General features: G+C 65.4%; 48 protein-coding genes and 1 pseudogene (2 of these 49 running past the window's edge). 13 read left to right on the top strand and 36 right to left on the bottom strand.

What is annotated here, in order from left to right; translation table 11 throughout:
* Window positions 1-1166 carry the 3' portion of an MFS transporter gene (locus MYCSM_RS04805; RefSeq protein WP_015305012.1) on the top strand. The gene continues 493 nt to the left of window position 1, outside the view, so the window shows 1166 of its 1659 coding nt (coding positions 494-1659); the start codon falls outside the window, past its left edge; it ends in the stop codon at window positions 1164-1166.
* Here MYCSM_RS04805 and mftG read toward each other — a convergent pair.
* From mftG to mftA, 7 genes are all read right to left on the bottom strand, one after another.
* Complete coding sequence (mftG, locus tag MYCSM_RS04800) at window positions 1059-2489, bottom strand: mycofactocin dehydrogenase MftG (protein ID WP_015305011.1); 1431 nt, start codon at window positions 2487-2489, stop codon at window positions 1059-1061. The two genes, MYCSM_RS04805 and mftG, sit on opposite strands and share 108 nt — an antisense overlap.
* Window positions 2490-2523: 34 nt before the next feature.
* Window positions 2524-3936 (bottom strand): mycofactocin biosynthesis glycosyltransferase MftF, encoded by a 1413-nt coding sequence (mftF, locus tag MYCSM_RS04795; RefSeq protein WP_015305010.1) that lies wholly within the window; start codon window positions 3934-3936, stop codon window positions 2524-2526.
* Window positions 3933-4676, bottom strand: a complete 744-nt coding sequence (gene mftE / locus MYCSM_RS04790) for a mycofactocin biosynthesis peptidyl-dipeptidase MftE (RefSeq protein WP_015305009.1) — start codon at window positions 4674-4676, stop codon at window positions 3933-3935. Before mftE ends, mftF begins: the two co-directional genes overlap by 4 nt.
* 134 nt (window positions 4677-4810) lie before the next feature.
* Window positions 4811-6001: a pre-mycofactocin synthase MftD gene (mftD, locus tag MYCSM_RS04785; protein WP_015305008.1), complete on the bottom strand. Its 1191-nt coding sequence runs from the start codon at window positions 5999-6001 to the stop codon at window positions 4811-4813.
* A gap of 2 nt (window positions 6002-6003) precedes the next feature.
* Complete coding sequence (mftC, locus tag MYCSM_RS04780) at window positions 6004-7197, bottom strand: mycofactocin radical SAM maturase (protein WP_015305007.1); 1194 nt, start codon at window positions 7195-7197, stop codon at window positions 6004-6006.
* On the bottom strand, window positions 7184-7501 hold the full coding sequence (gene mftB / locus MYCSM_RS04775) for a mycofactocin biosynthesis chaperone MftB (RefSeq protein WP_015305006.1): 318 nt from the start codon (window positions 7499-7501) through the stop codon (window positions 7184-7186). The genes mftC and mftB overlap by 14 nt, the downstream gene beginning before the upstream one ends.
* Window positions 7486-7611: a mycofactocin precursor MftA gene (mftA, locus tag MYCSM_RS04770; RefSeq protein ID WP_015305005.1), complete on the bottom strand. Its 126-nt coding sequence runs from the start codon at window positions 7609-7611 to the stop codon at window positions 7486-7488. Before mftA ends, mftB begins: the two co-directional genes overlap by 16 nt.
* 88 nt (window positions 7612-7699) lie before the next feature.
* Here mftA and mftR point away from each other — a divergent pair, with 88 nt between their 5' ends.
* From mftR to MYCSM_RS04755, 3 genes are all read left to right on the top strand, one after another.
* On the top strand, window positions 7700-8302 hold the full coding sequence (gene mftR, locus MYCSM_RS04765) for a mycofactocin system transcriptional regulator (protein ID WP_041313241.1): 603 nt from the start codon (window positions 7700-7702) through the stop codon (window positions 8300-8302).
* A gap of 236 nt (window positions 8303-8538) precedes the next feature.
* Window positions 8539-9063 carry an RNA polymerase sigma factor gene (locus tag MYCSM_RS04760; RefSeq protein WP_015305003.1) on the top strand — a complete coding sequence of 175 codons (525 nt, stop codon included), beginning with the start codon at window positions 8539-8541 and terminating at the stop codon, window positions 9061-9063.
* Complete coding sequence (locus MYCSM_RS04755; RefSeq protein ID WP_015305002.1) at window positions 9060-10340, top strand: VOC family protein; 1281 nt, start codon at window positions 9060-9062, stop codon at window positions 10338-10340. Before MYCSM_RS04760 ends, MYCSM_RS04755 begins: the two co-directional genes overlap by 4 nt.
* Here the strand turns inward: MYCSM_RS04755 and MYCSM_RS04750 are convergent.
* Window positions 10337-11509, bottom strand: coding sequence for an NAD(P)/FAD-dependent oxidoreductase (locus MYCSM_RS04750; RefSeq protein ID WP_015305001.1), 1173 nt, complete (start codon window positions 11507-11509; stop codon window positions 10337-10339). The genes MYCSM_RS04755 and MYCSM_RS04750 overlap by 4 nt on opposite strands.
* A 57-nt stretch (window positions 11510-11566) precedes the next feature.
* Window positions 11567-12013, bottom strand: a complete 447-nt coding sequence (locus tag MYCSM_RS04745; protein ID WP_015305000.1) for an Lrp/AsnC family transcriptional regulator — start codon at window positions 12011-12013, stop codon at window positions 11567-11569.
* 113 nt (window positions 12014-12126) lie between these two features.
* Between MYCSM_RS04745 and ddaH the strand changes: the two genes are divergently transcribed.
* Genes ddaH through MYCSM_RS04725 form a run of 4 tightly spaced genes read left to right on the top strand, consistent with a single transcriptional unit; the run spans window position 12127 to window position 16620 of the window.
* Window positions 12127-12939, top strand: a complete 813-nt coding sequence (ddaH, locus tag MYCSM_RS04740) for a dimethylargininase (RefSeq protein ID WP_015304999.1) — start codon at window positions 12127-12129, stop codon at window positions 12937-12939.
* 14 nt (window positions 12940-12953) lie between these two features.
* On the top strand, window positions 12954-14186 hold the full coding sequence (gene rocD, locus MYCSM_RS04735; RefSeq protein ID WP_198344999.1) for an ornithine--oxo-acid transaminase: 1233 nt from the start codon (window positions 12954-12956) through the stop codon (window positions 14184-14186).
* 17 nt (window positions 14187-14203) lie between these two features.
* Complete coding sequence (locus MYCSM_RS04730; RefSeq protein ID WP_015304997.1) at window positions 14204-15742, top strand: amino acid permease; 1539 nt, start codon at window positions 14204-14206, stop codon at window positions 15740-15742.
* On the top strand, window positions 15739-16620 hold the full coding sequence (locus MYCSM_RS04725; RefSeq protein ID WP_015304996.1) for a universal stress protein: 882 nt from the start codon (window positions 15739-15741) through the stop codon (window positions 16618-16620). The genes MYCSM_RS04730 and MYCSM_RS04725 overlap by 4 nt, the downstream gene beginning before the upstream one ends.
* On the opposite strand, the gene MYCSM_RS04720 is transcribed toward MYCSM_RS04725, so the two are convergent.
* From MYCSM_RS04720 to MYCSM_RS04710, 3 genes are all read right to left on the bottom strand, one after another.
* Entirely contained in the window at window positions 16617-17471 is an 855-nt protein-coding gene (locus MYCSM_RS04720) for a mycofactocin-coupled SDR family oxidoreductase (protein ID WP_015304995.1), read from the bottom strand. The genes MYCSM_RS04725 and MYCSM_RS04720 overlap by 4 nt on opposite strands.
* A 67-nt stretch (window positions 17472-17538) precedes the next feature.
* Window positions 17539-18777, bottom strand: a complete 1239-nt coding sequence (locus tag MYCSM_RS04715) for an arginine deiminase (RefSeq protein WP_015304994.1) — start codon at window positions 18775-18777, stop codon at window positions 17539-17541.
* 298 nt (window positions 18778-19075) lie between these two features.
* Window positions 19076-19921, bottom strand: coding sequence for an SHOCT domain-containing protein (locus MYCSM_RS04710; RefSeq protein WP_015304993.1), 846 nt, complete (start codon window positions 19919-19921; stop codon window positions 19076-19078).
* Window positions 19922-20054: 133 nt separating this feature from the next.
* On the opposite strand from MYCSM_RS04710, the pseudogene MYCSM_RS04705 reads away from it, so the two are divergent.
* Window positions 20055-21185 (top strand): annotated as a pseudogene (locus MYCSM_RS04705) (MFS transporter); the annotation flags it as partial.
* A 65-nt stretch (window positions 21186-21250) separates the two neighbouring features.
* Here the strand turns inward: MYCSM_RS04705 and MYCSM_RS38045 are convergent.
* The 8 genes from MYCSM_RS38045 to MYCSM_RS04670 form a co-directional block, all read right to left on the bottom strand.
* Window positions 21251-22192, bottom strand: coding sequence for a cutinase family protein (locus MYCSM_RS38045; RefSeq protein WP_157681449.1), 942 nt, complete (start codon window positions 22190-22192; stop codon window positions 21251-21253).
* Between the two features lie 212 nt (window positions 22193-22404).
* On the bottom strand, window positions 22405-23595 hold the full coding sequence (gene tuf, locus MYCSM_RS04700; protein ID WP_015304990.1) for an elongation factor Tu: 1191 nt from the start codon (window positions 23593-23595) through the stop codon (window positions 22405-22407).
* Window positions 23596-23846: 251 nt separating this feature from the next.
* A complete protein-coding gene (gene fusA / locus MYCSM_RS04695; protein WP_085976597.1) occupies window positions 23847-25952 on the bottom strand; it encodes an elongation factor G in 2106 nt (701 codons plus the stop codon).
* 84 nt (window positions 25953-26036) lie between these two features.
* Entirely contained in the window at window positions 26037-26507 is a 471-nt protein-coding gene (rpsG, locus tag MYCSM_RS04690; protein ID WP_015304988.1) for a 30S ribosomal protein S7, read from the bottom strand.
* Window positions 26507-26881 carry a 30S ribosomal protein S12 gene (rpsL, locus tag MYCSM_RS04685; protein WP_007167812.1) on the bottom strand — a complete coding sequence of 125 codons (375 nt, stop codon included), beginning with the start codon at window positions 26879-26881 and terminating at the stop codon, window positions 26507-26509. Before rpsL ends, rpsG begins: the two co-directional genes overlap by 1 nt.
* Window positions 26882-27246: 365 nt before the next feature.
* Complete coding sequence (locus MYCSM_RS04680) at window positions 27247-27831, bottom strand: TetR/AcrR family transcriptional regulator (RefSeq protein ID WP_015304987.1); 585 nt, start codon at window positions 27829-27831, stop codon at window positions 27247-27249.
* Window positions 27832-27896: 65 nt separating this feature from the next.
* Entirely contained in the window at window positions 27897-28439 is a 543-nt protein-coding gene (locus MYCSM_RS04675; RefSeq protein ID WP_015304986.1) for a DUF3558 domain-containing protein, read from the bottom strand.
* Window positions 28440-28441: 2 nt separating this feature from the next.
* The gene (locus tag MYCSM_RS04670) at window positions 28442-28975 is read right to left on the bottom strand and encodes a DUF3558 domain-containing protein (protein ID WP_015304985.1); all 534 of its coding nucleotides are present in this window, start codon (window positions 28973-28975) and stop codon (window positions 28442-28444) included.
* 88 nt (window positions 28976-29063) lie between these two features.
* Between MYCSM_RS04670 and MYCSM_RS04665 the strand changes: the two genes are divergently transcribed.
* Together MYCSM_RS04665 and MYCSM_RS04660 are read left to right on the top strand one after the other, a co-directional pair.
* Window positions 29064-29507, top strand: a complete 444-nt coding sequence (locus tag MYCSM_RS04665) for a DUF3060 domain-containing protein (RefSeq protein ID WP_041313233.1) — start codon at window positions 29064-29066, stop codon at window positions 29505-29507.
* Window position 29508: 1 nt separating this feature from the next.
* The gene (locus MYCSM_RS04660) at window positions 29509-29913 is read left to right on the top strand and encodes a DUF3060 domain-containing protein (protein ID WP_015304983.1); all 405 of its coding nucleotides are present in this window, start codon (window positions 29509-29511) and stop codon (window positions 29911-29913) included.
* A 2-nt stretch (window positions 29914-29915) separates the two neighbouring features.
* Here MYCSM_RS04660 and MYCSM_RS04655 read toward each other — a convergent pair whose 3' ends face one another.
* From MYCSM_RS04655 to rpoB, 8 genes are all read right to left on the bottom strand, one after another.
* Complete coding sequence (locus MYCSM_RS04655) at window positions 29916-30707, bottom strand: crotonase/enoyl-CoA hydratase family protein (RefSeq protein WP_015304982.1); 792 nt, start codon at window positions 30705-30707, stop codon at window positions 29916-29918.
* A gap of 10 nt (window positions 30708-30717) precedes the next feature.
* Entirely contained in the window at window positions 30718-31443 is a 726-nt protein-coding gene (locus tag MYCSM_RS04650; protein WP_157681277.1) for a PaaX family transcriptional regulator C-terminal domain-containing protein, read from the bottom strand.
* A 21-nt stretch (window positions 31444-31464) separates the two neighbouring features.
* Window positions 31465-32403 (bottom strand): crotonase/enoyl-CoA hydratase family protein, encoded by a 939-nt coding sequence (locus tag MYCSM_RS04645; RefSeq protein WP_015304980.1) that lies wholly within the window; start codon window positions 32401-32403, stop codon window positions 31465-31467.
* Window positions 32400-34028 (bottom strand): acyl-CoA dehydrogenase family protein, encoded by a 1629-nt coding sequence (locus MYCSM_RS04640; RefSeq protein ID WP_015304979.1) that lies wholly within the window; start codon window positions 34026-34028, stop codon window positions 32400-32402. Before MYCSM_RS04640 ends, MYCSM_RS04645 begins: the two co-directional genes overlap by 4 nt.
* 17 nt (window positions 34029-34045) lie before the next feature.
* Window positions 34046-35131 (bottom strand): phosphatase PAP2 family protein, encoded by a 1086-nt coding sequence (locus tag MYCSM_RS04635; RefSeq protein WP_015304978.1) that lies wholly within the window; start codon window positions 35129-35131, stop codon window positions 34046-34048.
* Between the two features lie 76 nt (window positions 35132-35207).
* The gene (locus MYCSM_RS04630; protein WP_041313224.1) at window positions 35208-35960 is read right to left on the bottom strand and encodes a deoxyribonuclease IV; all 753 of its coding nucleotides are present in this window, start codon (window positions 35958-35960) and stop codon (window positions 35208-35210) included.
* Between the two features lie 160 nt (window positions 35961-36120).
* A complete protein-coding gene (locus tag MYCSM_RS04625; protein ID WP_015304976.1) occupies window positions 36121-40074 on the bottom strand; it encodes a DNA-directed RNA polymerase subunit beta' in 3954 nt (1317 codons plus the stop codon).
* A gap of 57 nt (window positions 40075-40131) precedes the next feature.
* Entirely contained in the window at window positions 40132-43629 is a 3498-nt protein-coding gene (gene rpoB, locus MYCSM_RS04620) for a DNA-directed RNA polymerase subunit beta (protein WP_041313221.1), read from the bottom strand.
* A gap of 598 nt (window positions 43630-44227) precedes the next feature.
* On the opposite strand from rpoB, the gene MYCSM_RS04615 reads away from it, so the two are divergent.
* Complete coding sequence (locus tag MYCSM_RS04615) at window positions 44228-47683, top strand: serine/threonine-protein kinase (RefSeq protein WP_015304974.1); 3456 nt, start codon at window positions 44228-44230, stop codon at window positions 47681-47683.
* Here the strand turns inward: MYCSM_RS04615 and MYCSM_RS04610 are convergent.
* The 5 genes from MYCSM_RS04610 to MYCSM_RS04590 all read right to left on the bottom strand — a co-directional run bounded on the left by MYCSM_RS04610 (window position 47655) and on the right by MYCSM_RS04590 (window position 52955).
* Window positions 47655-49865, bottom strand: a complete 2211-nt coding sequence (locus MYCSM_RS04610; protein WP_015304973.1) for a molybdopterin-containing oxidoreductase family protein — start codon at window positions 49863-49865, stop codon at window positions 47655-47657. The two genes, MYCSM_RS04615 and MYCSM_RS04610, sit on opposite strands and share 29 nt — an antisense overlap.
* Window positions 49866-49874: 9 nt before the next feature.
* Window positions 49875-50957 carry an ABC transporter ATP-binding protein gene (locus MYCSM_RS04605; RefSeq protein WP_041311334.1) on the bottom strand — a complete coding sequence of 361 codons (1083 nt, stop codon included), beginning with the start codon at window positions 50955-50957 and terminating at the stop codon, window positions 49875-49877.
* 214 nt (window positions 50958-51171) lie between these two features.
* Window positions 51172-51564, bottom strand: a complete 393-nt coding sequence (rplL, locus tag MYCSM_RS04600; protein ID WP_015304971.1) for a 50S ribosomal protein L7/L12 — start codon at window positions 51562-51564, stop codon at window positions 51172-51174.
* Between the two features lie 52 nt (window positions 51565-51616).
* Complete coding sequence (rplJ, locus tag MYCSM_RS04595) at window positions 51617-52189, bottom strand: 50S ribosomal protein L10 (RefSeq protein WP_015304970.1); 573 nt, start codon at window positions 52187-52189, stop codon at window positions 51617-51619.
* A gap of 325 nt (window positions 52190-52514) precedes the next feature.
* The gene (locus MYCSM_RS04590; protein ID WP_015304969.1) at window positions 52515-52955 is read right to left on the bottom strand and encodes a DUF1772 domain-containing protein; all 441 of its coding nucleotides are present in this window, start codon (window positions 52953-52955) and stop codon (window positions 52515-52517) included.
* Here MYCSM_RS04590 and MYCSM_RS35730 point away from each other — a divergent pair.
* Complete coding sequence (locus MYCSM_RS35730) at window positions 52902-53174, top strand: winged helix-turn-helix transcriptional regulator (protein ID WP_083906381.1); 273 nt, start codon at window positions 52902-52904, stop codon at window positions 53172-53174. The genes MYCSM_RS04590 and MYCSM_RS35730 overlap by 54 nt on opposite strands.
* Here the strand turns inward: MYCSM_RS35730 and MYCSM_RS04585 are convergent.
* The 3 genes in view from MYCSM_RS04585 to MYCSM_RS04575 are tightly spaced (each overlapping or abutting the next) and all read right to left on the bottom strand, a layout consistent with a single transcriptional unit that may run on beyond the window.
* Window positions 53075-53977 (bottom strand): ROK family protein, encoded by a 903-nt coding sequence (locus tag MYCSM_RS04585; RefSeq protein ID WP_015304968.1) that lies wholly within the window; start codon window positions 53975-53977, stop codon window positions 53075-53077. The genes MYCSM_RS35730 and MYCSM_RS04585 overlap by 100 nt on opposite strands.
* Window positions 53977-54531 carry a DUF7158 domain-containing protein gene (locus MYCSM_RS04580; RefSeq protein WP_015304967.1) on the bottom strand — a complete coding sequence of 185 codons (555 nt, stop codon included), beginning with the start codon at window positions 54529-54531 and terminating at the stop codon, window positions 53977-53979. Before MYCSM_RS04580 ends, MYCSM_RS04585 begins: the two co-directional genes overlap by 1 nt.
* Window positions 54528-57671, bottom strand: partial view of an NEW3 domain-containing protein gene (locus tag MYCSM_RS04575; RefSeq protein ID WP_015304966.1) — the 3' portion only. 1053 nt of this gene lie beyond the right edge of the window; the window shows 3144 of its 4197 coding nt (coding positions 1054-4197); the start codon falls outside the window, past its right edge; its stop codon occupies window positions 54528-54530. The genes MYCSM_RS04580 and MYCSM_RS04575 overlap by 4 nt, the downstream gene beginning before the upstream one ends.

The following is a 57671-nucleotide window of genomic DNA, read 5'->3' as shown; positions in this document are numbered from 1 at the left end:
TCGGCTTCATGGGCACCGGCCTTCTACTGAAGTACTTCTCGTGGCCGTCCATCTTCTACGGGTTCGCGGCCTCGGCCCTTGCCTTGTTCATTGCCACATGCACGATCTCTTCCTCGCGTGACGAAACCGCCACCCCACTGGACTGGGTCGGGGCGGTGCTGATCGGCGGCGCCGTCGCGGTATTCGTCTTCGGTGTGGTGGAGGCACCGGTGCGCGGCTGGACACATCCGATCGTTTGGGGCTGCATGTCGGCCGGCGTCGTCCTGGCCATCGTGTTCGCCTTCGTCGAACTCAAGCGTAAACATCCTTTACTGGACATCCGCTTGTTCGGTAGGCCCGACTTCGCCATCGGCGCTGTCGGCATCACCTTCCTGTTTTTCGCGAACTTCGGATTCTTTTTCGTCTCCATGCAATACATGCAGCTGATCCTCGGCTACAGCCCATTGCAGACCGCCTTCGCCCTTACCCCATTGGCGGTACCGATCATGGTTCTCGGCGCGACCTTGCATCTGTACCTACCCAAGGTCGGGCTGCGGATCGCGGTCGCGCTCGGTCTGTTTCTGATCGGCGTGGGCCTGTACTTCATGCGATTCCTCGATGCAGGGTCGGCATATATCGACTTGGTATGGCCGTTGCTGATCATCAGTGCGGGCATCGGATTATGTGTCGCACCAACGACGTCGGCGATCATGAACGCGGTTCCCGACGAGAAACAAGGCGTCGCGTCGGCGGTCAACGACACGACACGGGAGGTCGGCGCCGCGGTCGGAATCGCCGTCGCCGGATCTGTGCTCGCCGCCCAATACCACGACGTGCTTGCCCCCACGCTGGCCGGCTTCCCCGACCAAGTCCGCGAGCAGGCCCTCGATTCCCTCGCCAATGCGCTGGCCATCGCTAGCCAAATGGGCCCGCAGGGAACGAAACTCGCCGAACTCGCCGAGTCCGCGTTCGTCCATTCGATGGACTTATCCCTGCTCGTCGTTGCCGCCGCGCTCATGGTCGCGGCGGCATTCGTCGCGGTGTGGGCGCCTGGCCGTGACGGTCAGCAGTTCCGCTTTCTACGCAGGGCTGACGAACTCAGCGGCCCGGTGACCGATCATCACGATGGTGGCATGCGGTCCCCGGCTGGTGATGGCGGGAAGCACCGATCCGTCGACAACCCATAGCTTGTCGATGCCGTGTACTCGGCATTGCGGGTCGAGGACCGCGTCCGAATCGACACCCATCGGCGCGGTGCTCGCAAGATGCTGCGAGGTAGACCATGAAACTGGGCCCATTTGCGCTGTCTCGCCGACCAATTCGCGCGCCAACTCCGCACCTGCGGCTAGCTTGGCGACATCAGTAGGTGACGCGTCGTAATGATGCTCAATGATCGGGGCGACCTCCGGGTCAGCAGACGCGAGCGTCACACTGCCACGCGACTCGGGCCGCATCAGCGCGACACCGATGTGCGGATGGTCGCCCGGAGCGTCGCGTCGGCCACTGACCATCGCACCGAATCCCGCTGTGTAGGGCCTGATCTCAAGACCCTCATCGGTGGTCAGCACCGCTTCGAGCGGAGGCAGCCCGTGGGTTTCCGACCAGTTCACCGGCAGCACCCATTCCGGATGATCCACGCAGGCCAGGCCGACCGGGAGGTCAGCGATCACGGAAACGTCTGCTGCCTGCAGCGCACTCTGCGGGCCGATGCCTGACAACATTAGCAGATGAGCGGAGCCAATTGCCCCGGCGGACAAGACGATTCGATCGGCACTCAGATCTGTCACCCCGTCCGGTCCGACGCACTGAACACCGACGGCCGCATCGCCGACTATCCGCACCTGCGTGACCCTCGTGTTCGTCAGCAGCGTCAGGTTGGTCCGGTTCACTGCAGGCTTGAGGTACGCCCCGCCGGGGCCGACCCGCGTACCGCCGTTGATGTTCAGCGGGACAGCGCCGACGCCCGTCGGCAACGAGTCGTCGGATGTGGCGCCGTTGAGATCATCGATCCATCGGTAACCGGCCTCACCGGCGGAACTGACGAAAGATGCTGTGCAGCCGTCGAATTCAGAGACGCGGCGGACGAGAATCGGTCCGTCTGCGCCGTGCAGTGGGGTGTCGAAGTCGAGATCGGTTTCGATCGCGCGGAAGTGCGGCAGTACGTCGTCCCACGTCCATCCCGGCAGATCCCAGCCGTCGAAATCTGTCGGCAGCCCTCGACAGAAGTAGCCGCCGTTCACGGCGCCTGACCCGCCCACCACAGCGCCACGCATGATCTGTGCGCGCCGCTTGGGTTCGTCTGTCAAGGTCGTCGGGTAGCGGCGCACTACCGAGCTGGCCGTCCCGATCGGCAACCGCAGACCGTCGCTGATTTGCGCACGCACCCGGGGATCCGAGGGTGTCGGTCCGGCTTCTACGACCGTTACGTGGCACTGCGGATCGGCGGAAAGGCGTTCGGCCAGAACGGATCCAGCGCTGCCCGCACCGACGATCAGCACGTCGCTGCGCACCGGCGGGGCAGCAAGACCTGAGTGCAAGGCCGTGTCAGGTCCGGATCTGGGGTTTGAGCGCGCCGGCGTGCCGTTCGCGCACCACGCCGGTCCACAGGCCGACGCCGTAGGCGATGTCGTCGAGCCTCTTGAGCAGTATGTAGGTCACCAGCCCGACCCGCTTGGTGTCGTCGTCTGCGTTGCCGTTGCGGGTGATCCAGTCCACCACCCCGTCGACCACGGCTGCCACCAGCACCACCTGGCGGCAGCGGCGGGACAACAGCGCCGCGATCAGGGCGATGGGCCAATAGTGGCGACAGATCGCGGACGCCAGTTGCATGGCCGCGGACCACAGTCCGTGCGCGGCGACCACCGCGACTTCCTTGGGTTCAGTCTCGACTGTGCTCAGCGAGTTGGCGATGCGGCGACCGGTGATGGCCGCGACGATCATCGACGCGAGGTATCCGATTCCCGATCCCATGGCAAGCAGGATCCACACCACCAATGTCCATCCGGAGATCACCAGCGGCGCGGTCTTGCCGGGATGCCGAATTGACAATGGGGCGGCCGCTTCACCGTAAAAAGACTTGCGCAGGAACCAATCTCGCATTTGGGTGCGGTGATCGTGGGCGACGAGTGCAATGGGTTCGTACCGCAACCGGGCGCCCGCCTCGATGAAGCGCCAACACAGGTCGACGTCCTCGCCGGACTTGAGGGTCTCGTCGAAGCCGCCCAGATCCTTGAGAACTGAGCGGCGACAGATGATGGCTGCGCTCGGTACGTAGGACACCGTTCCGTACGGCACCACTGGCGCCTCGCGCAGACCGAGGTCAAGAGACGAACGCACCGCCTCGTAGCGCGCCACCAGGTTGTCGGCCTGGCGCAGCCCGACGATCCGGGGGGCGACAAGTGCGACGGCGGGGTCGCAGAAGTGGCCCAACAGCGCCTCGAGCCACCCGCGCCGCGGCACGACGTCGGAGTCGAGGAAGGCGACGAAGTCGGTGTTGCACGCCGACAGGCCGGTGTTGCGCGCGGCTGCAGGTCCCTTGCTGCGGGGGTGGCGCAGCACCTGAATATCGCAGTGCATGTCGGCGAAGTCGCCCTGCTGCACAGGTGTGGCCGAGCCGTCGTCGACTACCACAACGCGCATGCCGCGCAGTGTGCCCACCAAGCGAAGCAGGCCAGAGATGTTGTCGCGCACCGGAATAACGACAGTCACGTCGCGGTGCGAGGGGCCGCTGGCAGGTCGCGGATGCGCGACTGTCGCATCGAGCAAGGTGCGCGCGAGCTGTGCGCTGACCGCGTCGTGCACCTCGAGCCTGCCACCGTTGAGCATGGTCTGCGCGGCCGGCGCCAGACGCAGCAGCCGCGTCGGTGAGCCGCCGAGAAGAGCGGACCCCTCACCGAGCACCTTCACTCGGCGATCGACCTGAACGGCGAATCCGTCAGGCAGCCGCGGTCCCGTCATGTCAGCATCCCGTCGCGATTGGGCGTCCACCGGACGATACGCCGCAAACAATCGTCGACCATCGCGAGGTAGATCCGCCGACCCTCCTCGGCCGTCGCTGTCGTCGGATCCCCGAGCACGCCGAGTTCGCTGACGGCGGCCACACCGCCCTGACGCATCTGAGGAATCAGCTGCGACAGCGGCTCACGGTTGCCGGGAAGCAGTTCATCGGTCCAGACGTCCGCCGGCGAAATATGTAGCAATACAGACGTTTCGGTGTGGCCGGCATGCGCGTCGGCGTTTTCTGCGGTGCACGAAACCCAGCCCGCGTCTCGACCCTCGTACCGAAGCAAAGCCACCGCACCCGCAAGCGCCTCGACGTTTCCGCCGTGTCCGTTCACGAAGACGAGGCGCGACGCCCATCGCGATGCGGAGCGGCCGAACTCCACGAGCAACAGCCGCAGTGCTGACGTGCCGATGGAGACCGTGCCGGGAAAGCTTTCGTGCTCGCCGCTCGCGCCGTATGCAATCGCGGGAGTCAGCGCCCAGTTGGATTCATTCTGCTCGGACAGCCGATCAGCAACCGAGCGAGCGACGGCGGTGGCGATCCGGGTATCGGTGTCCAGCGGCAGATGCGGTCCGTGCTGTTCGACCGACCCTACCGGGATAATCAACGCTGGCGACGTGCTTTGAAGCTGCCTCGACGTTGAGTTAGCGAGCTCGGCGGGGGAAGCCACCCGCCGATGGTAGGCCGAATTCACCTGGCGTGCGCCAATTGTTGGTGCATGCGCAGCAATTGATTTCCGTGAATTTTTCTCGGCCGCCTCAGCGGAGCCACGTCAGCCCCCTCCGCCACGCCTGTACCAGGGGGTTCGGCCCTGGCCCGTTTTGCCGGTCAGGAATCGGCCTCTGGGGGCACTCCCAGCGCTCGGGTGAAGCCCGGCGGGACGAGGATGTCGCTGGCAACAAGATCGTGGACTGAGGCGCGACCTAGGCCCATCAACGCCGAATCGATGCCGCCCCGCAGGACGTCGAGTATGTTCTCAACCCCAGCTTGACCGTTAGCCGCCAGGCCCCAGAGGTAGGCACGACCGATCATCACCGCACGCGCACCCAGCGCCAGCGCCTTCACCACATCGCTGCCCCGCCGGATTCCACCGTCCAGCAGCACCTCGATCTCATCTCCGACGGCGTCGGCAATCGCGGGCAGCGCCCGAATTGACGCGGGTGTGCAGTCGAGGTTGTTGCCGCCGTGATTGGACACCGAGATTGCCGAAACACCGGCATCCACAGCACGTTTGGCGTCATCGACACGCATCACGCCCTTGAGCATGAACGGCCCGCCCCACAGCTCGCGCAGCCACGCGATGTCCTCCCAGGTGGGTGGAGGCGTGCCCATCCATTCGCCGTAGGCGGCGAAGAACGGCGGTCCCGCCTCGCCGCGTGCCGCCTGGTTGGGCACCCGCAGGTTGGGCGGGCGCATGGTCTTGGCCCACTGATAGAACCACCGCGGGCGCGTCAGCCCCGTCGGGAGCATGCGCACGGTGGTGCGCAGGTTCATCTCCTCGGGGATCTTCGGGCTGCCCCAGTCGCGACCGTGGGAGAAGCTCCAGTCCGTGGTGACGATCAGGCCGGCGGCACCTGCCTCACGCGCCCGCTCCACCCGTGCGGCGATCGCATCGCGGCCGCCGAGCCAGTACACCTGAAAGAACAGCTTCGGGTTGGCGGCGATCACCTCTTCGATCGGTTTACTCGCAAACGACGACAGCCCCATTGCGGTGCCGCGGGCGGCAGCGGCTCTGGCGACGGCGACCTCACCGTCGGGATGCACTGCCTGCACACCGGTGGGCGAGATCAGCACGGGCAGCGAAATATCCTGTCCCATAACCGTTGTCGAGAGATCCCGCTTCTCGAGCGCGCCGATCACGTGCGGCGCGAGGCCCAGCTCCGCGAACGCGTCGACGTTGTCGGCGACCGTCACGCCCTTCTCGCTCGCCGCCAGCAGCGCGGCGTACACCGGCTTCGGCAGGCGCTTCTTGGCGACCTGTTGGGCGAACGCGACGGTTTCGAACCAGGTGTCAGCCATGACTACACCGGACTTTCGTTACAAAGTCGGACCGGAGGCTTCGACAAAAGTTTCAACATGACGGGTTGGCTTCTGGAATGGTCGACGCTCGACTTCGGCTTGACCCGCTCTTGCGCCAGAGCCGGAGCACCGTAGCCCTCAACGCATTCGGGGTCGGGCCCATCGAGCGGCAGGCCGGTGAAGAACTTGGCGGCCATGCAGCCCCCACGGCAACTGTCGTAGTGCCCGCAGCTGCCGCATGCGCCTGCCGACTGCGGCTCACGCAGCTCGAGGAACAGCGCAGAATTCTTCCAGACGTTGTCAAAACCGCCGTCGGACAAGATGTTTCCAGCTTGGAAGCGATCGTGGATGGCGAACGGGCATGCATAGACGTCGCCAACTGGGTCGATCAGGCACACCACGCGGCCGGCGCCGCACAGGTTCAGCCCGGCCAGCGCTCCAGGCTCGCCGAGACCCGACAGGTGGAAGAAGGAGTCGCCGGTGAGCACCCGGTCGCCCTTGGCCACCAGCCAGTCGTAGAGCTGCACCTGCTGCTCGGCGGTGGGATGCAGTTCGTCCCACACGTCAGCACCGCGGCCCGACGGCCGCAGCCGGGTGATCCGTAACGTCGCGCCGTAACGCGCCGCGAGAGCAGCGAATTCATCAAGCTGGTCGACGTTGTGTCGCGTGACGACAACAGAGATCTTGGCGTCGGAGAAGCCGGCGTCGGCCAGGTTCTGCAGGGCACGGGTCGCCATCGCAAATGAACCCGCGCCGCGTACGGCGTCGTTGACCTCAGCTGTCGCACCGTCAAGTGAGATCTGCACGTCGACGTAATCGCTTGCCGCCAAACGCTTTGCGACCTCACCGGTGATGCGCACGCCGTTGGTGGAGAACTTGACGCCAACGTGATGCGCGGTCGCGTAATCGACGAGTTCCCAAAAGTCGGGCCGCACAGTGGGTTCGCCGCCGCCGATGTTCACATAGAACACCTGCATGCGCTCGAGTTCGTCGATGATGTCCTCGCACTGCTGCGTGGTCAACTCGCGCGGATCGCGCTTACCCGACGATGACAGGCAGTGCACACACGCCAGGTTGCAGGCGTAGGTGAGCTCCCACGTCAGGCAGATCGGCGCGTCGAGACCGTGCTCGAACTGCTCGACCAGCCTGGGCACGGGTTGGGCAGCCGGCGCGAGCGCCGAATCAACCGGAGTCACGGTGTCCTTCTTTCACGAGCATCTTCGACTGGGCCAGCACGCCGAGCGCGTGCAGATAAGGGGCCTGCTGCGCGTCCTCGATACCCGCGGCTCGGCACGCCGAGCGAGCGTCGGGGTGGTCGCCAATCGAGTTGACCACCGCGACGATCGTCGTGTTCTTCAGGAACGACAGCTTTCGCGTTCCGAAGTGATAGAGCAGCGCACCGAACGGCTCGGGCCGCACCGCCACCTGGTGGTGCAGCCGCCAGGGCACGTCCGGATCGAACGCCACAGCGGGCGACGACACGGTCAGTAGACCCCGCACATCCCGTCGATCGACACCTCTTCGACCAGCGTTTCGGTGACGAGTTCGGCACCCGATGGCGCCGCCGGAGCGGCTCCGGTCTCGTTTCCATCTACTTGGTTAGGCTCCATGAGCAGCACCTTTCGTCGCGTTGGGTCTCGACAATGTGATCGAGGTCGCAATAATATGGCATCGAGTGCCGAAATGGAAGGGGTGGTCATGCGGCCGGTATCCCAGCACCGGGTGGGCCGACGGCGCTCCACGACCACCGACCACATCTCCAACGTGGCCATCGACCTGTTCGCGGCCAGAGGCTTCGACGAGGTCAGCGTCGACGACGTCGCCGAGGCTGCGGGCATCGCCCGCCGCACCCTCTTTCGCTATTACCCGTCCAAAAACGCCCTACCGTGGGGCGACTTCGACGCACACCTTGACCACATGCGTGATCTGCTCCATGAGCTGCAACCCGATGTTCCCGTCGGAGAAGCGTTGCGCACTGCGCTGTTGGCGTTCAACAGCTTCGACGACAAGGAGACCGCTCGACACCGGCAACGGATGCGCGTAATCCTGGAAACCGCGGCACTGCAAGCATATTCGATGACGATGTATGCGGGCTGGCGCGCGGTCGTCGCCGCATTCGTGGCGCAACGGCTCGGCGCAAAGGTGGAAGATCTGGTGCCGCAGACGGTGGCGTGGACGATGCTCGGGGTCGCGCTGTCGGCCTACGAGAACTGGCTGGCCGACGAGTCCGTCTCACTCGCACAGGCATTGGGCGCTGCGTTCGACACCGTCAGTGCCGGACTGTCCGCGCTGGATGCGTAGCCTCTTTCGCCAATGCGAGCAGCACATCTGCGAGCTTGGCGCTGGCCGGCCCGATGTCTCGATCGCCGGCCGAGGCGAGGTAATTCGTCGGTGGTCCCGCTTATCGAGGCAGCGCCGGTATTCATGCCGGCCAATCGCACCCCCGGTAAGACGATCGTCCGTGTCGGAGAAGGCGGATAGCAAGATTTTTCGGATTGGGGCGTCGGAGTTGGGCCCCACGAGGCGACGATAAGGGTGTGAGCGCCGAACCAGATGGCAACGACGCTCCGCGGACCCTGCTGGCGCTGTACGACGATGCCCTGCCGGTTGTATACGGATACTTCGTCCGACGCTGCGGCGACCGCGGAACCGCCGAGGACCTGACCTCGGAAACCTTCCTGGCGGCAATGGATGCCGCCCGCAAGGACGCGCCTCCGCCGATGACGGTGCCGTGGTTGTTGGGCGTGGCGCGGCACAAGCTTGCCGACCACTACCGGCGCAGGCACGACCGGTTCAGCGTGCCGGTGGCCGAACTGCCAGAGGCGGCCGACCCGGCGGGTGATTGGGACGCGGCGCTGGATCGCATCGTCGCCGAGAGCGTGCTCGCCAGACTTCCCGAACAGCACCGCACGGTCCTGGCGCTGCGCTACATGGACGACTGCTCGGTGCCTGAGTGCGCCGAGTTGATCGGCCGCACCGTGCACGCGACAGAGGCGCTGCTGGTACGGGCCCGGCGCGCGTTCAGATCTCACTACCCGGCACCGGAAGGAGGGAAGCCATGAACAACAGCAGAGATCCGCTGAGCGTGCTGCATGGTGACGAGCTTCCGGTCCAACCCGATCCGGCATTCGCGGCCCGCCTCCGCGCCCGTCTGGAATCCGCTGTGTCCCTTCCCAATCGAACACAAGGAGTTGACATGAGTGGCACCGAAACTGCCATCGCCGAGCTCAACCGGCCAACCGTCGCGCAGGCTCCGCCGCGTCCTGCGGCGCTGCCGTACCTCGCCGTCGCCAACGCACGTGAGGCCATCGCCTGGTACATCGACACGTTCGGCGCCACGCTGGTCGGCGAGATGTATGAGATGGATGACGGCCGCATCGGTCATGCCGAACTTGCGATCGGCGACGGCGTGCTGTACCTGTCGGACGAGTACCCCGCCCTGGGAGTGAAAGCGCCTGCACCGCAAGCGACTTCGGTGAGCCTGATGCTGCATGTCGCCGACACCGATGCAACGCTCGAGCGTGCGCGGGAGCGCGGTGCGCGCGTGCAGCGAGAACCGTACGAGAACTACGGGGCCCGCAATGCGACGATCATCGACCCGTTCAACCACCGCTGGATGCTCAGCGGCCCGGTGACCGGTACGGCGGTTCCGATCCAGCACGGCGATGTCGGCTACGTCTCGGTGTGGACGCCCGACGCCGACCGCGCGGCGGCATTCTACGGCCACGTGCTCGGCTGGACGTATGACCCCCAGAGCCACCAGGTCACCAACACCACCCAGCGCATCGGCATCTTCAGCGTCGCCAGCAGGCAGGGCATGCTCTGCTGCTATGCGGTCGCCGATCTGCAGGGCGCACGGCAGTCCATCCTCGACGGCGGCGGCACCGTCGGCGAGGAGCAGCAGTTCGACTTCGGCACCGTGCTCGACGCCATTGACCCGCAGGGCACGGCATTCGCGGTGTTCCACCCGACGGCCGGCCAGCCGCGTCCCGCACTGAACGGCACTGGGCCGGGCGAACTTTCGTACCTCACCTACGAGGTGCCCGACTCGACGGCGTTCAAGGCGTTCTACAGCGGCGTGCTGTTCTGGACCTTCGAACCCGGCCGCATCGACGATGGGTGGGGCATTCAGCAGACCCATCCGATGGCAGGCATCGCGGGCGGCAACGCCGCAGCCGTGACCGTGCCGATGTGGACGGTCGAGGACGTCGATGCCGCGGTGGCCCGGGTGCGCGAGGCAGGCGGCACGATCATCGAGGAGCCGTCGCAGCAGGCCTACGGGAAAATGGCGCATTGCACCGACGACCAGGGCACGCGCTTCTACCTCGGCGAGTTCTAGAGCACGTCGGAAATGGGTGCACCCGAGGCGATCTTGTTGCGGGCCTTCATCACCTTGCCCGGCATGCCGCCGCCGACCACACCGGCGACCACGCCGTCGCGCTCGTAGAACGCCAGGAACTTGCGCCCGTCGTCCTCGACGATGTGCACAGTGTCGGTGGCCTCCGGCTCACCGAGGCACTGAATCTTGACGTCGTACTGATCGCTCCAGAAGTACGGGACCGTGACGGTCGCAGACGCCTCCTGGCCAAGCATCGCGGGCACCATAGCGCGGGCCTGGTCAGCGACATTGCTCCAATGTTCCACGCGCACTTGATGTCCCACGGGATGCCGCCATGACGCGACGTCCCCGATGGCCCACACGTGCGGGGTGGCGGTACGGCCGACTTCGTCGCAGACCACGCCGTTGTCCACCTCGATACCGCTACCGTCGAGCCACCCGATCGCCGGAGTCGAGCCGATCCCGACGACGACGATGTCCGCGTCGAGTTCGGTTCCATCGCTCAACTTGACCTTCTCGACCTTCTCGGTGCCCAACACCTCGGCCACACCGATACCGCACCGAACGTCGACGCCTTCGGCCTGGTGCAGCCGGGTGACCAGCGCGCCGATCTGCTCGCCGAGCACCGACGCCAGCGGAGTCGGCTGCGGTTCCACCAAGACCACGTCGACGCCCAACCTGCGCAGGCTGGCCGCCACCTCGCAGCCGATGAAGCCTGCGCCGACGACGACGGCCTTGTTGGCCGCATCGGCCTCGCTGCGCAGCTTCAGGCTTTCATCGAACGACCGCAGCACATGGATGCCCGGCAGATCGGGGAAGGACGGAATCCGCTTGGGCACCAAGCCCGTCGCGATGATCAGCTCGTCGTAGCCGATCGAGCTGCCGTCGGTCAGCACCACCGTCTTAGCATCGGTGTCCACCGAGCGCGCGCCCTTGCCGAGCAGCATGGTGATGTCGTGCTCGGAGTAGAACTCCGCGGGCTTGAGCGTGACGTCGTCGGTTTCGGCGCGCAGCACCTCCTTGGACAGCGGCGGCCGGTCGTACGGCAGATGGTCCTCGTCGCTGACGATGGTGATCGGCCCCGTGTACTCCGAACGACGCAGTTGCTCGGCTGTGCGCGCGGCCGCCAGTCCTCCCCCGACGATGATGATGCCCCCACTAGAAGTCATGCGCAGTTCTTACACGATCCCTGGATAGTTGTGACCGGCCACCCTGTGGTTGGCCTCTCAGCCCCGCATTCGGTCAATGATGTTGGTCAGCACCACGATGCTTTCGCTGCGCTCGACGTCTGCGGCCGAGCGGATCCGTTCGAGCGCCTCCTCCAAGTGCCGCATGTCGCGGGCGAGCACGTGCAGGATCGCATCCGCGGTGCCCGTCACTGTTGCGGCGCTGACGACCTCGGGAATGTCGACCCACGCCTTGCGCAGCTCATCTGGAGCGATGGTGCCGTGCCGGAACACCTGCACGTAGGCCTCGGTGTTCCAGCCAAGCGCGCTTCGGTCGACGACGGTGGTGAAACCGCGGATGACGCCGTTGTCGAGCATGCGGTCGACCCGCCGTTTCACAGCAGGCGCGGACAGGTTCACCCGCTGGCCGATCTCGGCGTAGGTAGCCCGCGCATCCTCGGCCAATTCGGCGAGAATGCGCTCGTCGGTGTCGTCCAGACGCTCCATGATCACCTCCGCGCAACGAACTGCCGTATTTTTCAGTCTGGCACAATAGATCGCTGGTCAAGACGCAACAAACGGCGATTGATTGCAAAAACGCCAGCTTATACCGTCTAATCATGACGTTTACGCGCACGGCGCGCCCTCGCCACTACGCCATGACCGCCCCGACCTTCTTCGCCGTCGAGTACGCCATCAATCCATGGATGGATACCACCACGACCGTCGACACCCACGTCGCGATGAATCAGTGGGAGACGCTGCGGCAGACATACAAGGAACTCGGCCACACTGTCGAGATGGTCGAGCCCGTCGCGGGCCTGCCTGACATGGTCTACGCGGCCAACGGTGGACTGGTGGTGAACGGCACGGCCGTCGTCGCCCGGTTCGCCTATCCGCAGCGCGCCGGCGAGTCGGCCGCATACGCCGAATGGATGACCCGCCACGGCTTTACACCCGCCGAAACCCGCCACGTCAACGAGGGCCAGGGCGATCTGCTCGTCGTCGGCTCAATCGTGTTGGCCGGCTATGGCTTCCGCACCGAGTTTGCCGCGCACAGAGAAATCGCCGCGTACGTGCGGATGCCGGTGGTGAGCCTCGAGTTGGTCGATCCGCGGTTCTACCATCTCGATACCGCGCTGGCGGTGCTCGACGACACCACGATCGCGTTTTACCCGCCTGCGTTCAGTGCCGAGGCACGCTCGGCGCTGCGTGAGCTATTTCCGGATGCGATCGAGGTCGCCGCCACTGACGCGAAAGTGCTTGGCCTCAACGTGGTTTCCGACGGCCTCAACGTCGTTATGCCCGCGGCTGCCACCGGCTTTGCCGAGCAGCTGCGCACGGCCGGGTTCCGGCCGATCGGTGTCGACCTGTCCGAACTGCTCAAGGGCGGCGGATCCGTCAAATGCTGCACGCTGGAGGTACATCCGTGACGATCCTCGAGTCCATGACCGCAACCGACAACGCGATCGCTCTCGACAACCGCTATGTCGCCCACAACTACTCGCCGCTGGCGGTCGTAGCGGCCAGCGCCGAAGGCGCCTGGATCACCGACGTCGAGGGCCGGCGCTACCTCGATTGCCTGGCGGCCTACTCGGCGGTCAACTTCGGTCACGGCAACCCGGAGATCATCGCTGCTGCGCACGCACAGCTGGACGCGGTGACGCTGGTCAGCCGCGCCTTCCACTCCGACCGCCTTGGGCCGTTCTGCGAGGCACTGGCCGAGCTCTGCGGCAAGGACATGGTGCTGCCGATGAACAGCGGCGCCGAGGCCGTCGAAAGTGGCATCAAGGTGGCCCGCAAATGGGGTCACGATGTCAAGGGCGTCCCCGCCGGCAAGAGCAATATCGTGGTGGCGCGCAACAACTTCCATGGTCGCACCACGACCATCATCAGCTTCTCCGACGACGAGACCGCACGTCGCGGGTTCGGTCCCTACACGCCCGGTTTCCGTGCCGTGCCGTTCGGTGACCCCGAGGCGATGGCCGCCGCCATCGACGCTGACACCGTCGCGGTGCTGATCGAGCCGATTCAGGGCGAGGCGGGCATCATCGTGCCGCCCGCGGACTATTTGCCGCGCGTACGCGCACTGTGCAGCGAGCGCAACGTCCTGCTGATCGCCGACGAGATCCAGTCGGGCCTCGCCCGCACCGGACGCACCTTCGCCTGCGATCACTGGGGGGTCGTGCCCGACATCTACCTCCTCGGCAAAGCCCTTGGCGGCGGTGTGGTTCCGGTATCGGCTGTGGTAGCCAACCGCGACGTGCTCGACGTACTGCACCCGGGTGAGCACGGCTCGACGTTCGGCGGCAACCCGCTGGCGGCGGCTATCGGCGAGACCGTCATCGCGATGTTGCAGCGCGGCGAATTTCAGGCTCGCTCAGCAGAATTGGGCGAGCGCCTGCACGCGCGGCTGCGCGCCCTGATCGGACAAGGCGTGATCGCGGTGCGCGGCATGGGGATGTGGGCCGGGGTTGACATCGACCCCTCGCTGGCCACCGGCAAACAGATCAGCGTGAAACTGGCCGAACGCGGTGTGCTGGTTAAGGACACGCACGGTTCGACGCTGCGGTTCGCACCGCCGCTCGTCATCACCGCCGAGGAAATCGATTGGGCGATTGATCAGTTCGCCGACGTTTTGGCCGAGTCGGGTTCACACTTGACCGGTAGTTCAATCTAGGCCCCGCAGGAGGCGCCATGACCGCTCCACCATCAAGCCTCTCCCAGCAACTGTGGCGCCGGCGGCCGGTCGCCGGTGCCCCTGTTGCCCACGGTGCCTCCGATCACCTCAAGCGAAGTATCGGCACTTTCCAGTTGACGCTCTTCGGCGTCGGCGCCACCGTCGGCACCGGGATCTTCTTCGTGCTGTCCGCGGCGGTGCCGGAAGCTGGTCCGGCAGTGCTTGTCTCGTTTGTCCTCGCTGCCATAGCGGCGGGCCTGTCCGCGATCTGCTACGCCGAGATGGCCTCGTCGGTACCGGTGTCGGGTTCGACATATTCGTACGCCTACACGACGATGGGCGAGTTCGTCGCGATGGGTGTGGCAGCCTGTCTGCTGCTTGAATATGGCGTTTCTATCTCCGCAGTCGCGGTCGGGTGGAGCGGTTACGTAAACAAGTTGTTAGAGAACCTGTTTGGTTGGCAACTTCCGCAGTCGCTGACGTCGGCCCCGTGGGACGCCACGCCAGGCATTGTCAACCTACCGGCCGTGCTGCTGATCATGATGTGCATGTTGCTGTTGATCCGCGGCGCGAGCGAATCCGCGGCAGTCAACACCATCATGGTGCTGATCAAGCTGGGCGTGCTGGGAATGTTCATCGTCATCGCACTCACCGGGTTCAATGCCGACCACTTCCATGGTTTCTGGGACAAGGGCCTAGCCGGTATCACCACGGCCGCGAGCATGATCTTTTTCTCGTTCATCGGTCTCGACGCGGTGTCGACGGCCGGTGACGAGGTCAAGGATCCGCAAAAGACCATGCCTCGCGCGATCATTGCCGCACTGGTCGTCGTGACCAGCTTCTACATCCTGGTTGCGTTCGCCGGACTCGGCACGCAGGACGCCGCCGAGTTCGGGTCGGACAAACAGGCGGAAGCCGGACTGTCGGTGATCCTGGAAAACATTCTCCATGGCGCGACGTGGGCCAGCACGCTACTGGCCGCAGGGGCGGTGATCTCGATCTTCTCGGTGACCCTGGTCGTCATGTACGGCCAGACCCGGATCCTGTTCGCGATGGGTCGCGATGGACTGCTGCCGTCGATGTTCGCAAAGGTCAACCCGCGCAGCATGACTCCGGTCGGCAACACCGTCATCGTCGCGGTCGCGACGGGCATCCTTGCCGGTTTCATTCCGCTGAACTGGCTACTGGACGCCGTGTCGATCGGCACGCTGGTCGCCTTCATCACGGTATCGATCGGCGTCATCATCCTGCGGGTTCGCGAGCCCGACCTCGAGCGTCCGTTCAAGGTCCCTGGATACCCGGTGACACCAGTTCTCTCGGTCCTCGCATGCATGGCCGTGCTGTACGGCCTGCGCTGGCAGACGTGGCTGGTCTTTGGAGGCTGCGTCGGCCTCGTGCTGCTGTTCTACTTGTTCTGGGGTCGCCGCCACAGCGCGCTCAATGCCGGTGGCGCCGACGGCTACATCCCGACTGCAGTGCCCGGTGACGACGATGTGATGTTCGTTGAGGAGCCGAAGGATCACCACTTCGTCACCAAGCACACGGACGAGCCGTGACCGTCGCTGTCGGTTACCTGGCCGGCAAGTGCGGCCAGTCTCCGCTGTATCTCGCCGTCGACGCGGCGAAGACGCTGAAGACGTCGCTGACGGTCGTCACCGTGGTGCCGCGACCGTGGATGACGCCGTCACTGGGCCGGATCGATGCCGAATATGCCCAGTACGCAGAGCAATTGGCGGCTAACTCGGCCAAGCAGGCGCAGGAGTGCATCAACAAGCTGGCCGACGGTCTTGACGTCAGGTATCACAAGGTGGCCCACCGATCGGCGTCCGGCGGGCTGTTGGAGGCGGCTTCCGAACTCGAACCAGAGGTGCTCATCCTGGGCTCCGCATCCGACGGCAGCCTCGGGCAGGTGGTGGTCGGATCGACGGCCGACCGGCTGCTGCACTCGTCGCCCGTGCCGATGGCGATCAGCCCACGTGGCTATCGTGGCTCGAAAGCCGGTGGGCTGACCCGGATTACGGCCGCGTATCCGGGCACGCCCGAGACCTTGCACGTGGTGGAGCGCGTTGCGGTACTTGGCGAGAGGCTCGGTGTGCCGATGCGGGTTGTCACGTTTGCTATTCGTGGCCGCACGATGTACCCACCAGAGGTGGGACTGAGTACCGAGGACTCGATCCTGGACCAACTGGCAGCTCATGCGCGAGAAACCCTGGCGCGGTTGAAGACCGATGGCGTGGTGGGCAACGACGTGGATTTGCAGGTCGTCATGGGCAATGGGTGGGACGAGGCGATGGATGCGGCCGACTGGCAGGACGGTGACCTGCTGGCCATCGGCACATCGCCGGTGGGCGGGCTGGCACGGGTGTTTTTGGGCTCGCGCGGCTCAAAAATCCTGCGGCACAGCCCCGTTCCGGTATTGGTGCTGCCGGGCTAGTACTTCATGGTGCCGCGGTCGACCGCGATCTGACTGCCCGAAATCGTCTTCGAACCGTCACCGGCCAGCCAGGCCACGACATCCGAAACCTCTTCGGCCGTCATGAATTCCTGAAGGCCCTTCTTGCCCTCGTGATCGACCGGGTGGTACGGCATCGGCGAAAAGCTGGGCAGGTACTGCGGATACTTGGCGAAGATGGCCATCATCGCTTCCTTCTCCACCATCGGCGTGTCGATCGAGTACGGGTGGATCGAGTTGACCCGAATCCCGAACTCCCCCACCTCGATCGCCAGCGCGTTGGTCAGCGCCACCACACCATGCTTGGACGCGGAGTAGTGCCCGTTGCCGGGCGTGGCCTTGAGACCAGCCGACGAGCTGACGACGATGATGGACCCGCCGTTGCCCGCTTCGATCATGGCGGGCACGGCGGCGCGAATGGTCCGCCATGTGCCGTTCAGGTTGACGTCGATGACGGTGTCCCACTGATCCTCGGACATCTCGAACATCCGGCCCCAACTCAGCACCCCGGCGTTGGCCACGACGATGTCCAGTCGGCCGAACTGCTCGATGCCGTCGGCTACCACCTGTTGCAGCGCGGCCAGGTCGCGGATGTCGACCTGACGGGCCAGCACCTTGCGACCGGTGGCCTCCACCGCGGCCACCGTCTCGGCCAGCTCCTCGGGGGTGGCCAGCGGATAGGTGATGGTCTCCGACACCGGGCCGCAGATGTCGATGGCGATGATGTCGGCGCCCTCATTGGCCAGCCGGATCGCGTGTGCCCGGCCCTGGCCGCGCGCGGCCCCGGTGATGAATGCCACTCGCCCTTCCAGGCTGCCGCTCGATGCCGTCACCGCTGCTCCTTTCGTGAGCTTGCGGACCAGGCTAACAGCCGAACTGGAACGTGTTCTAGGTACACCGTCAGGCGGGGTCGCGGATCAGCGGACAGGTCATGCAGTGCCCGCCACCGCGACCACGTCCGAGCTCGGCGCCGACGATGGTGATCACCTCGATGCCCGCCCGGCGCAGCAGCGTGTTCGTGTGGGTGTTGCGGTCGTAGGCGAACACCACCCCCGGTTCCACGGCGACGAGGTTGTTGCCGCTGTCCCACTGCTGGCGCTCGGAGTCGTACGCGGTTCCTCCGGTCTCGACCACCCTCAACTTGCCGAGCCCTAGCGCCGCTGCCACCACCTCGACGAACGGCTTACCCTCCTCGACCACGTCTACGCTGATGTCGTTGTCACTGGGATGCAGCGTGAAGGTCTGCAACGCGTCGACGATTTCGGGATAGATCGTCACCACGTCGCGGTCGGCGAACGTGAAGATGGTGTCCAAGTGCATGGCCGCCCGCAGCTTGGGCATGCCCGCGACGATCACCTGCGTCGCCGCGTCCTCGGAGAACAACCGTGACGCAACTTGAGTGATCGCCTGCCGAGACGTTCGCTCGCTCATCCCGATGATCACCACACCGTTGCCGGGCACCAGCACGTCGCCGCCCTCGAAAGTGGCGATACCCCAGTGCTTTTCGGGATCACCCCACCAGACCTTGGAGCCGACGAAGTCCGGATGAAACTCATAGATCGCCTTCATCAGCAGCGTTTCGTCGTGCCGCGCGGGCCAGAACAGCGGGTTGAGCGTCAACCCACCATAGATCCAGCACGTGGTGTCGCGGGTGTAGAGCGTATTCGGCAGAGGCGGCATCAAATATTCTGTGACACCGGTACTTTCGCGCGCCAATGCCCGGTAGCCCGATTGCAGTTCCTTGGGCAGGTCGCGGGTCGACATGCCGCCGATCAGTAGCTCGGCAAGCTGGCGCGGCTGCAATGAATCCAGGTAGCCGCGGGTGTCGTCGACAAGGCCGAGACCCACCTCATTCGGGACGATCTTGCGGTCCAGTAGCCAGGCCTTGCCCGCTGGGTCCTTCATCGTCTCGGTCAACACGTCGTGAAGTTCGACCACCTCGACATCGCGGTCGCGCATCTTGTCGATGAAATCGAAGTGATCGCGACGGGCGTTCTGCACCCACAGCACATCGTCGAACAACAACTCGTCGCAATTGGTCGGGGTGAGCCGCTCATGCGCCAAACCGGGCGAACACACGAGCACCTTGCGCAGCTTGCCGACCTCGGAGTGCACGCCATAGTTGGCAGACGCATTCATCACGTCTTCCCCTCTCCCGCAGCAGCGCCGCTAGATCTCGATTGCCCCAGTCGCCAAGGACACCACACCTGCGACCGCCCCAACGACGATCACGCCGAACAGCACCGCCTCGGCGGGCCTGAACACACGCAGATCAACAGAAAGACACCGGAGCCGATCATCGAGCCGACGACCATCGCGGTCAGTGTTGGGAGACTGACCTTTTCGGTTACCTTTTCAGGTTGCTCCGTCGCCGTCATGACAGTCGCAACAAGCCTATGCGACGCCGGTGAACGGTATTGCGGATTCTGCGATCCGGCTACAGATCGGACAGGATCTGCTGACGCTTTGCGTTGTACTCGTCATCGGAGACTGCTCCGGTAGCGCGCAACGTCTCCAGTTCCTGCAGTCGCTGTGCCGTGGTCGGCTCGGGCGCAGGAGCAGGCGCAGGCGGGTAGGACGCCGGGGGCGCCCCGGCAGGGGCAGGAGCGGCCGGGGCCTGCTGGGCTGCCGCGGCGCGGCGGACAACGGCCTGCACCTGTGCGCGGGCCGCAGGGTTGGAGCGCAGGTCGATCATGTTGTTCAGGCCGATGCCGTTGGCCTTGAGGATCTGCAGGATTTCCATCAACGGGCCAGCCTGTCCACTCAGGTCGTAAGTCCTGTTGTCCTCGGCGATGGTGAAGTTCGCAGGCATCACGCCGGCAACCAAAGCGCTTCGCTCCCAGTCGATTTGATACTCGTTGGTGGTGGGGTCGACGAGCGCGACCAGTTTACGGCTGGTGATCATCGGCAGCCGTGTGATCGAAGCGATGACGCGGTCCTGGGTCGCGAACGGGTTGATGCCTGGCCCCGAGATCTGCAGGTCGATCTTCACCAGCGGCTGCTCGTTGATGCGCGTACCCGTCTCATGGATGCCGACGACCTGCGCCAGCGCCAGGACGCCGCTCTGTTCCAGCGCCTGAGTCTTGGCGTCCGACTTTGCGCCGAAATTCGCCAGCGCCAACGCGATCAGCACATCCGCCGCGGTGATGAGCAGGCCGACCCAGAACATCCACTTCAAGTAGACGCTTTCACCCGTTCCGAAGTAGACGGCCAAAAAGATCGGACCGACGAGACCGCCACAGATGAGCACCATGATTTGGGACTTGATGTATCGCCCTAACATCTGCCACGCTCCTGTCGTTTGCCAGCTTCGCGTGTCAGATTAGCGCCAATCGAGCGGTTGCGAGCCGTATCGTCGGGCCGTGACCCTGACGGGCGAGCCTGTGCGTTACCGGTTGATCCTTGCGGCCGTCTCGATGGCGCTGTTCTGCGTGCAAATCGACTACTTCGCCATGAATCTCGCGCTTCCGCGGATGGCGCTCGACCTGCAAACCACCACGCCCAACCTGCAGTGGGTGATCAGCGTGTACATGCTCGCGCTAGGCGCCTTCATGGTGCCCGCGGGTCGTATCGGCGATATCTTCGGCCGCAGGCGCGCGCTGCTGGCGGGGGTCGCGTTGTTCGGGGCTGCCTCAGCACTGTGCGCGTTGGCGCCGACAGCGGGGCTCGTCATCGCCTTTCGCGCTTTGCAGGGTGTGGGCGCCGCGCTGATTTTCCCTGTATCTGTGAGCGTGTTGACGAACGCCTTTCCGGCCGCGCGCGCCAGTCATGCCATCGGGTTGGCTTACGGCATAGCGGGATTGGGCAATGCGGCGGGCCCGCTGATCGGTGGGCTGCTCACGGAAACGATCGGCTGGCGCTGGATATTCTGGCTGAACGTACCGCTCACCCTCGTCGTGCTGGTCATCGCGTGGCGGTTCATCACGGAATCGTTTGACGAGTCGGTGCCGCGTCGCATCGACGTCGCAGGGCTGGCGCTGATCACCGTCGGAATTGGCTTGTTCACGTTGACATTTGACCGAGCTCCGACGTGGGGATGGTTGTCGGCGCCGACGGTCATCGCGTTCGGGTGCTCACTCGCGGCGCTCGCTGTGTTCGTCGTCATCGAGAACCGTGTGCAGTGGCCACTGGTCGATCTGTCGCTGGCGCGCAACCCACGGTTCACGGTCTTGGTCGTCGCAGGCACCGTCGCGAACATCGCCTACGGCGTGACGATCTTCTTGTCGACGATGTATTTGCAGCAGGTGCGCGGACTCGATCCGTTGACCGCGGGCTTAGCGTTCCTCGGACCATCGGCGGGAGCGGCGTTGGGGGGCGTGCTGGCGGGTCGGCTTGCAGCCAGCCGGCCGCCGGTGCTCGTCATGGGCGTGACGACCGTCGCGGCGGCGATTTCGTTGGGCGCCCTTGCGGTATCGCGTGATTGGGTCGTCTATCTGCCTGCGTTGAGCGCGTGCGGACTAACGCTCGGCTTGGTCTACGCGTTCACGACAGTGGCGACTCAGGCAGTTGTGCGCACCGAGCGCGCCGGGGAGGCCGCCGGCGTCACGCTGACCGCGTTGGTCACGCTCGCCGGAGTTGGCGTCGCGGTATCGGGAACGGTGCTCGAGATGCTTCAGCGGGTGGGGATGTCGCCAGCCGGTGCCATCGACGCCATCGTCGTGGTGCTGGCGGCGCTGCTGCTGCCCGCCGGGGTGGTCGTGCTGTTGATCGCGAGGGCGTCCGGACCCGGCAGCTGAGATGCTGTCGGGGCCGGCGCCGGACCGAGCAGGAAGTACAGCGGCGCGGTCCAAGCCAAACCCTGCGTCTGTCCGACGCCATAGCTGGTATGGACGGCGACGCGCCGCGCGTACGCGGCTTTGGAGTCGTCAGCGTTAGCGTCGTAGTCGCACACGGCGTCGTTGAGATTGCAGACGCTGATGGTGCGGGCGCCGAGTTCTGGAGCAAGAGGTGCAGGCGCGTGCGCGAGGATCGGCCAATCCTGCGCGACACCCTTGCCATGCTGTGGGATGCCACTGGCGGTACCCAGGTTCAGGGTGGGGTCTTCTGGTCGCCGATCGCCGTCGGCGATCAGCAGCACCGCGGTCAGGTTAGGGCTTGCCGCAAGGGCAGCCAGATTCCGGTGGACGACCATCGCGCCCTGCGAGTAGCCGGCCAGCACGACTTTGGAGGTCGGGCATTGCGCAACGAAGGTGGCGTATTGCTCGCCGAGAGCCTTCGCGCCTGCGTCGACACTGCCCATGAAGCCGAGCCACGCGCCCACCCCGCCGTCGTCACCCGGCACCGGCACCGCCGGATAGTCGACGGCCTCAGCGGTCATCGTGCGACCGTCGTGCTGCAATTGCGACGACAGATCGGACATCGATTGGTTGACCACTCGGCCCATGCCGTTGTACGTGGTCAGGTCGGCGCCTGCGCGCTCGCCGGATCCTGCGGCACCGATCCAGTGCACGTCGGGGCAGCTGGGATCGGCAGAAGCGGAGGCGGCCGACAGGCCGACGACGGCAGCACTGGCGGCGGCTGCTGCGCAGGCAAGCGTAGTGACACGACGAAACATGGAACCCCAACCCTTCTCCGGCCCTACCAGGGCCTTCGGGAGGTTCATCGTCCCAATCAGCGCATCCGTTACACGTGTCACAACGGAGCGCTGGACCGCCGACGGTCGCTCGGCCGCACCCCGACAACGAGCCAAACAAAAGCGGCGCCCACCCGAAGGTGAGCGCCGCTTCGCGGTACTTCAGTGCATCTCCGGCTGCGCCGGAGGTCAGATCACTTGATGATCTTGGTGACCCGGCCGGCGCCGACGGTACGGCCGCCCTCGCGAATCGCGAAGCGCAGGCCCTCGTCCATGGCGACGGGCTGGATCAGCTTGACGGAAATGTCGGTGTTGTCACCGGGCATGACCATCTCGGTGCCCTCCGGCAGCGTCACCACGCCGGTCACGTCGGTGGTGCGGAAGTAGAACTGCGGACGGTAGTTGTTGAAGAACGGCGTGTGCCTGCCGCCCTCGTCCTTGGACAGGATGTAGACCTGGCCCTCGAACTCGGTGTGCGGTGTGGTGGTGCCGGGCTTGATCACAACCTGGCCGCGCTCGACGTCCTCACGCTTGATGCCACGCAGCAGCAGACCGACGTTGTCACCGGCCTGGCCCTGATCGAGCAGCTTGCGGAACATCTCCACACCGGTGACCGTGGTCTTGGTGGTCTCCGGACGGATGCCGACGATCTCGACTTCCTCGTTGACGTTGACCACGCCGCGCTCCACACGACCGGTGACCACGGTGCCGCGGCCGGTGATCGTGAAGACGTCCTCGACGGGCATCAGGAACGGCTTGTCGGTCTCGCGAACCGGATCCGGGATCGACTCGTCGACCGCGTCCATGAGCTCCTCGACGGACTTGACCCACTTCTCGTCACCCTCGAGCGCCTTCAGCGCCGAGACGCGGATGACCGGGGCGTCCTCGTCGAACTCCTGGGCGGCCAGCAGCTCGCGGACCTCCATCTCGACAAGCTCGATGAGCTCCTCGTCATCCACGGCGTCGGCCTTGTTCAGGGCCACGAGGATGTAGGGCACGCCGACCTGACGGGCCAGCAGCACGTGCTCGCGGGTCTGCGGCATCGGGCCGTCGGTCGCCGCGACCACCAGGATCGCGCCGTCCATCTGGGCGGCACCGGTGATCATGTTCTTGATGTAGTCGGCGTGACCGGGGGCGTCGACGTGCGCGTAGTGACGCTTCTCGGTCTGGTACTCGACGTGCGAGATGTTGATCGTGATGCCGCGCTGACGCTCCTCAGGCGCATTGTCGATCTGGTCGAATGCGCGCGACTCGTTCAACTCGGGGTACTTGTCGTGCAGCACCTTGGTGATTGCTGCGGTCAGCGTGGTCTTGCCGTGGTCAACGTGACCAATGGTCCCGATGTTGACGTGCGGCTTCGTCCGCTCGAACTTCGCCTTCGCCACTGTGTGGTCCTCCTGGACTGTGTTAGTGCTTGTTGTAAAGCAGTGTTGATCTTTGCAGTTGTTACTCGCCGCGGTGACGGCAGGGCAGATTACTGACCCGTCGCCTTAGCTTTGATCGATTGCTCGACTCCGGGTCAGCTCCGAGCCTCGGGCCTGGCGGCCCTCGATTCTCACTGACCCGTCGCCTTCGCTTTGATCGATTGCTCGACTCCGGGTCAGCTCCGAGCCTCGGGCCTGGCGGCCCTCGATTCTCACTGACCCGTCGCCTTCGCGATGATCTCCTTCGACACGTTGGCCGGAACTTCGGCATACGAGTCGAACACCATGGAGTAGTTCGCCCGGCCCTGGGTCTTCGACCGAAGGTCTCCGACGTAGCCGAACATCTCCGACAGCGGCACATGCGCCTTGACGACGCGTGCGCCCGCCCGCTCCTCCATGGCCTGGATCTGACCACGGCGGGAGTTCAGGTCGCCGATCACTTCACCCATGTAGTCCTCGGGCGTGGTGACCTCGACGGCCATGATCGGCTCCAGGATCACCGGTTGTGCTTGTCCCGCAGCCTTTTTCAGCACCTGTGAGCCGGCGACCTTGAATGCCATTTCCGAGGAGTCGACCTCGTGGTACGCGCCGTCGAGCAAGGTGACCTTGACGTTCACCAGCGGGTAGCCGGCGAGCACGCCGTACTGCATGGCGTCCTGGGCACCCGCGTCGACCGACGGGATGTACTCACGCGGGATGCGGCCACCGGTGACCTTGTTCTCGAACTCGTAGGTGGCACCGTCCTCGCCGCTGAACGGCTCGAGGTCGATGAGCACCTTCGCGAACTGGCCCGAGCCACCCGTCTGCTTCTTGTGGGTGAATTCGACCTTCTCGACCTTGCGCTTGATGGTCTCTTTGTAGGCCACCTGCGGCTTGCCGACGTTGGCCTCGACCTTGAACTCGCGCTTCATCCGGTCTACGAGGATGTCGAGGTGAAGCTCGCCCATCCCGCCGATGACGGTCTGGCCGGTCTCCTGATCCAAGTGCACCTTGAAGGTCGGATCCTCTTCGGCGAGCTTCTGAATCGCCATACCGAGCTTTTCCTGGTCGCTCTTGGTCTTGGGCTCGATGGCCACCTCGATCACTGGATCGGGGAAGGTCATCGACTCAAGCACGACCTGCTGGTTGGGATCGGACAGCGTGTCGCCGGTGGTGGTGTCTTTGAGACCGATCACCGCGTAGATGTGGCCGGCAGAGGCCCGCTCGACAGGGTTCTCCTTGTTGGAGTGCATCTGGAAGAGCTTGCCCAGACGCTCCTTCTTGCCCTTGGTCGCGTTGATGACCTGCGAACCGGACTCGACGGTGCCCGAGTACACGCGGACATAGGTCAGCTTGCCGAAGAACGGGTGCGTGGCCACCTTGAAGGCCAGCGCCGAGAACGGCTCGTCGACCGACGGCTTGCGGGTGATCTCCTCGTCCTCCTTGCCGGGTGCGTGGCCGATGGCAGGCGGCACGTCCAGCGGAGACGGCAGGTAGTCGATCACGGCGTCGAGCATCGGCTGGACGCCCTTGTTCTTGAACGCACTGCCGCACAGCACGAGGTAGGCGTCGGAGTTGATGGTGAGCTTGCGCAGCGCACCCTTGATCTCCTCGACCGACAACTCCTCGCCTCCGAAGTACTTCTCCAGCAGCGACTCGTCGGTCTCGGCGACCGCCTCGAGCAGCTTGGTGCGGTACTCATCGGCCTTGTCAGCCAGGTCGGCGGGAATGTCGATGGTCTCGTAGGTCTCACCGAGCTTGGTCTCGCCGCGCCACACCTTGGCCTTCATCTCGACCAGGTCGACGATGCCTTCGAAGTCACCCTCGGAGCCGACCGGCAGCTGGATCGGAATGACGTTGGCGCCCAGGCGATCCTCCATGGTCTTCACCGAGAAGTAGAAGTCCGCGCCGATCTTGTCCATCTTGTTGACGAAGCAGATGCGGGGCACGTCGTACTTGTCGGCCTGGCGCCAGACCTGCTCGGACTGGGGCTCGACACCTTCCTTGCCGTCGAAGACGGCAACGGCACCGTCGAGCACGCGCAGGCTGCGCTCCACCTCGACGGTGAAGTCCACGTGTCCGGGAGTGTCGATGATGTTGATCTGGTTGTCGTTCCAGAAGCATGTGGTAGCCGCGGAGGTGATGGTGATCCCCCGCTCCTGCTCCTGCTCCATCCAGTCCATCGTGGCGGCACCGTCGTGCACCTCACCGATCTTGTAGCTGATACCGGTGTAGTAGAGGATGCGCTCGGTCGTCGTCGTCTTGCCGGCGTCGATGTGCGCCATGATGCCGATATTGCGGACCTTGGTCAGGTCGGTCAGCACGTCCTTCTGTGCCACAGAAGTCATCTCTTTCGCTTGATAGTTGCTGTTGTCAGGTTTGACATCCCAGCGCCCCGGGCCACACCGCCCTAGGCGGCTGAATCACCAGCGGTAGTGCGCGAAGGCGCGGTTTGCCTCGGCCATCTTGTGGGTGTCCTCACGCCGCTTGACGGAGGCGCCCAGGCCGTTGCTGGCATCGAGGATCTCGTTCGCCAGACGCTCGACCATGGTCTTCTCCCGGCGCTGCCGCGAGAAGCTGACCAGCCAGCGCAGCGCCAGCGTGGTGGAACGGTCGGCGCGCACCTCGACGGGAACCTGGTAGGTCGCACCACCGACACGTCGGCTGCGAACCTCGAGTGCGGGCTTGACGTTGTCGAGAGCGCGCTTGAGGGTGACGACCGGATCGGTGCCGGTCTTGTCACGGGCCTGCTCGAGCGCACCATAAACAATGCGTTCGGCCAGCGATTTCTTCCCCTCCAGGAGAACTTTGTTGACCAGCTGGGTGACCAGCTGCGACCCGTAGACCGGGTCGTTGACCAACGGACGCTTGGGTGCGGGCCCCTTGCGCGGCATTAGCTCTTCTCCTTCTTCGCGCCATAGCGGCTGCGGGCTTGCTTGCGGTTCTTCACACCCTGGGTGTCAAGCGAGCCGCGGATGATCTTGTAGCGCACACCCGGCAGGTCCTTCACACGACCGCCACGCACCAGCACCATCGAGTGCTCCTGCAGGTTGTGACCCTCGCCCGGAATGTAGGCGGTGACCTCAACCTGGCTCGTCAGCTTGACGCGCGCGACCTTGCGAAGCGCCGAGTTCGGCTTCTTCGGGGTGGTGGTGTACACGCGGGTGCACACGCCGCGGCGCTGCGGGCTGCCTTTGAGGGCCGCGGTCTTCACCTTGGCGATCTTGTCGCGGCGGCCCTTGCGGACGAGCTGCTGAATGGTTGGCATCTACCGGCTTTCTGTGTTGCTTATTCGTTCTTTAAGTCTCTGTACTGCAGTTATGTCCCGTTCACGTACCCCGCGATCGGGTGTGTCGCATGCGCCCGCCGCGTAGATTTTCTCTAGGCTTCGTGGACACGCGAATTGGCCCGGCGTGCAGGCATGCTTGTGACTTTGACGTCGACAAGCGCCTTATCTGCCAGGCACGATCGTCCACGATACCAGGGCTGGCGCACCGCTCCAAACCCGTCCCGGACCGCCTATTCGCAGGTCAGCCCTAGCTCAAGCCATGAGCTCTTCGCGCAAGCGCTCATCGGAGCTTTCTGCTCTTCGCGCAAGCGCTCATCGGAGCTTTCTGCTCTTCGCGCTAGCGCTCATCGCCGCTCCATCCCGGTCGCGAGCCGCATCACCATGTCCGTGAACACGGCATCCGTGTCGATGCCGTTCATCGCCCCGGTCATCTCCAGCAGCACGAAACCGTGCATCGCCGACCAGAACTCGAGCGCTGCGTAGAACGCGGCATCGCCGTCAAGGCCGTACGAGGCAAGCACAGAAATAACAGGTGCAGCCGCCGCCCGCGTCGCGTTGGTGAACTCCGGGTCGTCGCCGCCGAGCGGCATCCGGGTGAACGCCGAATATCGACCGGGGTGATGGTGTGCGTAGCTCCGATAGGCACTGGCCATCACGGTCACCGCGTCGTCGCGGGTGCGGCCTTCTCCGACGGTGGTGAGCATCTCGATGATGTCGCCGACTACCCGCATCCGCACGGTCCGGCGCAGGTCCTCGAGGCTCTGGACGTGGTTGTACAGCGACGGTCCCTTGGTGCCCAGCTGGGTGGCCAATGCGTTGATGGTCAGCGCGTCCCAGCCCTCACGGTCGAGGAATGTCAGCGCAGCGTTGACGATGGAGTCGCGGCTGAGCTTCGTGGCGCGTCGGCCGCTCGTTGACGGAGCTGCCATGTGCCGTTTCCTTCCGTCGAACAGAACCTGATCTGGGAAAACTAACACCTCTAGTTTCCCTGTGGTCAGTTGACGCGCTCTTGACTGACCTGGGCGAGTTGCCCCGTGATCGTGCACAGGTCGGGCAGCATGGCCGGATTCATCGTCTGGATCGACCACGTGATGACGTCAGTGCCCTTGGCCACGTAGATGCTGCACGCGTTCGCGTCGTAGGCCTTGAAGCCCTTGTTGCCGTCGATCGACAATTCGGTCAAGGTACGCCCGGCCTTCTGTTCCAGCGTCCGCTCCGTGTCCATATCGCTGCCGCGATACCACCACGTCGAGATGCCCATGCCCTGACCGAAGGTGCCCAGCACGGTGTTCTCCTGCCAGAAGCACCCGGCGTCGCTGACCACCGTCTTGGTGAACATCGAGGAGCCGGCGGCCTTGGTGATGTCGGCGTCGGTGACGCCGTTGCAGTCGGCGCTGCGGAAGCCGAGGCCTGACGGCGGCGCCGGCGTGGTGGGTGCCTTTGACTGATCCGACGAGCCGCACGCGGCGAGCAGCATTGCCACGAAAGCCACGGCAAGGGCAGCCACGGACGTCGAAAGCGATCTTGGGAAAGCCATGCTCACATGTCCGACTGCAAGGTGGCGGTGAGCAGCTTCTCGGCGTCCTTGCAGGGATCGCCGTTGTGCTGGTTGCGGTACTGCACCCACCAACTGAGGACGCCGCTGCCTGCGGCGGCAGTGGCCGAGCAGGCCGCACCCGTGGTGTCGCGACGCGCAAGGTATGCCTGATGCCGTTCGACCACCTTCTCGGTGATCGTCGCGCCGCGTTCGGTGGCGAGCGCGCGTTCGCGGTCGAGGGTGCCTGTCTCGTACCAAGAGAACGTCACGTCGACAATCGCCGATCCGCGCGCCAACACGTACTGGCAGACCGCGCCGCTGTAGGGGCGCACGATGTGGTCGGCGCCGATGGCCTGCTGAATTGAACCGTCGACCAACAATCCACATCGGTCGTCGACATACCCGTAGCTGCGCGTGGGATCAGGCGCACCGGATTGCGCCCGACGCGCGGCGCCGCTGACGGTCTGAGAACACCCTGCGACCGCCACTACCGCAATGACCGCCACGACAGCAACCGGGTTAACCCGCCAACGCATCGGTCATCACGCTACCCAGCACGCTCAACGAAGGCGACTCGTGCGAACCACCGCCACGACCACCGGTGAGCGTCGTACGCTCAGCCCCATGATGTGGAGAGCCGTGGCCCGTCCGTTGGCGGCATGCCTGGTTGCGTTCCCGGTCGCACTGACGGCGACACCCGTCGCAAATGCGGAACCGGACCCGGTCGTCTGCAATCCGTATTTACGTAATTGCGCCGATAACGCTGTCGTCGGTGCGCACGTCCAAGGGGATACCCACATCACCGGTGTTGGCACCCAGCAGACGTTGGATTGCAACAACGGCACACTGCTCGTATTAGGCAGCTACAACACCGTGTACGCACTGGGCAGCTGCTGGGGGGTCACCATGCAGGGCTCGTCGAACACCGTGATTGCCGACAACGTCGTCAACGACATCACTGTGTACGGCAGCGACCAGCTGGTGTTGTACAAGAGCGGTGAGCCCATCGTATTGGACCGCGGCCGTGAGCTGGGGATGGTCAACCGGATCGATCGGGTAGCTGCCTGACATGCCGAGATATGGCTTCGCCGCCTGCCTTGCCGTCACGGCCTGTGTACTCGGGTTGGCAGGCTGCAACTCGGAAAAAAGAGACACCAACGCACCGCTTGCCACCGCGGGTACGTCGGGCGCTCAGGTCGAAGTCGGCAACACGATCAATTACGGGTCGTTCGGCACCACCGCCGAGATCGACTGCGCTGACGGGAAGTCGCTCAACGTAGGCGGTTCCAACAACTCGCTGACCGTGAAGGGCACCTGCGCGAGCGTGAACATCGGCGGCGCCGACAACAAAATCACGTTCGACAATGTCGACAAAGCGCTGTCGGTGGTCGGTCTGAACAACACTGTGACCTACAAGGCCGGTGAGCCCAAGGTCGAGGATCTCGGTTCAGGCAACAAGATTTCGAAGGGCTGAGGTTAAGAGCTCGCGCCGTGTCTGCCGGCGCCTGCGGCGAATCGTGATGCGCCCTCGAGTGATTCGGCTGCGACGCGCGAGATGCTGGCGAACTCGAAGTCCATGGCTTCGGCTTCCGATGACCCCCATTGGTTCAGCAGCGACAGCCGATCCGACCGCATGCACTGCTGCGGCAGCTTCGCGAGCTCGGCGGCAAGCTCCTCCGCACGTTGGCGCGCTTGTCCTTTGGGCACCACGCGGTTAGCGAGCCCCATCTCAAGGGCTTCTGCCGCGTCGACGCCACGGCCGGTCAGGATCATGTCCATCGCTCGGCTGTGACCGATCAGGCGCGGCAGGCGCACTGTCCCGCCGTCGATCAACGGCACGCCCCACCGTCGGCAGAACACGCCGAAGACGGCGTCCTCTTCGACGACGCGCAAGTCACACCAGATCGCAAGCTCCAGGCCACCTGCCACGGCGTAGCCGCTGACGGCGGCGATCACTGGCTTGGACAACACCATTCGGCTGGGCCCCATCGGGCCGGGGCCGCTGCGATGTACCGGATTGGCGTCCGCGGTGCCGAGCGCCTTGAGATCGGCTCCAGCACAGAACGTTCCGTTGTCGCCCCAGAGCACCGCGACGGCGGCCGAGTCATCCCTGTCGAATTCGTCGAATGCTTCGTACAGCTCCGCAGCGGCGGCACCGTTGACGGCGTTACGCGCCTGCGGCCGGTTCATGATGACGGTCGTCACCGGGCCACTGCGCTCGACCCGCACTCCACCCGATTCGCTCCTGCCCGCCGGATCGCTCGTCACGTTGCCTCCATCAGTTCGACACCGTCGCGTGAGCGACAGATTCAATACCATCGCGCCGCGCGACCAGTTCCGCGGCGAAGTTCACGTACGCCGCCCGCAAGGCCGCACCGGGCCAGTCCTCGGGCAGCAGCTCATCGGGCAGCACCGGGTCGGTGAGCAGGTGGCGCACCATGCCTGCTGCCGCCACGAATCGGCCGGGAACATCTGCGGCCGTTGCTATTTCGTTGAGCAGATCGCGGCCGGTGCGCATCCAGTCGGGCAGGTCCCACAGCCGAGCGGCGAGTCCCTCGGGGTTGTCATCGCGTGACTGAAGGACGCGGACCCGTTCCAGGACATCGGCAGGTAATTCCACTTCCAAGTTGTCGGGCCGAAGCCACACGCCCTCGCGTAGTTCGCCGAACCGCTTCTCCTGCAGTGTGTTTCGTAGAATCGCACGGCTGCGAGCGTCGGTTCCAACGCGGGTGATCACCAGCGTGGTCCATGTTCCCTGCCATTTCCGCAGCCGAGGGTTGATCGCGTCGTCCTGGCGACGCTGCCGGGCCAGCAGCCGATCGGAGAGCCGGTAGCCATCCTCGGAGCGCACCAGGTCGCCGGCGCTCACCATGCGAGTCAGCGCCACCCTCAGCGTCGGCTCTCTGATATCGAAATCGGATGTGAGCCTGATGAGTTCACTCGCGGTGGCCCAGGCGGGATGAGCGCCGAGCAGCACACTCAGCACGACCGACCGGGCCGTCATCCGCGAGAGCGTTGGCATTTCCTAGACTCCGGACGCCTTCCGGCCGTAATCACCGAACGGCTCGTCGCGCTGGCGGACCGCCTCCCGGAACCCGTGCTCGCGCGATTGCGCGACGAACGCGTGCCCCTCGGGCGTGTGCCGTGCGATGCCGTCGAACACCGTGCTGACCATTCGGCTGGTCGCGATGCCCTGCTGTAACAACGCGGTGTTCATCGCGAGCTTGACCATGATGAGCTGGTTGACCGGCACCGCCGCGATCCGTTCGACAAGGCGCTCGGTGCGCTCGTCAAGGTCCCTCGGGTCCGGCGCCTCAACCGCGAGCCCCCACTCGGCGGCCTGCGCACCGGTGATGCAATCACCGGTCAGCAGAAGACGTTTGGCGCGTTGGTCGCCGAGGCGATGCGCCCACATCCCCGCGGCCGGCACACCCCAGACTCGGGTGGGCGGGTAGCCGATCTTGGCGTCGGCCGCGGCGATCACCTGGTCGGCGTGCAGGGCGATATCCGTGCCGCCCGCAACGCAGTAGCCGTGGATCTTCACCACTGTCGGCTTGTCGGCGTGCAGCAGACTGGAGAAGCCGCGGACGAAGCGGCTCATCATCTGGTAGTCGATCATCGGATCCCACGGCTGATCCGGCAGATGGTTGATGGCCTGCGTCTTGCCGGAGAGCACGGTGTCCTTGTACGGGTTGCCACCGCCGGCGGACGACGACCCCTCGGCGTAGGCGCTGAGATCGAAACCGGCACAAAACCCTTCGCCGCGACCGGAAACCAGGATCACGTGCACGTTGGGATCGAGATCGGCGCGCTCGACGAGCGCCGACAATTCCAGCGGGGTGTCTGCGATGATCGCGTTGCCCTTTTCAGGACGGTTGAAGGTGATGCGCGCAACCCGATCGGTGACCTCATAGGTCATTGTCTTCAAGTTGTCGAAGTCCACGGGCCTGATGGCGTGCGTCATCCCTTGACCATTGCACGTTCGATGATCGGTGCGAGATCCAGCCCCGTTGGCATGGTTCCAAACGCGCCGCCCCATGCGTCGCCCATCCGGGTGGCAAGGAACGCCTCGGCGACCGCGGGATGCCCGTGGCGCACCAGCAGCGAACCCTGCAGCGCGAGGCTGATGTCCTCGGCGACCTTGCGGGCGCGATACTGAATGGTCTCGACGTCCGCCAATGCCGGCTTGAGCGCGTCGACGTGAGCGTCCAAGCGGGGATCCTGGCCCGTTGTCTTGGCCAGTTCGTCGAACAGCACGTCGACACACTCGGGACGAGTTGCCATGGCGCGCAACGTATCTAGCGCGCTGACGTTTCCGGAGCCCTCCCAGATGCCCATCAGCGGCGCCTCGCGGTACAGCCGCGGCATGCCCGACTCCTCGACGTAGCCGTTGCCGCCAAGGCATTCCATCGCTTCAGCCGCGTGCGGGGTCGCGCGCTTGCACACCCAGTACTTGCTGGCCGCCAGCCCGATGCGACGCAGCAGCGCCTCACGGTCGTCGCCGCGCACGGCGGCGTCGGTGGCACCGGCCATCCGCATCGCGACCATGGTGGCCGCCTCGGCCTCGACGGCCAGGTCCGCGAGCACATTGCGCATCAACGGCTGGTCAATCAGGTAGGCGCCGAACACCTTTCGGTGCGCAGCGTGGTGAATGGCGCGAGTGAGGCCGCTGCGCATGCTGGTGGCGCTGCCCAATGTGCAGTCGAGCCGGGTCAGGTTGACCATCTCGATGATGGTCGGCACTCCGCGACCTTCCTCGCCGACCAGCCACGCGGTGGCGCCGTCGTATTCGACCTCGCTCGACGCGTTGGCGTGATTGCCCAGCTTGTCCTTGAGCCGCTGCAGGAACATCCGGTTGCGGCTGCCGTCGGGCAGGATCCGCGGCAGGAAGAAGCAGGACACGCCGCCAGGTGCCTGCGCCAACACCAAGAAGACATCACACATCGGCGCCGACGTGAACCACTTGTGGCCGACCAGGCTGTACGTGCCGTCACCATTCGGCGTGGCTTGCGTGGTGCCTGCGCGGACGTCGGAGCCGCCCTGCTTCTCGGTCATCGACATGCCCGCGGTGATGCCGACCTTGGTGGCGGGCACCTTCAATTCGGGGTCGTACTCGCGGCTGGCGAGCAGCGGTTCGTAGACAGCGGCCAGTTCGGCGTTGTTGCGCAGCGCAGGGACGACGGCGTACGTCATCGAGATCGGGCAGACGTGGCCAGGCTCAGGCGTCCACGCCGACATCTTGGCGGCGCGCACGACGTGCGACCCGGGCCGGTCGTCGGCCCACGGCGCCGCGTGCAGACCATGGCCGATCGCCGCCTTCATCAGCTCGTGGTAGGCCGGGTCGTACTCGACCTCGTCGACCCGGTGGCCGTAGCGGTCGTGGGTGTGCAGGATCGGCTGGTTGCGGTCGGCGAGCTCGCCCCAACGGAGTGCCTGCTTGCTGCCGGAGAGCGCGCCCAGTTCGGTGACCTCGTCGAGCCCCCATTCGCCACCCTCGCGGATCAGCGCCTCGGTGAGTACCGGCGAAGTCGCGGGGTTGAAGTTCTCCAGGGTCGGGACCTGGTTGGTGACGACATGCGTGTCTGGCATTTCTCCATATTACAGTTTCACGACAGTCGCACAATAGCCGTAATATCGTTCCGCGGGCGTGAGCGCCAGGCCTCGAACCACCGCATCGCCAGCAGCACCACGGCGGCCAGTAGCCAGCCGAGAAGAATGTCGACGACGTAGTGCTCGGCCGTGTACACCAGCGTGAACGCCATCACCACAACGTAAGCCGCCAGCAGCGGCCGCCACTTCCGCGCGACCCGGGTCCACAGGAACGCCGCGACTGCGGCGGTGAGGGCGGCGTGCAGCGACGGGATGGCCGCCACCAGGTTCACACTCGCCTGGCCCTGGTCTATCAGCGCGCTGGCGGTCTGCAGGTTCAGCTTTCCCCAGCCGCGCCCGACGATCCTCTCAACCCAGCTGTTTGCGCCGTCGTGCGTCGAGTGCATGCCGCCGAGCAGCCCACCATCGGGCACGCCGCGCGCCGGGCCGAACATGCACGCCGGGCCCGACGGCCCGCTGGATACGTCGGCGGCTGTGCACCGGGCCGCCGCCCATGGCGGCGCGGCGGGCAGCAGCGTGTAGATGATCAGTGCCGCGAACGACAGCCCGACGAACAGCCGGACGAACGCCTTCCACTCCGCACGGTCACGCAGCCACAGGACCGCGGCAACGACGTAGGGAAGGATGAAGAACGACATGTAGACGGTGCTGATGACGATCTCCCACCACGGTGGGTAGGGCAGCTTCAGACGCTCCTGCAGCCACACCGTGGGGACCGTGCCCGCGAACATCCATCGATCCGCGTCCACCTGCCAGTGCCACATGGTCGGCCGTCCAACCAGGATGGCCGCTCCCCTGCTCAGGTCATAGGCGACGAGCACCAACGCGAACGGCAGCCAGTCGCGGACGACGTAGAGCATGCGACGGCCCTGACCGATGCTCGCCGCGAGCAGTCCGGTACAGATGTAGAGCAGCAACAGCTCGCGGTTGAATGCGAACCCCGTTGTGACAGTGCGGTATACGACGATTGCTGCCCACGTCGCGATCGCGATGCGGCGGGTAAATACCAGCCGCCGCTCGAGCGTGGGGGGCGCTTCCTCGAGGCGGACCAACGCAATTGGTGAGTCGTCAACTGCCGACACTCAATTCAGCGTAGTTCACTCCAGCGTTACCGCGGGTTGGATAACTGTTCGTTTATCGAAAAGTATTCAGACCGGGTTACTCCAAGTGGTCACGCAGGAACGCGATGTCGTCCTTTCGGCCCTCGTCGGCGGTTTCACAGATCACCGGCGCATCAGCGGCCTTGACGACCGCGACCAGCAATTCCGGGTCGATTTGTCCGGTGCCGAAATTCGCGTGCCGGTCCGCGCCCGACCCTGCGGCATCGCGAGAGTCGTTGCAGTGCACGAGGTCGATACGCCCCGTGATGCTCATGATCCGCTCGACGGCATCGATGAGTTTTTCACCTGCGGCCCAGGCATGGCAGGTGTCGAGGCAGAAGCCGATGCCCTTGTCGCCGATGTGATCCCACAACCGGGCGATGGTGTCGAAATGCCGTGCCATCGCATGGTCGCCGCCCGCCGTGTTCTCCAGGTACACGGCCACGTCGGTTTCGAGATACTCGAGCGCCTTGCGCCAACGCTCGAAGCCGGCCTCCCAATCGTTGTCGTCGGCGTGGCCGCCGTGCACGATCACCGCGGTCGCGTTGATCTCTGAAGCCGCGTCGCAGGTGTCCTGAAGGATCTTGCGCGACGGGATGCGCACCCTGTTGTTCGCCGAGGCCACGTTGATCAGGTACGGCGCATGCACGTACAGCGGCATGCTCGATGCCTTCAGCACCTCCGCGTCCTCGCGGGGTTTGGGCTTCTTCCAGCTCTGCGGATTGCCGAGGAAGAACTGCACCACGTCGGCGCCGTCGGCATCCGCCGCAGCCAGGGGATCGTCTTGATTGACGTGGGATCCAATAAGCACGGAGTCGAGTCTAGTGAGGCGGCCCGACACCGCCGCGTTCGCCCACATCACGTCGACTGTGGACTTGTGCCACGCATTTGGGGGCGCAGACGTGTCATAAGTCCACCCTCGGCGAAAGAAAAGAGCCCTCGCACAAGGCGAGGGCTCTCTTCTTGAGTGACTAGCGGTAGTCGCTGTAGCCGTAATCGTCCAGCGGCACTGCGGCACCGGTGGCCTGGCCGAAGTCCGGGCTGTAGTACTGATCCTCGTAGGAGGGGATCGTGTACGCCGCGGCCCGAGCCTCTTCGGTCGGCTGCACCTGGATGTTGCGGTACCGGCTGATGCCCGTACCTGCCGGGATCAGCTTGCCGATGATCACGTTCTCCTTCAGACCATTCAGCTTGTCGCTGCGGCAGTTGATCGCCGCATCGGTCAGCACGCGAGTGGTCTCCTGGAACGACGCCGCCGACAACCACGAGTCGGTGGCCAGCGACGCCTTCGTGATACCCATCAGCACCGGGCGACCCGCCGCGGGCTCGCCGCCCTCGGCAACCACCCGACGGTTCTCGGTCTCGAACTCGCCACGTTCGGTCAGCGAGCCGGGCAGGAACTCCGTCGCACCCGAATCGATGATCGTGACGCGACGCAGCATCTGCCGGACGATCACCTCGATGTGCTTGTCGTGGATCGACACACCCTGAGCGCGGTAGACCTCCTGGACCTCCTTGACGAGGTGGATCTGCACCTCGCGGGGGCCCTGGACACGCAGCACCTCGTGCGGATCGGCCGAGCCTTCCATCAGCTGCTGGCCGACCTCGACGTGGTCGCCGTCGGAAAGCAGCCGCTCGGTACCGTCCTCGTGCTTGAACACCTTCAGGCGCTGACGACGAGAGAGCTTGTCGTACACCACTTCTTCGCCACCATCGTCAGGAACGATGGTGATCTTGTAGAAGCGCTCGCCCTCCTCGAGGCGCACGCGACCGGTGACGTCGGCGATCGGCGCCTTGTCACGCGGCACACGAGCCTCGAACAGCTCTTGCACGCGAGGCAGACCACCGACGATGTCGCCACCGCCGGTGACGCCACCCTGGTGGAACGTACGCATGGTCAGCTGCGTGCCGGGCTCACCGATGGACTGCGCGGCGACGATGCCGACCGCCTCGCCGATGTCGACCAGCTTGCCCGTCGCCATCGAACGGCCGTAGCACATCGCGCAGACGCCGGTACCGGTGGTGCAGGTCAGCACGGAGCGGACCTTCACCTCGGTGATGCCGGCCGCGAGCAGTGCCTCGATCGCCGGGTCGCCAAGGTCGTGACCGCGCTCGACGACCACGTTGCCCTTCGCGTCCAGCGCGTCAGCGGCCAAAGTCCGTGCGTAGGCCGAAGTCTCGATGTGCTGATCGCGCACCAGAGACTTGTCCTGCAGCTCGGCCAGCGTGACCGTGATGCCGCGCTCGGTCTCGCAGTCGGTCTCGCGAACGATGACGTCCTGCGATACGTCCACCAGACGACGGGTCAGGTAACCCGAGTCGGCAGTACGAAGAGCGGTGTCCGCCAGACCCTTTCGGGCGCCGTGGGTGTTGATGAAGTACTCCAGCACCGTCAGGCCCTCACGGAACGAGGACTTGATCGGCCGCGGGATGAACTCACCCTTCGGGTTGGTCACCAGACCCTTCATGCCGGCCAGCGTTCGCGTCTGCGTGAAGTTACCCGTCGCGCCCGAGTCCACGATCGTGATGATCGGGTTGTCCGCCGGGTAGTGCGACCGCAGCGCCTCGCCGACCTCTTCGGTGGCCTTCTGCCAGATCTTCACGAGCTCACCGTTGCGCTCCTCATGGTTGAGAGCGCCACGCTGATACTGCTTTTCGATCCGGTCGGCTTCGGCCTCGTAGCGCTCGAGGATCTCCTGCTTCTCCGGCGGCACGATGACGTCGGCCATCGAGACCGTGACACCCGAACGCGTGGCCCAGTAGAAGCCGGCGTCCTTGAGCTTGTCGACGGTCTGCGCGACCACGATCATCGGGTAGCGCTCGGCCAGATCGTTGACGATCCGCGCCTGCACCTTCTTGTGCATCTGCTCGTTGACGAACGGATACCCAAGCGGGAGCAGCTCATTGAACAGCACCCGGCCCAGCGTGGTGTCGGCCGTCCAGGCGTCGCCCGGCTTCCAACCCTCGTCGCCGAACAGCTCGGCTTCGACCTCGGCAGGCGGACGCAGCTGCGTCAGCCGCACCCGGATCTTGGAACGCACACTCAGCGCGCCGCGGTCCATCGCCATGATGGCCTCGGCAGGCGAGCTGTACACGCCAGTCTCCGGCTGATCCTTGGCGGCGGCGGTGTATTCGCCGATGCCACCCGGAACCTCGGTGGTCAGATAGAACAGACCCGTCACCATGTCCAGACGCGGCATGGCCAGCGGGCGGCCCGACGCAGGCGACAGGATGTTGTTCGACGACAGCATCAGGATGCGAGCCTCGGCCTGTGCCTCCGCACTCAGCGGCAGGTGCACGGCCATCTGGTCACCGTCGAAGTCGGCGTTGAAGGCCTCACACACCAACGGGTGCAGCTGAATTGCCTTGCCTTCCACCAGCATCGGCTCGAAAGCCTGGATGCCGAGGCGGTGCAGCGTTGGTGCGCGGTTCAGCAGCACCGGGTGCTCGCCGATGACCTCTTCGAGAACGTCCCACACCTGCGGGCGCTGACGCTCGACCATCCGCTTGGCGCTCTTGATGTTCTGTGCGTGGTTCAGATCGACAAGACGCTTCATCACGAACGGCTTGAACAGCTCGAGTGCCATCAGCTTGGGCAGGCCGCACTGGTGCAGCTTGAGCTGCGGGCCGACCACGATGACCGAACGGCCGGAGTAGTCGACGCGCTTGCCGAGCAGGTTCTGACGGAACCGGCCCTGCTTGCCCTTCAACAGATCCGAGAGCGACTTCAGCGGACGGTTGCCCGGCCCGGTAACGGGCCGGCCGCGACGGCCGTTGTCGAACAGCGCGTCAACCGACTCCTGAAGCATGCGCTTCTCGTTGTTGACGATGATCTCGGGCGCGCCGAGGTCGATCAGCCTCTTGAGCCGGTTGTTGCGGTTGATCACGCGGCGGTACAGGTCGTTGAGGTCCGAGGTGGCGAACCGGCCACCGTCGAGCTGCACCATCGGACGCAGTTCCGGCGGGATCACCGGTACGGCGTCGAGCACCATGCCCAGGGGCGAGTTGCTGTTGGACTGGAACGCCGCGACGACCTTCAGACGCTTGAGAGCACGAAGCTTCTTCTGGCCCTTGCCGTTACGGATGGTGTCGCGCAGGCTGTCGGCCTCGGCGTCGATGTCGAAGGTCTCGATGAGCTTCTTGATCGACTCCGCGCCCATGGCGCCCTCGAAGTACTCGCCGTAGCGGTCGACGAGCTCGCGGTACAGCACCTCGTCGACGATCAGCTGCTTGGGAGCCAGCTTGGTGAAGGTGGTCCAGATCTCCTCGAGCCGGTCCAGCTCACGCTGGGCGCGGTCGCGGAGCTGACGCATCTCACGCTCGCCGCCGTCGCGAACCTTGCGCTTGACGTCGGACTTGGCGCCCTCGTCCTCGAGCTCCTTCATGTCGGCTTCGAGCTTCTGCGCCCGGGCCTCGAGATCGGCGTCGCGCTGATCCTCGACGGCCTTGCGCTCGACGGCCATCTCGGCCTCGAGAGTGGACAGCTCGTTGTGGCGCATCTCGTCGTCCACGGCGGTGATCACGTAGGCCGCGAAGTAGATGATCTTCTCGAGATCCTTGGGCGCCAGGTCCAGCAGATAGCCGAGGCGCGAGGGAACACCCTTGAAGTACCAGATGTGCGTGACGGGCGCGGCCAGCTCGATGTGGCCCATCCGCTCACGACGCACCTTGGCGCGGGTGACCTCGACGCCGCAGCGCTCGCAGATGATGCCCTTGAAGCGGACGCGCTTGTACTTGCCGCAGTAGCACTCCCAGTCGCGAGTCGGTCCGAAGATCTTCTCGCAGAACAGGCCGTCCTTCTCCGGCTTCAATGTGCGGTAGTTGATGGTTTCCGGCTTCTTGACCTCACCGAACGACCAGTTACGGATGTCGTCGGCGGTGGCAAGACCGATCCGGAGCTCATCGAAGAAGTTGACGTCTAACACGTAACTCCCTTTCCCCTTTCGGGATTAGTAACCAATAGCGCTGCGGCTCCGCCGCAATTACGCAAGATCCTCAACAGAAGCAGATTCATTGCGGGACAAGTTGATTCCCAGGTTCGCAGCAGCGCGCTCCAGGTCCTCGTCGTCGCCGTCGCGCATCTCGATCGCTGCACCGTCTGAAGACAGCACCTCGACGTTCAGGCACAGCGACTGCAACTCCTTGAGCAGCACCTTGAACGACTCCGGAATGCCCGGCTCTGGGATGTTCTCGCCCTTGACGATCGCCTCGTACACCTTGACCCGGCCGACGGTGTCGTCGGACTTGATGGTCAACAGCTCCTGCAGCGTGTACGCCGCGCCGTAGGCCTGCATGGCCCAGCACTCCATCTCACCGAACCGCTGGCCACCGAACTGCGCCTTACCGCCCAGCGGCTGCTGGGTGATCATCGAGTACGGGCCAGTGGAGCGGGCGTGGATCTTGTCGTCCACCAAGTGGTGCAGCTTGAGGATGTACATGTAGCCGACCGTCACCGGGTACGGGAACGGTTCACCACTGCGGCCGTCGAACAACTTCGCCTTGCCGTCCTCGTCGACCAACGTATCGCCGTCGCGGCTGGGCAGCGTCGAGGCCAACAGACCCTGAAGCTCGGCCTCGCGGGCACCGTCGAACACCGGCGTCGAGACGATGCTGTTCGGCTCGACGTCCAGCATCTCCTCGGGCAAGTTGGCTGCCCATGCTGGACGAGAACCGGCCTCATCCTTGATAGTCCAGCCGGCCTTAGCTGCCCACCCGAGGTGGGTCTCCAGGATCTGGCCGATGTTCATCCGACGCGGCACACCGTGGGTGTTCAGGATGATGTCCACCGGGGTGCCGTCGGGCAGGAACGGCATGTCTTCGACGGGCAGGATCTTGCCGATGACGCCCTTGTTGCCGTGGCGTCCGGCCAGCTTGTCGCCGTCGGAGATCTTGCGCTTCTGTGCGACGTAGACGCGGACCAACTCGTTGACGCCCGCGGGCAGCTCGTCGTCGTCCTCGCGGGAGAACACCCGGATGCCGATGACCTTGCCGGACTCACCGTGCGGCACCTTCAGCGACGTGTCGCGGACCTCGCGCGCCTTCTCACCGAAGATCGCGCGGAGCAGCCGCTCCTCCGGGGTCAGCTCGGTCTCACCCTTCGGGGTGACCTTGCCGACCAGGATGTCGCCGTCGCGGACCTCGGCGCCGATGCGGACGATGCCGCGCTCGTCGAGGTCGGCCAGCACCTCATCGGAGACGTTCGGGATGTCCCGGGTGATCTCCTCGGCGCCCAGCTTGGTGTCGCGGGCATCGATCTCGTGCTCCTCGATGTGAATCGAGGTGAGCACGTCCTCTTCGACCAGGCGGTTGGAGAGGATGATCGCGTCCTCGTAGTTGTGCCCTTCCCACGGCATGATCGCCACGAGCAGGTTCTTGCCGAGAGCCATCTCACCGTTCTCGGTGCAGGGGCCGTCGGCGATGACCTGACCCGCCTCGACACGCTGCCCGGCGTCCACGATGGGACGCTGGTTGGCGCAGGTGCCGTGGTTGGACCTGGCGAATTTACGCATCCGGTAGGTGTGCCGGGTGCCGTCGTCGGCCATCACGGTGATGTAGTCAGCCGAGACCTCTTCGATCACGCCCGCCTTATCGGCGACGACGACATCGCCCGCGTCGATCGCGGCGCGCAGCTCCATACCGGTACCGACCAGCGGGGCCTCGCTGCGCACCAGCGGAACCGCCTGGCGCTGCATGTTGGCACCCATCAGGGCACGGTTGGCGTCGTCGTGCTCGAGGAACGGGATCATCGCGGTCGCGACCGACACCATCTGGCGCGGCGAGACGTCCATGTAGTCGACCTCGGTCGAGGAGACGTACTCGACCTCGCCGCCCTTCCGGCGAACGAGGACGCGCTCCTCGACGAAGCGGCCCTTCTCGTCGATCGGCGAGTTGGCCTGCGCCACAACGTGGCGGTCCTCCTCGTCGGCGGTCAGGTACTCGATGTCGTCGGAGACCACACCGTCGTTGACCTTGCGGTAGGGGGTCTCGATGAAGCCGAACGGGTTCACCCGCGCGTACACCGACAGCGAGCCGATCAGGCCGATGTTCGGGCCTTCCGGCGTCTCGATCGGGCACATCCGGCCGTAGTGGCTGGAGTGCACGTCGCGGACCTCGAGGCCGGCGCGCTCACGGGACAGACCGCCCGGTCCCAGCGCCGAGAGACGGCGCTTGTGGGTTAAACCGGAAAGCGGGTTGTTCTGGTCCATGAACTGCGACAGCTGGCTGGTGCCGAAGAACTCCTTGATCGCCGCCACGACGGGACGGATGTTGATCAGGGTCTGCGGCGTGATCGCCTCGACGTCCTGGGTGGTCATCCGCTCGCGCACGACGCGCTCCATGCGGGACAGGCCGACCCGAATCTGGTTCTGGATCAGCTCGCCGACGGTACGCAGACGACGATTGCCGAAGTGGTCGATGTCGTCGGTCTCCACCGGCACCTCGACGCCGCCGGGGACCGTCATCGAGGTCTGGCCCTCGTGCAGACGCACCAGGTACTCGATGGTCGCGACGACGTCCTCTTCGGTCAGCGTCGAACTGGTGATCGGCTGCCCGGCGTTCAGGCCGAGCTTCTTGTTGACCTTGTAGCGGCCCACCCGAGCCAGGTCGTAGCGCTTCTCCTTGAAGAACAGGTTCTCCAGCAGGGTCTGCGCGGACTCCTTGGTTGGCGGTTCGCCCGGGCGCAGCTTGCGGTAGATGTCCAGCAGCGCCTCGTCGGTGCCTGCGGTGTTGTCCTTCTCCAGCGTGCCCATCATGATCTCGGAGAAGCCGAAGCGCTCCACGATCTGCTCGTTGGTCCAGCCCAGCGCCTTCAGCAGCACGGTGACCGGCTGGCGCCGCTTGCGGTCGATGCGCACACCAACGGTGTCGCGCTTGTCGACGTCGAACTCCAGCCACGCGCCGCGGCCGGGGATCACCTTGACGCTGTGCAGCGTCTTCTCGGTGGACTTGTCGATGGTCTCGTCGAAGTACACACCCGGCGAGCGGACCAGCTGGGACACCACGACACGCTCGGTGCCGTTGATGATGAAGGTGCCCTTCTCGGTCATCATCGGGAAGTCACCCATGAAGACCGTCTGGCTCTTGATCTCACCGGTGTTGTTGTTGATGAACTCCGCGGTGACGAACAGCGGAGCCGCGTAGGTCATGTCCTTGTCTTTGCACTCGTCGACCGGAGCCTTGACCTCATCGAAGCGCGGGTCGCTGAATGACAGCGACATCGAGCCGGAGAAGTCCTCGATCGGCGACAGTTCGGCGAGCACCTCTTCGAGGCCGCCCACTGGGTTGACGTCACCGCGGGCCTTGGCCTTCTCGCGCCACGAATCGGACCCGACCAGCCAGTCGAACGACTCGGTCTGAACGTCAAGTAGCCCCGGAACCTCGAGAGGCTCGCGGAGCTTGGCGAAAGAGACTCGGTTTGGTGCGCCTGGGACGGAACTATTAGTGGTATCTACTGCTGACTTGGATTGGCGGGACCCTGCCAAGATGCATCCTTCCAGCACCTCATGCGACGGTTTGGTGCCAGGCGGTGGCCTGTCCTTTAGTCGCTCTATCTGCGTCGGTTCGGCTGGCCTCTCGAGACCACAAACTTCCCGGACGCACGGCACGCGACTAGATCACTGAGCGGGGCTCAGGCTAGGACATCGGTGTCAGGTGCGGGTTTAGGTGGGCAGGATGCAGCCAGCGCAACGTCCAACAGTACCGCAGGACGGCGTATTCCTCAACCACCGCACGCAGGAGTCACCGGGCGCTGGCTGGCGTCCTTAACCCGTGCACACATGCTGCCCAACAGATTGGCCCGTCGAACCCTTTCCGTCAAGAGATAACGCCGTGTTGGCTGTGGAGTTTTGCGTTAAATCTGGGTTTGCGAGGCGACCGCACACGTCGCGGTTGCGGTGGTGGTCGCCGACGGGTCCTCCGCACAGGGCGTGGGGACAGCTTCGGCGCGGGTGTCGGCAGCACGTGGGCTTGGGCGCCGTCGGTCCCCTCCACCGCGCATCCGCAGTCGGCGTTGCCGCGATCGGTTTATGCTCAGGTCAGCAGCCATGGCGACGTCATGACGCAGCGATATCGAGACGACCGATGGCACGCAGCGACCCGATGCCGACGCAGGCGGATGCGTACGCCGGAGTACCGGCGGAGTTGGTGGCTGCCGGTTTCGAAGATCCCGAGGAGATCGGCCGCGGCGGCTTCGGCGTGGTGTATCGCTGCAGCGAGCCCGAACTCGATCGGACGGTCGCGGTGAAGGTGCTGACCGCAGATCTCGAGCCCGACAACGTCGAACGTTTCGTGCGTGAGCAACTCGCGATGGGCAAGCTGTCCGGCCACCCGCATATCGTGAGCATCTTCCAGGTGGGGACCACCGCCACCGGCCGGCCGTACATCGTGATGCAGTACCACCCGCACGGTTCGCTGGAAGCCAAGATCCACAACAACGGGCCGGTGGGGTGGGCCGACGCCGTTCATATCGGGGTGAAGGTGGCCGGCGCGTTGGAAACCGCGCACCGCCGCGGGACGGTACACCGTGACGTCAAACCGGCGAACATCCTTCTCACCGAGTACGGCGAGCCACAGCTGACAGATTTCGGAATCGCCAGGGTGATCGGCGGATTCGAGACCGCGGACGGAGCGGTGATGGGTTCACCGGCATACACCGCTCCAGAGGTGCTGCTCGGTCAAACGCCGGACGTCACGTCCGATGTCTACAGCCTGGCGTCGACATTGTTCTGCGCAGGAACAGGGCACGCGGTGTTCGAGCGTCGCCAGGGCGAGCAGATGGTCGCCCAGTTCCTTCGGATAACGAAGCAACCCATCCCGAACATGCGCGACTCCGGTCTGCCCGCCGACGTCTGCGCGGTGATCGAACAGGCGATGTCGCGCAATGTCGAAGACCGCCCTTCGACCGCGGAGGAATTCGGGGAGCAGTTGCGCGAGGTGCAGCGGATGCACGGGTTGCCGGTCGACGACATGCCCGTGCCGATACCGGCGCCCACAATCCGGTACAACCCGCCCCGCTCACCCGGCACACCGTCGGGTTCGTACCCGGCGCGGACACTGACACCGCCTGTGCCGGCCACCCGTTTCCAACTACCGGTGTCGACGAAGGCGTTGGTCGACCGCGCCCGGTTGATCGAGGTCCTACGAGCCGGGAACACCAAGAAACTCACAGTGATTCACGGCCCGACCGGATTCGGCAAAAGCACGCTGGCCGCGCAGTGGGCGAAGCTGCTGACCGCCGAGGGTGTGGCGGTGGCATGGCTGACCGTCGACCACGACGACAACAACGTCGTGTGGTTCCTGTCCCATCTGATCGAGGCCATCCGAGCCGTAACGCCCGCCCTGGCAACCGAGCTCGGCGAGGTACTTCAAGAACACGACGACGAGGCCGAGCGCTACGTGCTGACGTCGTTGATCAACGAGATCCATGAGACTGGCACACGCATGACGTTGGTGATCGACGACTGGCAGCGCGTCACCGACCCCGCGACCATCGGGGCGCTGCTCTACCTGCTCGTCTACGCCTCCGATGACTTGAACGTCGTGGTGACCAGCCGCAGCCAGAGCGGCCTGCCGATGAGCAGGATGCGAATGCAAGACGAACTCCTCGAAATCGACGCCACCGCACTGCGTTTCGACGTGGCCGAATCAAAGAACTTCCTCGTCGACCTGAGTGGGCTGGATCTGGACTACGCCGACGTCGAGGAGCTGACGGCCAAGACAGACGGCTGGGTCGCCGCACTGCAGCTGGCATCGCTGTCGCTGCGCGGGCGCGACGATCCCGTGCAGTTGATCGACACGATGACCGGCCGCCACCATGTGATCAGCGAGTTCCTTGCCGAGAACGTGTTCGACACTCTGGAACCGTCGATGCTCGACTTCTTGCTGGCCACCTCGATCACCGAACGCATCTGCGGCGACCTCGCGTCGGCATTGTCCGGCGTGCCGGACGGGCAGGCGATGCTCGAGTTGGTCGAGGAACGCGATCTGTTCCTGCACCGGATCGACGAACAGTGGTTCCGCTATCACCAACTGTTCAGTGACTTCCTGCAGCATCGGCTCGGCCGCGACCCGCAGCGGGTCGTTCGGCTGCACCGGGCGGCCTCCACGTGGTTCGCCGATCACCAAATGGTCAGTGAGGCAGTCGATCACGCGCTTGCAGCGGGCGATGACGAGCGCGCCGTGACGCTCGTCGAGAACCACGGCATCGATCTGGTGGCGAAATCGCAAATGGCCACGCTGATCGGGTTGATCGGCAAACTGCCCTCCGCGGTGGTGCGCTCTGATCCGCGGCTTCAGCTTGCGCTGGCATGGGCCAACATCGTGCTGCACCGCATCCCAGCCGCCGAACAGGCGCTGGAGCTGATGGAAGCCCGGATGACGAAGTACGGCATCACCGACGAAGAGATCGTCGACATGCGCGCGGAAGCCGGGGTCGTGCGAGGAGTGGCCGACCTGCGCTCGGACCGTCTCGCAGGCATCGACGAGCACATCGGGCCCTGTCTGGAACGTCGAGAAACACAGCGGCCCTTCGCCGTAGCCGTTGCGGCGACCGTGTCCACCTTCGCCGCCGCCTATCACTACAACCTCGACGAGGTGAACCGCATCCAGGCGTGGGCCGCACCCTACGCCGAGCGCAACGGCGATAGCTTCAACATGGTTCACGGGCTCTGCTACACGGGGCTCGCGCATCGACTGATGCTCGACATCCCAACGGCGGAAGCCTGTTTCCGCAAGGCTCTCAAAATCGCAAAGCGGTCGGGCGGCAGTCATTCCTACACGGCCCGATTGGCGAGCTCGGCGCTGGGCGAATTGCTTTACGAGCGAGGCGATCTCGACGAAGCTGCCCGCCTGCTCGAGGAAGGCTACAAGGTCGGCCCGGAGGGCGGCTCGGTCGATTTCAAGATCGCGCGTTACGTGATCGCCGCCAGAATCAAGGCGCTGCAGGGCGATCGGCACGCCGCGGGGCAACGGCTCGACGAGGCCATCCGCGTCGCGCGGGCGCTGTCGCTGAACCGGCTGCGGGCGATGGCCGAACACGAACGCACCCGGCTCGGCCTTGCGCCGCACCCAGATGCTGACCCGTGGCCGACGACCACGTATGAAAGCCGCCGCCAGCCCGTCGACGCGATCGACGAGATCACCGTCCAGTTCGAGGAGGCGTCGGCGATCCGGGTGCTGATGGGCGCCGACGATCAGGAGTCGAAAGAGCTGGCCTGCCGATGGGCGCAGGGATGGGTCGATCGAACCTCGTCACCGGTCAGACCACAGGCGTTGTTGCGGGCGCGTCGACTGTTGGGTGCGAGCCTGTCGGCCGCCGGACACGTCGACGAGGCCAAGGCCACGATCGCCGCGGTCGCAGCCCAATGCGCACAGTTGAGGATGCTGCGCTACCTCGTCGACGGTGGTCCTTATGTCGCCGCAACGCTTTCGGAGCTGCAGGCCGATCAGCGGTCCGGTTGGTGGCGTCCCGAATGGCCCGAGATACCGCCCGAGTTCCTCGATGACGCGGTTACTGCCGGGGTGGCGCAGCGGATTTGACGGCTGCCCGCTCGACGCGGACAGGGACGCCAGTCAACCGGGCCATGCCTGCCAGCTTCTCCAAATGTTCCGGCGCGCTGGACATCAGCTGGTTGACGTTGGCGCCGCCCGCTCCGTTGGCAACCTGCCAACTGCCGGTGCCCTTGTGGCCCCAGCCATGCGGCACTGCGACGACGCCGGCGACGATGTCCTTGGTGACGATGACGGGCAGTTCGATCTCTCCGTGCGGCGAGGCGATCCGCACCCGGTCGCCGTCGACGATGTTGACCGCGACCGCGTCGTCGACGTGCATGCGCGCGGCCTGGACGCGATCGCCGCGCATCAGCAGCGGCGAGTTGTGCATCCACGAGTTCTCCGAACGCGTCTCGCGCATGCCGATCAGCCGCAGCGGATATCCGTCAGGCACTTGTCTGCGCCACAGCGCGTCGACCTCGGCGGCGATCTCGTCATGCCGGAGCCGCACGCGGCCGCCGCGGTACACGACCACCTTGCGCAGTACGCCGTCGCGCAGGTTGCGCGCGAGCACCTTGCCGTGTGGGTAATCGGCGGCAAGCCGCGCGAAGGTCAGGCCGCCGCGACGCAGCCCGTAGCGGTCGCCACCCTCACCCAGCCGGATCACGGCGTCCACCAGCAACCGTGGGGTCAGCCGAATACCGAAGAGCGCCAGTGCCTTTCGTGCTACCGCGAGCGCAATCAGTCCCGGTGCGCGCCGCCACATCCTGCGGGTGAGGTCGTCGATCACCTCCCACTCAGCGCGAGCCTGACCGGGCGGCGCGACCACGACCTCGGTCGTCTGACGGAAGGGCGTTGGCTGCAGCGTCTGGAAGGGCAACGGGAAATCGTCGCGTTCGTACATCGTCGCGGCGGGCAGCACATAGTCACAGTGGGCGAGCGTCTCGTTGACATAGATGTCGATCCCGACCATCAACTCCAAGGACTCCAACGCTGTCTCTAATTCATTGCCGTTGGGTACCGATAGCACCGGGTTGCCTGCGCTGACGAACAGCGCGCGTACCTGCCCCCGCCCTGGCGTGGTGATCTCCTTGGCCATCAGCCCCGCCGGTTCAGACATCAGCACCGATGGGAAGCCACCGATCCGCGACCGCCTGCGGCTGTAGCTGGTTCGCAACAGCGCGCCGAGGGCCTTCATCCCCCACCGTTCGCCTGGAATCCCGAAGGTGCCGAACATGCTGCCGCCGGGGGCATCGAGGTTGCCGGCAACCAGGTTCACTGCATCGAGCAAATATGTTGTGAGAGTGCCGTTTTCACCCGTGCTGGTGCCCACCCGGCCGTATACGGCCGCCCGCGGGGTTCGCGCGAGGTCGCGCGCCAGCGCGCGCACGGTGTCGGGATCGATGCCCGTTTGCGGCGCAGTGGCTTCGGGGCTGAACCGTCTGGTCAACTGTTCCAGCCACGCAACGCCATCGGCCTGCCTGGCCAGCGCGGCGGAATCGGTGAGGTTCTCCCCGAACAACACATGAAGCAGAGACAGCAGTAGGAAGGCGTCGCCGTCGGGAACGATGCCCAGCCACTCGAATTGGGCCGCGGTCTCGGTCTTGCGCGGATCGATGACGAGTACCCGGCCGCCGCGCTTGACGATGTCGTGCATCCGGTCTTTGATCCGCGGCACGGTCAGCACGCTGCCGTGCGAGACCACGGGGTTCGCACCGATCACGACGAGCAGATCGGTACGCGGAATGTCCGGCACGGGTAACGCCAGCGGCGAGCCGTACAACATCTGGCTGGCCACAAAGCGGTTGTTGACGTCCTGCGACCCGGCGGTGAAGACGTGCAGGCGCGGGCCGAACGCGTTCATCAACATCGCCAGGCCCAGCGTGTGTGAATAGCTGAAGGCGCCCGGGTTGCCGTAGTACCAGCCGATCGCGCCAGAGCCGTGCCTGCGGTGAATGTCGGTCAGCCGAGAAGCGATGTCGGACATCGCCTCGTCCCAGCCGACGGGTTCGAATCGGCCGTCGGCCGTGCGGCGCAGCGGAGTGGTGACGCGGTCGGGGTCGTTGACGACCTCGGTGAACGCGATGCCCTTCTGGCAGGCAAAGCCGGCCGAGAGTGGGTGGTCCTTATCGGGCCGCAGCGACACCAGCCGACCGTCGTCGACGGTCGCGATCATGCCGCACAGCGGCTCACAAATCCGGCAGAAGGTGACCTTCTGCTGGGTGGTCATATCCGAAGGCTAGCGCTCCTCGGCTACCGGGATCCGGCCGGTTGGCGCGTCGTCGTCGGCTGACCGGTGCCGCGCCGTGGCGCTTTCACCGAATTCACTGGCCGCATACTTGTGCGTGCCTTCGAGGTCGTCGCGGATGGCTTCCTGGGCGGACGGCGGCAGGGTGTGCATGATCTCGCGAACACGGGCCTGACGACGAGCGACAGCCTGGCGTTCGGGCATGCCGGGGGTTGCCTGGATCTGCGGGGGCACGCCCTGAATCTCTTCGACACCGCCGTCGTGGTGACCGGCATCGACCATGGCCTGCTCTTCGGCCATCGTCGACTCGTCCTTCTCCTCCGACATACCGATCGGGCCGATACGACGGCCGTTGAGGAACTGCCGGACCACGGGCTCGTCGCTGGTCAAAAGGACCTCGCGGGGGCCGAACATGACCAGGTGCTTGCGGAACAGCATGCCCATGTTGTCGGGCACGGTGCGGGCGATGTTGATGTTGTGCGTGACGATCAGGATCGTGCAGTCGATCTGGGCGTTGATGTCGATCAGCAGCTGGCTCAGATACGCGGTACGGACCGGGTCCAGACCGGAGTCGGGCTCGTCGCACAGGATGATCTGCGGGTCGAGCACCAGCGAGCGGGCCAGGCCGGCGCGCTTACGCATACCACCGGAGATCTCGCCGGGGAACTTGTTCTCATCTCCGCCCAAGCCGACCAGCTCGAGCTTCTCCATGACGATGTTGCGGATCTCGCTTTCCTTCTTCTTCGTGTGCTCACGAAGAGGGAACGCGGTGTTGTCGTACAGGCTCATCGAGCCGAACAACGCGCCGTCCTGGAACATGACGCCGAACAGCGTGCGGATCTCGTAGAGCTCCTTGGCCGAGCACTCGATGATGTTGGTGCCGTCGACGATGATCTTGCCGCGCTCGGGGCGCAGCAGACCGATCAGAGACTTCAGGAAGACCGATTTACCGGTACCTGACGGGCCCAACAGCACGCTGACCTCACCGGCCGGGATCTCCATGGTGACGTCTTCCCAAATTCGCTGGGCCCCGAAGGACTTCGTCAGTCCTTCTACTTGAATTCCGATGCCCACGCGCGATCCTTCCGCCAAATATTCAGCCCCACGCCACATGGCTCCCGCCTGTGGCTTGAGTCACTGTAGCTTACGCCCTCTGACCACGACACTCGTCTTGCGTCACATTGTGACTGACCCCAGACATTCCCTAGACACAGCTGTGGGGCGGACCTGTTTGCCAGGTCCGCCCCACAGCTGCATATTTGTCGGCTACGCCGACGGAAGTCGGATGCTACTTGACGGTGACCGACGCGCCAGCGGCCTCGAGCTTGGCCTTGGCCTCCTCGGCAGCCTCCTTGGCGACCTTCTCGAGCAGCGGCTTGGGAGCGCTGTCGACCAGGTCCTTGGCCTCCTTGAGGCCCAGGCCGGAGACGATCTCGCGGACGACCTTGATGACGCCGATCTTCTTGTCGCCGGCACCCTCGAGGATGACGTCGAACTCAGACTGCTCCTCGGCAGCCTCGGCGGGGGCGCCAGCGGCAGCACCGGGAGCGGCCGCAACGGCGACCGGAGCGGCGGCGGTTACCTCGAAGGTCTCCTCGAACTTCTTGACGAACTCGGAGAGCTCGAGCAGCGTCAGTTCCTTGAACGCGTCGAGCAGGTCGTCAGTGGACAGCTTGGCCATTTTGGTCCTTCCTTACTTACTTACTTACTTACGTCTGGGATTTGTAGTGGGTCTATTCAGCGGCGTCGTCGGACGGCGCCGGGCTCTCGGATGCTGCGTCGGCGGGCGCCTCGGCGGTCTTCTTCTCTTGCAGGGCCGCGAACAGCCGGGCTGCCTGCGCCTGCTGCGCGGTGAACAGGCCAGCCGCCTTGGACAGGTTTGCCTTCATCGCGCCGGCCAGCTTGGCCAGCAGCACCTCACGCGACTCCAGGTCGGCGATCGTTTCGACCTCGGAAACGCTGAGCGCGCGGCCGTCCATGTAGCCGCCCTTGATGACCAGCGCCTTGTTGTCCTTGGCGAAGGTCTTCAGCGCCTTGGCGGCGTCGACGGCCTCACCCTTGACGAACGCGATCGCCGTCGGACCGACGAACAGTTCGTCGAGCCCATCGATGCCAGCCTCCGCCGCGGCACGCTTGACCAGCGTGTTCTTGGCAACCGTGTAGGTGGCTGAGGCACCGAGCGACCGGCGCAGGTCCTTGAGGTTGGCGACGGTCAGCCCGCGGTATTCGGTGACCAGCGTGGCCGTCGAATCCTTGAACTGCTCGGCGATGTCGGCGACCGCGGTGGCCTTGTCAGCCTTGGCCATGCATTGCCTCCTCGTGATTGGTATCTGGTTGTCCCGCTTCAGAGCCGCACGAGGGCCGGAAATGACGAACGCCCCGACGCAGACAGGTCGGGGCGCACTGAAATAAGCGTTAGCCTCGTCCTCCTGCGTGGGCCGCCGGGGCAATCCCGGACCTTCAACCGATTTCTCGGTGACCGACGGTCTTCGGTGGAACTGGTCAAGAATAGCCTGCCACCCGCCGATCAGCCAAAACGGTGCGACTTCGGCGCCGAGCGTGCGCGTCTGCCCGCCGACACGCCGCAAAACGTGAGCACTTCGCGCACCCTCGCCGGCCCTCGAACGTGCGCTAAGCGACCATGCCGACCGTCAGCGCGACGAACAACGTCGCGAGCAGGCCCACCCGGACCCAGTGCAGCCGGTCCCATCGGCTGGCCAGGTCACGGTTCACATCGTCTTCGGAGCGCCACGCGCCGATCCGGTTGTTGATCGGGACGAGCACGGAGACCGTCAACAGCAGGGCCACCGCCATCACCGCGACGGCGGCGAGCGCCAGCACGTTGCCAGATACGACGGCGCCGGCGACCAACGCGACGAGTGTGCCGATGTACCAGAACGGCATCAACGCACCGAGCAGCCGGCTGCCGCCGCTGCGGAAGATGCGATAGGGCTCATCGGGCAGCTTGGCGACGAGTGGGTTGGTAAACGCCGCAGCATCCCCGACATCACCGAGCGCATGCTGATCCGCCATCTTCATGACCTGGTCGACGCCGGGATCCTCGACCGCCATGACGCGGGCACCGTCCCGCCTTGTGTGCATTATTCGATTTCTGAGTACGGCATGACACTGGCTCCTGCCCTGCAGAGCTTGTGTGATTGGGGCCGAAAGCACATGGCCCGCACATCCTCTCAGGCGTCGAAGAGAGCTGCCGCCCCCACCAGGCCCGCGTCGCCGCCGAGTTCCGCCGACAGGACCCGCACGTCACGGATGAAGTCGAGCCGCGCGTAGGACGCCAGCGCCTCGCGCAGCGGATCAAACAGCAGCGCACCGGATTTGGCCACGCCGCCGCCGATGACGACGAGGTCGAGGTCGCACACCGCGCCCACCGACGCAATCATCGCCGCCACGGCGGTCGCGCCGCGCCGAAATGCTTGCAGCGCAACCGTATTGCCGACGTTCGCGGCGTCGGCCAGCTCTTTCGCGTCGGCCTCCTGCGGGGCGTCCCATCCGTTCTCGCGGGCCCACTGCGCCATCCGCGGTCCGGCGGCGATCGTTTCGACGCAGCCGCGGCCGCCGCACGTGCACGGGCCTCCGTCGGGGTCGACGACGACGTGGCCGACGTGCCCTGCGTTGCCTGTCCGCCCGTCGTAGGGCGCCCCGTCGAGCACGAGCCCACCACCGACACCGGTCGACACCACCATGCCGAGCAGAAACTGGGCGCCACGGCCCGCACCACGCCACCGCTCCCCCAACGCCATGCACAACCCGTCGCCGCCAAGACGCACGGCCACCCCGGTCAGTGTCGACACCCGTTCGACGATCGGAAACCGTTGCCACTCAATGATGTTGATCGGGCTCACGGTTCCGGTCGGCAGGTCGATAGGTCCTGCCGAGGAGATGCCGACGCCACGCACTTGGCCGCCTGCCTGCGCGAGGGCCCCGGTGACCAACGTGTCGACGACCGCCCAGACTGCTTCGGCGTCACCGTCGGGCGTTGGCAGCTTGGCTTGATGCACCAGAGTCCCCTCGGGGTCGACGAGGCCCGCGGCGATCTTCGTGCCGCCGATGTCGAGCGCAAGCGTGAGGTTCATCAGTGCCTGTGGGTGTTGTCGGGCTGGCGCGGGTCGCCGGGATGCTCGTAACCCGGTGCGAGCTCGACCAATTCGGCGCATCGGGCGTCCAGCCACAGCCGGAACGCCCGGCGCTTGGCCGCGCCCCGCAGATGATCGGCGATCTCCGTATCACTGCCGAACCGCCCCGGGTTGCGCTCGCTGTAGTCGCGCACCTGGGTGTCGGTGATGTCAACCGCGGCGGTCACATTCACGAACAATGCGCGCGCCAGCGGATCGGCAAGCACCGACGCCGCGACACTGCCGATCTCCAACCGGGTCGTCGTGTCCGGCAGCAGCGAATCCTCGCTCGGCGCCCCCTCGGGGGTCAGCCCGCGCGCCGCCGCCTCCGCGGCGGCCACCCGCTCGGTCACCAGCAGCTGTGTCAGCCAGCGGCGCAGCTGCCTGCCTTCGCTGGTGCCGGGACGCGGCAGCGACGATGCCAGCCGAGAGGCGCGCAACCGGTCTTCGCGGGCATCGACCTCGTCGACCCGCACCGGCACGCCGCCGACGGTTGCTGCCACGGTCGTAGTCATCGGACCGTCACCTTCACCGCGAGTGAGTACACCAGACTGCCGGCGCAACCGATTCGGATCAGCGCCCACCACTCTCCGGGTTGCACCCATGCCGGCGGCGCGACGTCGAACGCCAGCTGCACCGTTGCGCGAGCGGGCAATTCGCGGCCGACGGCGGCGGGCCCCATCCACTCCCATGTCCCCCACGGGCTGATCAGATGCGCCTCGACCGCAAGGTCCACATGTGCGTCGGTGCCGACCGTCACCGCCAGCTGGGCTGTCTCGCCTGCCGACACCTCGATGGGCTCGGGGTCGCTGACCAGCCGCAGCACGTGCTCGTCCGTGGCACCGACCGACACCACGCACACGTCTTCGACCACCTGCCGCCACGATGGCGGTATCGACGCCGCATCACTTCCCGTCACCGCCAGTTCGGCGCGCAGCGGATACAGCCCCGGCTGCACCTGCGGCGGCACTGCCACCGCGACGTCGGTCTCCAGATACTCTCCCGGCGGCAGGACGAACGACAACTCATCTTGGTCGGCGCTCCAACCGTCGGGGCAGAGCAGCCGCACCTTGCCATGCAATGCCGCGTCGCTGGTATCCGTAGCCACCGTAAGCCGAAGCGACACTTGCGAATTCGGCTCCGCCTCGACCTGCTGCGGATGCAGGTGCGCGACGGCAGGCAAGCCGCCAAGGGCGGCGGGACCGCGGTTATGCAGCCAGTAGCGCGCGTAGAGCGGCTGCGCCGCCTCGGCCTCGGGCGCGAGCACGGCGTGGTCGGCCTCGAGCACCTGCGGCATGTTGAGCCGCGTCAACACCGTGGCGATCTCATAGCCGTGCAGCGTCAAGCTGTCCGCCGCGAGTCCTTGCACCCGGGGCTGCTCGAGCAGGTCGACGCGTGAGGCTGCCGAGATGCGGCGCAAACCGGAACGGACCACGACATCGGTGGTGGCGCCACAGGTTTCGATGAGTCGGACCGCGACGCCGTCGGCCGCATCGACCTGCTGTCCGCTGCCTGCGGCCAGCGGATTGCCTGCGGCCTTGAGCGCGCCGAGCGCCACCTTGCCCGCCGGCTCGATCTCCAGCAGCGATCCCCATGGGGGCAAACCGCCTGCTGCGCCATGGTTTTCGACAACTGTCAAGAGCGGGCGGGAGAACTCGGCGCTGCGAGCGGGGATATCCGCTTGTCGCCAGTCTCCCTCGCCGGACACCAGCGCGTAATCGAAGGTGTGTGTCCAGTGCTGCAGCTGAAAGTTCGAGCCATCCGGAGCGGTGCGCCGCGGCGGATCGATCCAGGTGCCAGACGGCCAGCCTGTGCATGAGCGCATCAACGACATGTGCAGCGTGCCGTCGGAGTCGACGGCGAAGCCCGGCATTCCGCGGTTGAGCACCGCGACGGTGCGCGCTTCGAACGGCTCCACCGCGGACGCCACCGCCTGCTCGACAACGATCTCGAAGTCGGCGAGATCGTCGACAACGGAGGTAACGACTTCCTCAAGCTCAGCGCCCGCGACGATCAGCACCGGCAGCGCGCGCACACCGCGAAGGTCCGCCCCTGGCACCCACTGGTCGGCCAACGTCGACACCGCGGGCACCCACACCCGTGCCGTGCCACTCGCGTAGAGCTGCCGCTTCAGTTCCTCGGCGTAGACAGGCTCGGCGTCGGCGAGAACCGCGGCGGTGAAAGCGTTTTGGTCAGGACCGCCCAAAGCGATCCGTGCGTCGGGCAGGTTGGAGTCGACGGTCAGATCACCGTAGCGCGGCTTGTCGGCGCTGCTGCATGTCGCGGTCACGCCTGCCCGGACGAGCGCCACCATCAGCGCACGCGCGAGCGGAGCCGAGACTGATTCCGTCGGCGAGATGACCTCGGCAACCGACACTGCACACACGGCCTCGCCGACGCGTACGCGCGCCGCAGAGGACAGCCCGAACCAGCCGTAGGCCGGGTTGTCCAACGTCCATGGGTGCTGCGCGGAGTCGACAGCCTCCTCGGCGCGCTGGCCCGATGTCGCCGGCCGGCCCGCTCGGCTGTCGTGCAACAGACCGAAACCCCGCCCGATCACCGCGTCGCCAACCTCACTGACCGGCAGTGCACCCGGCACCGGGCACGGCCATCGCAGCCGCAGCAGGCGGTCCTCGCCGGTGAACTCGTCGATGGTGGCGCGGCAGTCCACGCGGGCCACACCATGCCACAACGTCACGATCTGCTTGTAGCGCAACACATCACCGATGCGGCCATCGATGATCAGTCGCTCTCCCAGCGGTCCGCGGTACGCCTGCACCGAGGCCGCTTCCGCGGACGAGGCGACGACGGGCCCCTTCGGCAGCAGGTGCCAGGGGCCCTCGCCGGCCTGCGGATGCGCCGGGTACTCGTCGTAGACGGCCAACTCGTTGCCGACCCTGCCGTCGGCGATCAGCTCGCGCCCGGACGCTACCTCGACCAGCGAGCTGACCCCACCACCCCGCGCAGGGTCAACCGACAGCCGATAGTGGTCGTTGCGAATCTCGTCGGTGGCCAAAGGTTCCCAGCCAGAGGACCTGCCGCTAGCGAAGCGATACGACTGCCAGCCCACCGACGGCACGTCGCGAGCCAGCCAGCTGATCGACCGCCCACCGTGCTCGACGTGCGCGGCGAGTTCGCCACCTTCAGAGTCGAGGACGCGCACTCCCGCCCCAGCAGGACGCGACAGCCGCGCGGTCACCACATCGGAGCGTTTGTGCGCCAACGGGTTCCACACCACAACCGAGCCGTCGACCGCACTGGACAGCAGTTGCAGCGCGTTGTCGCGGGCTGTGGTGCCGAGGTCCCATGCGTCGCGCCACCCGGTGAGCAGGTCGAGGTAAACCTGATCGGATTCCGATCCGGTGATCGCGTCGTGGTGCGCGCCGTAGGCCAGTTGCACCCACGCCTTGGCCAACGCCGCGTGCGGATACGTCGCGCCGCCGAGAAGACCGGCGAACACGGCGAACCGTTCGGCGTCGAGCACCGCGTCCTCCGTGGCTCGATTGGCCTGTTTGGTGTCGATGTAGGACACGTGGCAGCCCGTGTAGATCGGGTTCATATCGCGGGTTTGCGGCGACGCCTCAACACCGCGCTCCGTCAGTTCAGTTTGCACGGCGGCGAAGAACTCCCGAGGCAGGGCGCACACGAACCGAGG

Source organism: Mycobacterium sp. JS623 (assembly GCF_000328565.1).
Classification (GTDB): domain Bacteria; phylum Actinomycetota; class Actinomycetes; order Mycobacteriales; family Mycobacteriaceae; genus Mycobacterium.
This window is presented reverse-complemented; position numbering and strand designations above follow the sequence as displayed.

Bases quoted from the DNA above. Each gene is read 5' to 3' on its own strand.
- MYCSM_RS04710 (WP_015304993.1), bottom strand. From the start codon at position 19,921: ATGTTAGGGCGATACATCAAGTCCCAAATCATGGTGCTCATCTGTGGC.
- rocD (WP_198344999.1), top strand. From the start codon at position 12,954: ATGACCGCAACCGACAACGCGATCGCTCTCGACAACCGCTATGTCGCC.
- MYCSM_RS04640 (WP_015304979.1), bottom strand. From the start codon at position 34,028: ATGCCAGACACGCATGTCGTCACCAACCAGGTCCCGACCCTGGAGAAC.
- mftA (WP_015305005.1), bottom strand. From the start codon at position 7,611: ATGGAGCCTAACCAAGTAGATGGAAACGAGACCGGAGCCGCTCCGGCG.
- MYCSM_RS04650 (WP_157681277.1), bottom strand. From the start codon at position 31,443: ATGACGGCCCGGTCGGTCGTGCTGAGTGTGCTGCTCGGCGCTCATCCC.
- MYCSM_RS38045 (WP_157681449.1), bottom strand. From the start codon at position 22,192: ATGTTTCGTCGTGTCACTACGCTTGCCTGCGCAGCAGCCGCCGCCAGT.
- MYCSM_RS04750 (WP_015305001.1), bottom strand. From the start codon at position 11,509: ATGACTTCTAGTGGGGGCATCATCATCGTCGGGGGAGGACTGGCGGCC.
- MYCSM_RS04665 (WP_041313233.1), top strand. From the start codon at position 29,064: ATGATGTGGAGAGCCGTGGCCCGTCCGTTGGCGGCATGCCTGGTTGCG.
- MYCSM_RS04660 (WP_015304983.1), top strand. From the start codon at position 29,509: ATGCCGAGATATGGCTTCGCCGCCTGCCTTGCCGTCACGGCCTGTGTA.
- rplL (WP_015304971.1), bottom strand. From the start codon at position 51,564: ATGGCCAAGCTGTCCACTGACGACCTGCTCGACGCGTTCAAGGAACTG.
- mftF (WP_015305010.1), bottom strand. From the start codon at position 3,936: ATGACGGGACCGCGGCTGCCTGACGGATTCGCCGTTCAGGTCGATCGC.
- MYCSM_RS04675 (WP_015304986.1), bottom strand. From the start codon at position 28,439: ATGGCTTTCCCAAGATCGCTTTCGACGTCCGTGGCTGCCCTTGCCGTG.
- MYCSM_RS04745 (WP_015305000.1), bottom strand. From the start codon at position 12,013: ATGGAGCGTCTGGACGACACCGACGAGCGCATTCTCGCCGAATTGGCC.
- rpsG (WP_015304988.1), bottom strand. From the start codon at position 26,507: ATGCCGCGCAAGGGGCCCGCACCCAAGCGTCCGTTGGTCAACGACCCG.
- MYCSM_RS04590 (WP_015304969.1), bottom strand. From the start codon at position 52,955: ATGGCGGTCGAGGATCCCGGCGTCGACCAGGTCATGAAGATGGCGGAT.
- MYCSM_RS04610 (WP_015304973.1), bottom strand. From the start codon at position 49,865: ATGACCACCCAGCAGAAGGTCACCTTCTGCCGGATTTGTGAGCCGCTG.
- MYCSM_RS04580 (WP_015304967.1), bottom strand. From the start codon at position 54,531: ATGACTACGACCGTGGCAGCAACCGTCGGCGGCGTGCCGGTGCGGGTC.
- rpsL (WP_007167812.1), bottom strand. From the start codon at position 26,881: ATGCCAACCATTCAGCAGCTCGTCCGCAAGGGCCGCCGCGACAAGATC.
- MYCSM_RS04755 (WP_015305002.1), top strand. From the start codon at position 9,060: ATGAACAACAGCAGAGATCCGCTGAGCGTGCTGCATGGTGACGAGCTT.
- MYCSM_RS04715 (WP_015304994.1), bottom strand. From the start codon at position 18,777: ATGAATGCGTCTGCCAACTATGGCGTGCACTCCGAGGTCGGCAAGCTG.
- MYCSM_RS04670 (WP_015304985.1), bottom strand. From the start codon at position 28,975: ATGCGTTGGCGGGTTAACCCGGTTGCTGTCGTGGCGGTCATTGCGGTA.
- mftD (WP_015305008.1), bottom strand. From the start codon at position 6,001: ATGGCTGACACCTGGTTCGAAACCGTCGCGTTCGCCCAACAGGTCGCC.
- ddaH (WP_015304999.1), top strand. From the start codon at position 12,127: ATGACGTTTACGCGCACGGCGCGCCCTCGCCACTACGCCATGACCGCC.
- MYCSM_RS04585 (WP_015304968.1), bottom strand. From the start codon at position 53,977: ATGAACCTCACGCTTGCGCTCGACATCGGCGGCACGAAGATCGCCGCG.
- MYCSM_RS04680 (WP_015304987.1), bottom strand. From the start codon at position 27,831: ATGGCAGCTCCGTCAACGAGCGGCCGACGCGCCACGAAGCTCAGCCGC.
- MYCSM_RS04645 (WP_015304980.1), bottom strand. From the start codon at position 32,403: ATGACGCACGCCATCAGGCCCGTGGACTTCGACAACTTGAAGACAATG.
- MYCSM_RS04730 (WP_015304997.1), top strand. From the start codon at position 14,204: ATGACCGCTCCACCATCAAGCCTCTCCCAGCAACTGTGGCGCCGGCGG.
- mftR (WP_041313241.1), top strand. From the start codon at position 7,700: ATGCGGCCGGTATCCCAGCACCGGGTGGGCCGACGGCGCTCCACGACC.
- MYCSM_RS35730 (WP_083906381.1), top strand. From the start codon at position 52,902: ATGCTGATCCGCCATCTTCATGACCTGGTCGACGCCGGGATCCTCGAC.
- rplJ (WP_015304970.1), bottom strand. From the start codon at position 52,189: ATGGCCAAGGCTGACAAGGCCACCGCGGTCGCCGACATCGCCGAGCAG.
- MYCSM_RS04615 (WP_015304974.1), top strand. From the start codon at position 44,228: ATGGCACGCAGCGACCCGATGCCGACGCAGGCGGATGCGTACGCCGGA.